The 57123-nt window shown below is 64.3% G+C and carries 53 protein-coding genes (2 of these 53 running past the window's edge); 33 read left to right on the forward strand and 20 right to left on the reverse strand.

Going from position 1 to position 57123, the window contains the following annotated elements; translation table 11 throughout:
• On the reverse strand, positions 1-248 hold the beginning of the coding sequence (locus tag HWY05_RS06100) for a penicillin acylase family protein (protein ID WP_176057695.1). It extends 2311 nt beyond the left edge of the window; only the first 248 of its 2559 coding nucleotides appear in the window; its start codon is at positions 246-248; its stop codon lies off the left edge, out of view.
• 325 nt (positions 249-573) lie between these two features.
• Between HWY05_RS06100 and HWY05_RS06105 the strand changes: the two genes are divergently transcribed.
• The 3 genes from HWY05_RS06105 to HWY05_RS06115 all read left to right on the forward strand — a co-directional run bounded on the left by HWY05_RS06105 (position 574) and on the right by HWY05_RS06115 (position 2260).
• On the forward strand, positions 574-1110 hold the full coding sequence (locus HWY05_RS06105; RefSeq protein ID WP_176057696.1) for a hypothetical protein: 537 nt from the start codon (positions 574-576) through the stop codon (positions 1108-1110).
• Positions 1022-1570: a hypothetical protein gene (locus HWY05_RS06110; RefSeq protein WP_176057697.1), complete on the forward strand. Its 549-nt coding sequence runs from the start codon at positions 1022-1024 to the stop codon at positions 1568-1570. The genes HWY05_RS06105 and HWY05_RS06110 overlap by 89 nt, the downstream gene beginning before the upstream one ends.
• A 141-nt stretch (positions 1571-1711) precedes the next feature.
• Positions 1712-2260: a hypothetical protein gene (locus tag HWY05_RS06115; protein WP_035559574.1), complete on the forward strand. Its 549-nt coding sequence runs from the start codon at positions 1712-1714 to the stop codon at positions 2258-2260.
• 13 nt (positions 2261-2273) lie between these two features.
• On the opposite strand, the gene HWY05_RS06120 is transcribed toward HWY05_RS06115, so the two are convergent.
• Positions 2274-3707, reverse strand: coding sequence for a carotenoid oxygenase family protein (locus HWY05_RS06120; RefSeq protein ID WP_176057698.1), 1434 nt, complete (start codon positions 3705-3707; stop codon positions 2274-2276).
• 162 nt (positions 3708-3869) lie between these two features.
• Here HWY05_RS06120 and HWY05_RS06125 point away from each other — a divergent pair, with 162 nt between their 5' ends.
• The gene (locus HWY05_RS06125; RefSeq protein WP_244146505.1) at positions 3870-4601 is read left to right on the forward strand and encodes a TetR/AcrR family transcriptional regulator; all 732 of its coding nucleotides are present in this window, start codon (positions 3870-3872) and stop codon (positions 4599-4601) included.
• Between the two features lie 58 nt (positions 4602-4659).
• Positions 4660-6075: a PLP-dependent aminotransferase family protein gene (locus tag HWY05_RS06130; protein WP_176057699.1), complete on the forward strand. Its 1416-nt coding sequence runs from the start codon at positions 4660-4662 to the stop codon at positions 6073-6075.
• Between the two features lie 14 nt (positions 6076-6089).
• On the opposite strand, the gene HWY05_RS06135 is transcribed toward HWY05_RS06130, so the two are convergent.
• Positions 6090-6278: a DUF2970 domain-containing protein gene (locus tag HWY05_RS06135; protein ID WP_035559580.1), complete on the reverse strand. Its 189-nt coding sequence runs from the start codon at positions 6276-6278 to the stop codon at positions 6090-6092.
• Positions 6279-6588: 310 nt separating this feature from the next.
• Here HWY05_RS06135 and HWY05_RS06140 point away from each other — a divergent pair, with 310 nt between their 5' ends.
• From HWY05_RS06140 to HWY05_RS06155, 4 genes are all read left to right on the forward strand, one after another.
• Positions 6589-8379 carry a nitrite/sulfite reductase gene (locus tag HWY05_RS06140; protein WP_176057700.1) on the forward strand — a complete coding sequence of 597 codons (1791 nt, stop codon included), beginning with the start codon at positions 6589-6591 and terminating at the stop codon, positions 8377-8379.
• Positions 8376-8771 (forward strand): DUF934 domain-containing protein, encoded by a 396-nt coding sequence (locus HWY05_RS06145; protein ID WP_176057701.1) that lies wholly within the window; start codon positions 8376-8378, stop codon positions 8769-8771. The genes HWY05_RS06140 and HWY05_RS06145 overlap by 4 nt, the downstream gene beginning before the upstream one ends.
• Before the next feature lie 22 nt (positions 8772-8793).
• Positions 8794-9174 carry a helix-turn-helix domain-containing protein gene (locus HWY05_RS06150; protein WP_035559589.1) on the forward strand — a complete coding sequence of 127 codons (381 nt, stop codon included), beginning with the start codon at positions 8794-8796 and terminating at the stop codon, positions 9172-9174.
• A gap of 162 nt (positions 9175-9336) precedes the next feature.
• Positions 9337-11172, forward strand: coding sequence for an ABC transporter ATP-binding protein (locus tag HWY05_RS06155; protein WP_051981019.1), 1836 nt, complete (start codon positions 9337-9339; stop codon positions 11170-11172).
• 63 nt (positions 11173-11235) lie between these two features.
• On the opposite strand, the gene HWY05_RS06160 is transcribed toward HWY05_RS06155, so the two are convergent.
• Complete coding sequence (locus HWY05_RS06160; protein WP_035559592.1) at positions 11236-11829, reverse strand: flavin reductase family protein; 594 nt, start codon at positions 11827-11829, stop codon at positions 11236-11238.
• 184 nt (positions 11830-12013) lie between these two features.
• Between HWY05_RS06160 and HWY05_RS06165 the strand changes: the two genes are divergently transcribed.
• Positions 12014-12625 carry a hypothetical protein gene (locus HWY05_RS06165; RefSeq protein ID WP_176057702.1) on the forward strand — a complete coding sequence of 204 codons (612 nt, stop codon included), beginning with the start codon at positions 12014-12016 and terminating at the stop codon, positions 12623-12625.
• A 52-nt stretch (positions 12626-12677) separates the two neighbouring features.
• On the opposite strand, the gene HWY05_RS06170 is transcribed toward HWY05_RS06165, so the two are convergent.
• On the reverse strand, positions 12678-13556 hold the full coding sequence (locus tag HWY05_RS06170; RefSeq protein WP_176057703.1) for a LysR substrate-binding domain-containing protein: 879 nt from the start codon (positions 13554-13556) through the stop codon (positions 12678-12680).
• A gap of 92 nt (positions 13557-13648) precedes the next feature.
• Between HWY05_RS06170 and HWY05_RS06175 the strand changes: the two genes are divergently transcribed.
• The 6 genes from HWY05_RS06175 to HWY05_RS06200 all read left to right on the forward strand — a co-directional run bounded on the left by HWY05_RS06175 (position 13649) and on the right by HWY05_RS06200 (position 20553).
• On the forward strand, positions 13649-14668 hold the full coding sequence (locus HWY05_RS06175) for a nitrilase-related carbon-nitrogen hydrolase (RefSeq protein ID WP_176057704.1): 1020 nt from the start codon (positions 13649-13651) through the stop codon (positions 14666-14668).
• Between the two features lie 79 nt (positions 14669-14747).
• Complete coding sequence (locus tag HWY05_RS06180) at positions 14748-15644, forward strand: LysR family transcriptional regulator (RefSeq protein ID WP_035559605.1); 897 nt, start codon at positions 14748-14750, stop codon at positions 15642-15644.
• 328 nt (positions 15645-15972) lie between these two features.
• Positions 15973-17535, forward strand: a complete 1563-nt coding sequence (locus tag HWY05_RS06185) for an MFS transporter (RefSeq protein ID WP_244146506.1) — start codon at positions 15973-15975, stop codon at positions 17533-17535.
• A 12-nt stretch (positions 17536-17547) separates the two neighbouring features.
• On the forward strand, positions 17548-18624 hold the full coding sequence (locus HWY05_RS06190; RefSeq protein ID WP_035559607.1) for an HlyD family secretion protein: 1077 nt from the start codon (positions 17548-17550) through the stop codon (positions 18622-18624).
• Positions 18621-20141 (forward strand): efflux transporter outer membrane subunit, encoded by a 1521-nt coding sequence (locus HWY05_RS06195; protein WP_176057706.1) that lies wholly within the window; start codon positions 18621-18623, stop codon positions 20139-20141. Before HWY05_RS06190 ends, HWY05_RS06195 begins: the two co-directional genes overlap by 4 nt.
• Positions 20131-20553: a hypothetical protein gene (locus HWY05_RS06200; protein WP_063771812.1), complete on the forward strand. Its 423-nt coding sequence runs from the start codon at positions 20131-20133 to the stop codon at positions 20551-20553. The genes HWY05_RS06195 and HWY05_RS06200 overlap by 11 nt, the downstream gene beginning before the upstream one ends.
• Positions 20554-20655: 102 nt before the next feature.
• Here HWY05_RS06200 and HWY05_RS06205 read toward each other — a convergent pair whose 3' ends face one another.
• Positions 20656-21870 carry an ROK family transcriptional regulator gene (locus HWY05_RS06205; RefSeq protein WP_035559609.1) on the reverse strand — a complete coding sequence of 405 codons (1215 nt, stop codon included), beginning with the start codon at positions 21868-21870 and terminating at the stop codon, positions 20656-20658.
• A gap of 197 nt (positions 21871-22067) precedes the next feature.
• Between HWY05_RS06205 and HWY05_RS06210 the strand changes: the two genes are divergently transcribed.
• The 3 genes from HWY05_RS06210 to HWY05_RS06220 all read left to right on the forward strand — a co-directional run bounded on the left by HWY05_RS06210 (position 22068) and on the right by HWY05_RS06220 (position 25160).
• The gene (locus tag HWY05_RS06210) at positions 22068-23546 is read left to right on the forward strand and encodes an APC family permease (protein WP_176057707.1); all 1479 of its coding nucleotides are present in this window, start codon (positions 22068-22070) and stop codon (positions 23544-23546) included.
• Complete coding sequence (locus HWY05_RS06215) at positions 23536-24537, forward strand: ROK family protein (protein WP_063771813.1); 1002 nt, start codon at positions 23536-23538, stop codon at positions 24535-24537. The genes HWY05_RS06210 and HWY05_RS06215 overlap by 11 nt, the downstream gene beginning before the upstream one ends.
• A gap of 191 nt (positions 24538-24728) precedes the next feature.
• On the forward strand, positions 24729-25160 hold the full coding sequence (locus HWY05_RS06220; protein WP_035559612.1) for a PRC-barrel domain-containing protein: 432 nt from the start codon (positions 24729-24731) through the stop codon (positions 25158-25160).
• Positions 25161-25258: 98 nt separating this feature from the next.
• Here the strand turns inward: HWY05_RS06220 and HWY05_RS06225 are convergent, their stop codons facing one another.
• Together HWY05_RS06225 and HWY05_RS06230 are read right to left on the reverse strand one after the other, a co-directional pair.
• Positions 25259-26236 carry a substrate-binding domain-containing protein gene (locus HWY05_RS06225; RefSeq protein ID WP_244146532.1) on the reverse strand — a complete coding sequence of 326 codons (978 nt, stop codon included), beginning with the start codon at positions 26234-26236 and terminating at the stop codon, positions 25259-25261.
• A 132-nt stretch (positions 26237-26368) separates the two neighbouring features.
• Entirely contained in the window at positions 26369-27706 is a 1338-nt protein-coding gene (locus HWY05_RS06230) for a leucine-rich repeat-containing protein kinase family protein (protein WP_176057709.1), read from the reverse strand.
• 282 nt (positions 27707-27988) lie between these two features.
• On the opposite strand from HWY05_RS06230, the gene HWY05_RS06235 reads away from it, so the two are divergent.
• Positions 27989-28633, forward strand: coding sequence for a methylated-DNA--[protein]-cysteine S-methyltransferase (locus HWY05_RS06235; RefSeq protein WP_244146507.1), 645 nt, complete (start codon positions 27989-27991; stop codon positions 28631-28633).
• 49 nt (positions 28634-28682) lie between these two features.
• Here the strand turns inward: HWY05_RS06235 and HWY05_RS06240 are convergent, their stop codons facing one another.
• Positions 28683-30269 carry a CocE/NonD family hydrolase gene (locus HWY05_RS06240; protein ID WP_176057710.1) on the reverse strand — a complete coding sequence of 529 codons (1587 nt, stop codon included), beginning with the start codon at positions 30267-30269 and terminating at the stop codon, positions 28683-28685.
• Between the two features lie 143 nt (positions 30270-30412).
• Positions 30413-31312 (reverse strand): LysR family transcriptional regulator, encoded by a 900-nt coding sequence (locus HWY05_RS06245; RefSeq protein WP_176057711.1) that lies wholly within the window; start codon positions 31310-31312, stop codon positions 30413-30415.
• A 160-nt stretch (positions 31313-31472) separates the two neighbouring features.
• Here HWY05_RS06245 and HWY05_RS06250 point away from each other — a divergent pair, with 160 nt between their 5' ends.
• The gene (locus HWY05_RS06250) at positions 31473-32336 is read left to right on the forward strand and encodes an alpha/beta hydrolase (RefSeq protein WP_176057712.1); all 864 of its coding nucleotides are present in this window, start codon (positions 31473-31475) and stop codon (positions 32334-32336) included.
• A gap of 61 nt (positions 32337-32397) precedes the next feature.
• Positions 32398-33144 (forward strand): SDR family oxidoreductase, encoded by a 747-nt coding sequence (locus HWY05_RS06255; protein WP_035559635.1) that lies wholly within the window; start codon positions 32398-32400, stop codon positions 33142-33144.
• Between the two features lie 58 nt (positions 33145-33202).
• Here HWY05_RS06255 and HWY05_RS06260 read toward each other — a convergent pair whose 3' ends face one another.
• A complete protein-coding gene (locus HWY05_RS06260) occupies positions 33203-33910 on the reverse strand; it encodes a dienelactone hydrolase family protein (protein WP_035559637.1) in 708 nt (235 codons plus the stop codon).
• A 207-nt stretch (positions 33911-34117) separates the two neighbouring features.
• Here HWY05_RS06260 and HWY05_RS06265 point away from each other — a divergent pair, with 207 nt between their 5' ends.
• The 5 genes from HWY05_RS06265 to HWY05_RS06285 all read left to right on the forward strand — a co-directional run bounded on the left by HWY05_RS06265 (position 34118) and on the right by HWY05_RS06285 (position 40497).
• Positions 34118-35095 carry an amino acid ABC transporter substrate-binding protein gene (locus tag HWY05_RS06265; protein ID WP_176057713.1) on the forward strand — a complete coding sequence of 326 codons (978 nt, stop codon included), beginning with the start codon at positions 34118-34120 and terminating at the stop codon, positions 35093-35095.
• Between the two features lie 129 nt (positions 35096-35224).
• Complete coding sequence (locus tag HWY05_RS06270; protein WP_176057714.1) at positions 35225-35632, forward strand: hypothetical protein; 408 nt, start codon at positions 35225-35227, stop codon at positions 35630-35632.
• A 76-nt stretch (positions 35633-35708) separates the two neighbouring features.
• Positions 35709-37859, forward strand: coding sequence for an ATP-binding protein (locus HWY05_RS06275; RefSeq protein ID WP_244146508.1), 2151 nt, complete (start codon positions 35709-35711; stop codon positions 37857-37859).
• Positions 37856-39868 (forward strand): response regulator, encoded by a 2013-nt coding sequence (locus HWY05_RS06280; RefSeq protein ID WP_176057716.1) that lies wholly within the window; start codon positions 37856-37858, stop codon positions 39866-39868. Before HWY05_RS06275 ends, HWY05_RS06280 begins: the two co-directional genes overlap by 4 nt.
• A complete protein-coding gene (locus HWY05_RS06285; RefSeq protein ID WP_035559649.1) occupies positions 39865-40497 on the forward strand; it encodes a response regulator transcription factor in 633 nt (210 codons plus the stop codon). The genes HWY05_RS06280 and HWY05_RS06285 overlap by 4 nt, the downstream gene beginning before the upstream one ends.
• Positions 40498-41154: 657 nt before the next feature.
• Here the strand turns inward: HWY05_RS06285 and HWY05_RS06290 are convergent.
• The 4 genes from HWY05_RS06290 to HWY05_RS06305 are packed head-to-tail and all read right to left on the reverse strand — an operon-like array spanning position 41155 to position 43562.
• A complete protein-coding gene (locus HWY05_RS06290) occupies positions 41155-41628 on the reverse strand; it encodes a DoxX family protein (protein ID WP_176057717.1) in 474 nt (157 codons plus the stop codon).
• A 26-nt stretch (positions 41629-41654) separates the two neighbouring features.
• On the reverse strand, positions 41655-42422 hold the full coding sequence (locus HWY05_RS06295) for a DNA-binding domain-containing protein (protein WP_176057718.1): 768 nt from the start codon (positions 42420-42422) through the stop codon (positions 41655-41657).
• The gene (locus tag HWY05_RS06300; protein ID WP_176057719.1) at positions 42419-43261 is read right to left on the reverse strand and encodes a DUF692 domain-containing protein; all 843 of its coding nucleotides are present in this window, start codon (positions 43259-43261) and stop codon (positions 42419-42421) included. Before HWY05_RS06300 ends, HWY05_RS06295 begins: the two co-directional genes overlap by 4 nt.
• 22 nt (positions 43262-43283) lie before the next feature.
• Positions 43284-43562 carry a DUF2282 domain-containing protein gene (locus HWY05_RS06305; RefSeq protein ID WP_035559660.1) on the reverse strand — a complete coding sequence of 93 codons (279 nt, stop codon included), beginning with the start codon at positions 43560-43562 and terminating at the stop codon, positions 43284-43286.
• Positions 43563-43804: 242 nt separating this feature from the next.
• Between HWY05_RS06305 and HWY05_RS06310 the strand changes: the two genes are divergently transcribed.
• The 3 genes from HWY05_RS06310 to HWY05_RS06320 are packed head-to-tail and all read left to right on the forward strand — an operon-like array spanning position 43805 to position 45957.
• Positions 43805-44377, forward strand: a complete 573-nt coding sequence (locus HWY05_RS06310; protein WP_035559663.1) for a sigma-70 family RNA polymerase sigma factor — start codon at positions 43805-43807, stop codon at positions 44375-44377.
• On the forward strand, positions 44374-45018 hold the full coding sequence (locus tag HWY05_RS06315; RefSeq protein ID WP_176057720.1) for a DUF1109 domain-containing protein: 645 nt from the start codon (positions 44374-44376) through the stop codon (positions 45016-45018). Before HWY05_RS06310 ends, HWY05_RS06315 begins: the two co-directional genes overlap by 4 nt.
• Before the next feature lie 27 nt (positions 45019-45045).
• Positions 45046-45957 carry a patatin-like phospholipase family protein gene (locus HWY05_RS06320; protein ID WP_176057721.1) on the forward strand — a complete coding sequence of 304 codons (912 nt, stop codon included), beginning with the start codon at positions 45046-45048 and terminating at the stop codon, positions 45955-45957.
• A gap of 49 nt (positions 45958-46006) precedes the next feature.
• On the opposite strand, the gene HWY05_RS06325 is transcribed toward HWY05_RS06320, so the two are convergent.
• The 5 genes from HWY05_RS06325 to HWY05_RS06345 all read right to left on the reverse strand — a co-directional run bounded on the left by HWY05_RS06325 (position 46007) and on the right by HWY05_RS06345 (position 53426).
• Positions 46007-46972: a porin gene (locus tag HWY05_RS06325; protein ID WP_051981429.1), complete on the reverse strand. Its 966-nt coding sequence runs from the start codon at positions 46970-46972 to the stop codon at positions 46007-46009.
• Positions 46973-47194: 222 nt separating this feature from the next.
• Positions 47195-48829 carry a methyl-accepting chemotaxis protein gene (locus HWY05_RS06330; RefSeq protein ID WP_176057722.1) on the reverse strand — a complete coding sequence of 545 codons (1635 nt, stop codon included), beginning with the start codon at positions 48827-48829 and terminating at the stop codon, positions 47195-47197.
• A gap of 170 nt (positions 48830-48999) precedes the next feature.
• Entirely contained in the window at positions 49000-50517 is a 1518-nt protein-coding gene (locus HWY05_RS06335; protein ID WP_176057723.1) for a diguanylate cyclase, read from the reverse strand.
• 180 nt (positions 50518-50697) lie between these two features.
• On the reverse strand, positions 50698-52317 hold the full coding sequence (locus HWY05_RS06340) for an amidase (RefSeq protein ID WP_176057724.1): 1620 nt from the start codon (positions 52315-52317) through the stop codon (positions 50698-50700).
• 203 nt (positions 52318-52520) lie between these two features.
• Positions 52521-53426 carry a LysR substrate-binding domain-containing protein gene (locus HWY05_RS06345; protein ID WP_035559677.1) on the reverse strand — a complete coding sequence of 302 codons (906 nt, stop codon included), beginning with the start codon at positions 53424-53426 and terminating at the stop codon, positions 52521-52523.
• 116 nt (positions 53427-53542) lie between these two features.
• Here HWY05_RS06345 and HWY05_RS06350 point away from each other — a divergent pair, with 116 nt between their 5' ends.
• The 3 genes from HWY05_RS06350 to HWY05_RS06360 all read left to right on the forward strand — a co-directional run.
• On the forward strand, positions 53543-54421 hold the full coding sequence (locus HWY05_RS06350) for an NmrA family NAD(P)-binding protein (RefSeq protein WP_176057725.1): 879 nt from the start codon (positions 53543-53545) through the stop codon (positions 54419-54421).
• Between the two features lie 127 nt (positions 54422-54548).
• A complete protein-coding gene (locus HWY05_RS06355) occupies positions 54549-55100 on the forward strand; it encodes a GNAT family N-acetyltransferase (RefSeq protein ID WP_176057726.1) in 552 nt (183 codons plus the stop codon).
• Positions 55101-56770: 1670 nt separating this feature from the next.
• On the forward strand, positions 56771-57123 hold the 5' end (the start) of the coding sequence (locus HWY05_RS06360; protein WP_176057816.1) for an MFS transporter. It continues 1156 nt past the right edge of the window; only the first 353 of its 1509 coding nucleotides appear in the window; its start codon is at positions 56771-56773; its stop codon lies off the right edge, out of view.

A 57123-nucleotide genomic window follows, 5' to 3' on the forward strand; every position in this document is an offset into this window, starting at 1 on the left:
GCTTCGATATGCGGAATATCGTAGGCGGTGCGGCTGATCCGCGCGTGCAATGCGGAGTCATCCGTTGGCAAATCGGTCTGCACATCCTTCTGCAAATCGGTCTGCACATCCGTCGCGCTTCGGTCGAGTTTCCCCGCCACGCAGCCGGACAGCGCCATCGCACAGGCCGCGAGCAGCGCGGCGGCTTTCATGCGCTCGCGGCAGCGTGCCGTGAGCTTTCGTTGCTTCGTCGTGTTCCACAGAACCATCCAGTGCCTCCCCTAGGCTGGCACGCCGATGCGTTGCGGCAGGCAACGAGCCGCCGCAATGCACCGAGCTTTATCACGGCGGCTGAGTTTAAAGCACAGGGCATCGACACCGCAAGAATGCGAATCATTTTCATTTGGAGGGAACTTTGATCGTCTGCGCGGTTCGTTTTCATCTGCCGCGCGCCACGTCGCTGATCAGACAGCGGGCACCCTCGTGAAGCGACAACGGCTGGCAATACGGCGACCCAGGAATATCAGTGGTCGAAGAGTCTCGCGGTGATTCTGCTGCGCTATACGCGCCGCTATTTCAAGGTGCTGCCGTTGCTTGAAGGCGCAGTTCCTGTTCGCGCAGTTCTGGTATTCGCTGTTTTCGCTGACCATGGCCGCGACCGTCGCGATGCCCGTGATCGCGCTGGTCACGCGCCGCGTGTGGAGCGACGTCGCCTATCTGTCCTACTTCGGCTACGCGAGCGCCGTCACGATCAGCATTCTGCTGGTGATGGCATGGGTGCGCCGCACGGGCAGTTTCCGGCCGTTCGACGCGAAGGTGAGCTCGTGGGAAGGCATGGCGTTCCTGTTCGCGCGCTGGCCATGGTCGCTGCTCGGCATCGGCTCGGCGCTCGCCGACTGTCTGCACGGACGGGAATTCGCCTTTCGCGTGACGCCCAAAGGCGTGTCCGTTGACGAGCGCCCGCCGTTGCGCGTGGTGCTGCCTTATCTGGCGATCTCGCTGATCTGCAGCCTGCCGCTCGTCATGATCGACGACACCGGCAATGCCGCGCGGCTTCTACGTGATCTCGAGCGTCAACGCACTGGTCTATCTGGCGGTCGCCCTGCTGATCGTCGTGGCGCATGCTCATGAGCAAGGGCAACGTCTGTCCCTGCTCCGCCTGACAGCCGGCGACGGGCCCGCCGTGCGCCGCGTGGCCTTCGCGGCCGCTGTGCTGGTGCTTGGCATGGGCAAGACCGAACGCTTGCCGGAAGGCGCGAACGCACTGCTCGGGCATGACGTCTCGGCGCGAGCGCAAGCCGTGCCGGAAGTGGTTGTGGCGCAGCCGCAATTGCTCGGCGTCTACGACCCGGAACACGCGTTCCCGGCCAGGAACAATGCGATCGACATTGAACATATCTTCGTCTCGTGGGACGACCCGGGCGCGCCGACGCTGATCCAGAACGCCCACGAGTATGCGAACCGAACCGTCTCGACCGTCAATGGCTGGTGTCGATCGAACCGTGGCCGGCCCGCTCCCGCAACAGTCACACGCTGCTGCGCGATATCCGCACGAGCGGCGCTCCGTGAGCTTTTGACGATCCGCGCTTGACGGGCGGATTTTTTACGACCACAATCTTTCCACTGTACAGATTGGTGACCTTTAGCTCCTGGCGAAGTCACCGCCTTACCCCCTCGTTCGACGCCAACCCACGCGCCACCGCGCGATCCTCGCGTCATTCTGGAGATCACCATGACTTTTCTTCTGACGTTTGCCCCGTTCCTCGCCTTTGCGGTAATCGAGCGCCTCGCCGGTGCGCAGGCGGGACTGGCCGCCGGTGCGATCGTTGCCGCCGCACTGCTGATCCGCGATTTCGTGAGCCCGGTGCGCCGCATCAAGCTGCTCGAAGTGGGCACGTTCCTGCTGTTTGGCGCACTGACGCTCTACGCGCTGACCAGCGACGTGCAATGGTCCATCGCCGCCGTGCGCTTGCGCGTCGACGGGGGACTCATGCTGATCGTTCTCGCCTCGATCGCTTTGCGCCGGCCATTTACGTTGCAGTACGCACGCGAAACCGTGTCGCGCGAACTGTGGAACAGCCCCGAATTCATCCACGTCAACTATGTGATCAGCGCAGCGTGGGCAGCGGCGTTCGGCGCGCTCGTGCTGGCCGATATCGCCATGGCTTATGCGACGGCGTTGCCGCATTCGGTGGGCATCGTCGCTACGGTTGCCGCCCTCGTTGGCGCGTTCAAGTTCACCGCGTGGTATCCCGCTCAACACGCGGCAAAACGGGCCTGATGTTTAGCGGCACTTAATCGTTTGGCGACTCGCTTGCCGACTCGTTTGTCGAGTCCCGTGCCAGCCAGTTTCCATGAAACCCGTTCGGCACGCGGTGCGGAATCTCCACCGTCGCCAGCGGTCCGGCCGCAACGTTCAACGCATCGAGCACCAGCAGATCGCTGCGCGCTTGCGCTCCACGGAACACGACGGCCAGGATCCATCCATCGCCTTCGGCGGCACCGGATGTGGCATCGGGCACACGCGGCACGAAGACCGGCTCCGATGTCGCGTCGCCCGCCGGCAGGTCGAACACGTCGCGCGATTGCGGGTTGGCGTGATCGATATGAGCGATTCGCGTGAAGAGACCGTCCTCTCCGTCCGAATGCGCGGCCAGCCATCCATGACGATACGGCGCGCCGGCAAAGCGCTCGTCGATACGCGGAAATTCGCCGCTGATATCGGCAACGAGCTTGCTGGTGAACACGCGCGCGTGGCTGCGCAAATCCAGCGTCCAGCGACACAGGCGCGCATGACCGACGTCTTCGACCGGGCGGCCGTCAGGCCAGGTGAAATTCGGCGGAGCATCGAATTGCATCACGTCCATGTAGAGACAATCGTCCTGCTCCCATGCGTTCATCACGTGAAAGACGAAGCACGCCGGCCCTTTCCACCACTCGATCTCATCGCTGCCGTCGCGCCGCATGACACCCACGAACGCGCCGAACTGCGGCTCCCACGCGTAGGCCGGACCGCCCGCACGTAACCTCGGCAAGCTCGCCGTCAACGGCGTCACGGGAAACAGCAGATGCCGCGCGGTCATCGCGAAGTCATGCACCATGCTCGCGTAGGGCGCGTCGAAGCGCCGCAGATACGTAACGTGGCCACTCGCGTCGATGCTGCCCGCCGTGATGCCCGCGCCCAATCCATTCGGACCGCCATAGCCGAAGAACAGCAGTTCACCCGTTACAGGATCGAGCTTGGGATGCGCGGTAAACGCGCCATGCAACGCGCCGCCGAAATCGATCTGACCAAGCGTATCCAGCGTGCGCGCATGCAGTTCGACCGGCAAGTGCGCTTCCTCCAGCGCAAGCAGACGCGTGCCATGCCTCAGCACGTTGGTGTTGGCGCTGCCGTCGTCGTACGGCAGCGAGTCGTCCGCGGAATCACCGAACGCGTTGCCCCGCGCGACACCGCGCTCGCGCTCGGCGAGCCAGCGTTGCGTGCGGACCCAGCGGTTCCGGTAGGTCACGCCCGCCTCCGCGAACTCGAAGCGGTGCACCATGCCATGCCCCGCGAACCAGTGCTGCGCCGGATCGGGATAAAGCGGATTGGGACCGTTGCGCACCAGCCCCCCCGCGAGCCCGGACGGTAACGCGCCATGCACGCGCAAGGGCCCACAGTCCGCCTCGAAGTCGGTTGGCGGCAAGTTGGCCTGAAATGCCTCTGCGTTCGTCTGCTCGCTCATACGGTCACCCCATATTATTCCAGTGGAAAGATTTTGACTTTCACGGCCCTTTTGGTCAACATGTCTTTTCAAGACCAGAAAACCAGAGAGTTCACCGCCGCTATGAAAGATGGGTCGTCAACAGGCCGCAAAGCCGCCGCATCGTCGAAAACAAAGAAAACCATGGCCACGGCAACGCAGGACAAGCCCTATCACCACGGGTCGCTCCCGCAAGCGCTGCTGGCCGCTGCCGAGGCCGTGTTACGGCGGGACGGCATACGCGGTCTCACGCTGCGTGCGATCGCTCGCGAGGCGGGGGTGTCGCACACGGCGCCGCAGCACCATTTCGGCGACACCGCCGGCGTGTTGAGCGAATTGGCCGCGAGCGGTCATCGGCGTCTGGCCGCGAGCATGGCGGCCAAGGCGGAAGGCGAAGCGCCGGGGCGCCCGCGGAACAAAGCCGTCGCGCGCGGCTACGTGAGCTTCGCGGTGGAGAATCCCGATCTGCTTCACCTGATGTCGCGCAACGAAATGCTCGATTACACGCGAGCGTCGCTGATCGAAGCAAGACAGCTTTCCGCGCGTGCACTCACCGGCGTGCTCGATAACCCGCCGAAGGACGCGCCGAGCGCAACCGCCGCGTTCGGGCGGCCGGATGCCGCGCAAGCTATCGCAATGACAGCCGCGTGGGCGTACGTGCACGGTCTCGCTTTGCTGTTGATCGACGGCCGTCTGAAGGCGTTGGCCGCATCAGTCGATGGCATTCGGAACGCGGAAGCACTGGTCGATGCGGTCATCGACCAGTTTCAGATCGTTCAGGTTGCCGGCGCGCAGAAAGATGCGCCCGCAACCAGCAGCCGGAGCCAGAGCCGCGGCGGCAGCGGCAAAAAATCCAAAGCGGAAACGCCGCAGTGAGCGGCAAACGCCAGCGCAGCATCGGCCATGCACATGCATGGCCCACACCGTCCGCCCAATGAAACGCTTTGAATTGCTGGCCAACACCATGGCCGACGAAATCCGCTCGGGCAGCCGGCCGGTCGGCACGCGCATGCCATCCGTGCGGCAACTCACCACGCAGCACGGCGTCAGCCAGTCGACCGTATTTCGCGCGTATTACCAGTTGGAAGAGTGGGGGCTGATTCGCGCCCGTGAGCGCTCGGGTTACTACGTCGCGCCAGGCGCAGCGCTCAAGCAGGAAGCCGCGCCACGACCGCCGCTCGCGGTCGAGTCGGCCAAGGTCGAAATCAGCGACCTCGTTTTTTCCGTGCTCGAAGCCGCGAAGCATACCGACGTGGTGCCGCTCGGTTCGGCCTTCCCGTCTCCGCAACTGTTTCCGCTGCAACGTCTCGCCAAGTCGCTTGGTCACTCCAGCCGCCTGATCAGTCCGTGGAGTACGGTGGTCGATCTGCCGCCCGGCAATGAAGCGTTGCGCCGTCAGATTTCGCTGCGCTATCTGGGCATGGGCATTGCCCAACCCATGGACGAACTGGTCGTCACCAACGGCGCGCTGGAAGCGCTCAACCTGTGCCTGATGGCTGTCACCCGTCCCGGCGACGTCGTCGCGATCGAATCGCCGGGGTTCTACGCGGCCCTGCAAGCCATTGAACGGCTTGATCTGCGCGCGGTGGAGATTCCCGTCGACCCGGAGTCCGGCATCGATTTGCAGGCGTTGCAGGAGGCTTTCGAGCGGCATCCGATCAAGGCGTGCTGGTTCATGACCAGCTTTCAGAATCCGACCGGCGCAGCCATGCCGCAGGACCGGAAACAGGCACTCGTCGACCTGCTGGCCCAGCACGACGTGCCGCTGATCGAGGACGACGTGTACGGCGAGCTGCATCACGCGGCAACCCACCCGCTACCCGCGAAGGCCTTCGACACGAAGGGCCTGGTGATGCACTGCAGTTCTTTTTCGAAGACGCTAGCGCCGGGCTATCGCATTGGCTGGGTAGCCGCCGGGCGGTTCGCGCAGAAGGTGCAGCGGCTGAAGTTGATGACCACGCTATCGGCCAGCATTCCCGCTCAGGCGGCGATTGCGGATTACCTTCAGCATGGCGGCTACGACAAGCATCTGCGGAAACTGCGCGGTGCGTTCCGCACTCAGTTGGCCGCGATGGATGCCGCGCTGCGCCGCTACCTGCCCGACGGGTCGCATTGGACCCTGCCGTCCGGCGGCTATTTCTTGTGGCTTCAGTTGCCGCCGCAGGTCGATGCGATGCAACTGCACCGTCTCGCGATAGCGAGCGGTATCGGCATTGCGCCGGGGCCCATATTCTCCGCGCGACACGAATTCAGGCACCACGTGCGACTGAATTTCGGGCATCCGTGGAGCGACGGTATGGAAAGCGCGGTCAAAACGCTGGGTTCGCTGATTGGGCCGGCGAGCTCATAAACCGCGCCGCGCCTTCAATGCGCGACGTTGATCGCCAGCTTCACCAAACCGAACAACGTCGCGCCGAACCCGGCAGCGAGCGCAACGGCGACCACCGGCAACAGCGGCAGCTTGACGTCCGCAATGTCGGCCTGATGCGAAGCGCTACGGCGAATGCCGAAGAAACTCCACAGCACGATTCGCGTCATCTTCAACAGATTCATGGCATCACCTTCTCAACGCAGGATTGTTCGCAGTATCTTTTATCTCAGGCCTAAGTCTGAGCTGCTCCAGCCTTGAAAAACAGCAGCAGTTGACGACAATTCCAGCGCAGCAGTCCACTCTCCCGCGCCCCGGCAATCCTTCATGCGTGGCGGCATTCGCAATCTGCTAGCGTGTTTTACGCGGCATCTGCTCCTGTTCAGCGAGCACCATTGGTTTTATCGTTCGTTCGATCCTTGCTCCATCCAACGAAAACGACGCTCAGCAAGCCTGCGCCTTGTGCGGCGGCAGCGGCGGCAGACGCCCCGGACCATGTACCACTACACCCCGTTTGACCAATCCTTCGTGCGCAGTCGCGCCGCGCAGTTTCGTAATCAACTCGAACGCTGGCAGGCCGGCAAGCTGAGCGAAGACGATTTTCGTCCGCTGCGGCTGCAGAACGGCTGGTATGTGCAGCGGCATGCGCCGATGCTGCGCGTCGCCGTGCCGTATGGAGAACTGTCGAGTGCGCAGTTGCGTATGCTCGCCCGGATCGCGCGCGACTACGACGCGCCCGAGGCCGAGGTCTATCGCCTGGCCAGCGAAGCACAGCGCAAGCTCGGCACCGCTCGTTTGCCGACGCACTACGCGCACTTCACGACCCGCACCAACGTCCAGTTCAACTGGATTCCGCTCGCCAAAGCCGCCGACGTGATGGACCTGCTGGCGAGCGTCGACATGCACGGCATCCAGACCAGCGGTAATTGCATCCGCAACATTTCCTGCGACGAACGCGCGGGCGTCGCGCCTGATGAGAACGCCGATCCGCGCCCATTCGCCGAAATCATGCGGCAATGGACCACGCTTCATCCCGAGTTCGCGTTCCTGCCGCGCAAGTTCAAGATCGCGATCACCGGCGCGAGCGACGACCGCGCCGCGACCGATTGGCATGACGTCGGCCTGCGTCTGCTGCGCAACGACGCAGGTGAATTGGGATTTCGCGTCACGGTGGGCGGCGGCATGGGCCGCACGCCGATGATCGGCACGGTTCTGCGGGCGTTTCTGCCATGGCGGCAGATCATGAATTACATCGAGGCGGTGGTGCGCGTCTACAACCAGTACGGACGTCGCGACAACAAGTACAAGGCGCGTATCAAGATCCTGGTGAAGGCGGAAGGTCAGCGCTACATCGACGATGTCGACGAAGAATTCCGCCAGATCGTCGAGCACGACGGCGGTCCGCACACCATTCCGCAGGCTGAACTGGATCGCGTCAGCGCATGTTTCGTGCCGCCGCATGGGCATGGCACGGAAGCACCCGTCGACCTCGAAGCGACCGCGACGCTACAGGCCGCGGCCATCGCGACGCCGCAGTTCGGACGCTGGCTCGAGCGCAATGTCGCGGCGCATAAGAACCCGTCGTTGCGCATTGTGACGCTGTCGTTCAAACGTCTGCTGCAGGCGCCCGGCGATGCATCGGCGGATCAGCTCGACCGGCTCGCCGATCTGGTGGACCGTTTCTCCGCAGGCGAAGCGCGCGTTACTCATACGCAGAACGTCGTCCTGCCGTGGGTCCACGTCAACGACCTGCTGCCGCTCTGGCAAGCCGCCCACGACGTGGGACTCGCCAGCGCCAACGTGAATCTGCTCACGGACATGATCGCCTGCCCGGGCGGCGATTTCTGCGCGCTCGCCAATGCCCGCTCCATTCCGGTCGCGCAAGCCATTACCGAGCGCTATCAGGATCTCGACGAACTCAACGACATCGGCGAAATCGATCTGCACATTAGCGGTTGCATCAATTCATGCGGCCACCACCATAGCGGACATATCGGCATTCTCGGCGTCGATAAAGACGGCAATGAGTGGTATCAGGTGACCTTAGGCGGCTCGGACGGCATGCTCGCCAGCGGGCGGGCGCAACCGGGCAAGGTGATCGGCCCATCGTTCTCCGCGCTCGAAGTGCCCGAGGTGATCGACGCGCTGCTTTCCGCGTACCTCGACCTGCGAGCGACGCGCGACGACAAGCACGAGTCGTTCATCGACACGGTGCGGCGCGCGGGGATCGAGCCGTTCAGAGCGGCGGCGGATCGCGTCCGCACGCACGCGGAGAACGCAGCATGAACGACACCACGCGGATCAGGTTGCTGACGGTGCCGGAACACACGTCGGAGCCGGCACGGCACGTCGTTGCGTTAGCGAACGACGAAGACCCTCACGACCGGAAGAGCGAAATCGCCGCAGCGGCACGCGTCGAATTGCATTTCCCCAATTTCACCGACGGACGCGCTTATAGCCAGGCGTATCTGCTGCGCCGCCGGCTCGGCTTCAAAGGCGATCTGCGCGCCACCGGCGACGTGCTCGTCGACCAGTTGATCCAGATGGAACGCACCGGCTTTTCCAGCGCGGTTCTGAAAGAAGGCATCGACCCCAACGAGGCGCGGCATCAGCTCGACCGCTTCCCGGCGTTCTATCAGGGCGACGTGATTCAGGACGCGCCGTTCCGGCAAACCTGAGCCGCCTGCGCGAAAACGGACCATGTTGCGACATCCTGAAGCCTCACCCGACGCGCTTTTATCGATGTGCCCTTCCCGCTCGATCCTTTCCCGGATCGGTCAGAAGTGGACGATGCTGGCGATCGTCGCGTTGCGCGAGGAGCCTTTGCGCTTCGGCGAAATCCGTCGCCGCATTCATGGCGTTTCCGACAAGATGCTGACCCAGACACTCCGGCAGATGGAACGGGACGGGCTCGTGCAACGCTACGCGTACGATCACCAGCAGCAGCGCGTGGAATACGGCTTGAGTCCGCTCGCGCAGAGCGTGCTGCCGATCGTGACCGAATTGAAGCAGTGGGCGGAGCGTTCAAGCGAACTTATCGAATCGAGCAATCTGGTGTTCGACCGTAAAAACGTGCCCTGAAACGCGGCATTCAAGCGTGCCGATACTTTCCAATCACTGACAACGCGAACCATTCGCCACCAAGGCACGCCGCTTGCGATGCATGCAAGCCGGACCTCTCGACTGACGCCTGCCACGCAGGCTTTCGTGACGCCCGACTCCCACAAACCCGGAGAACGCGACATGGACCTAGTCGATGATGGCGACACCAGCCGCGCCGGCCGCGTGCGCAGACGGCGACGTTCGCGCGTTTTATCCCGCTATGCGGGTCGCCCCATTCGTCTGATCTGGCGTTACGTGGCACGACACAAGTTCGCGCACGGCGTTGTTCTATTCAGCGTGGTCGCGGCGGTGGGCTGCGCATTAGCTTCGCAATACGGCATCCGCAATCTGATCGACGCATTGCCGGGCGGCCGCGCTCATCCTCAAAACGTGGTGCGCGCGTTCGCCGTGCTGGTCGTGCTGATCCTTGCCGACAACCTGTTCTGGCGCGTCGCCGGCTGGATTTCCGCGCGCACGTTTGTCGCAGTGACCGGCGATATCCGCCGGGAAATGTTCGACTATCTCGCTGGCCACGCGCCGTCATTCTTCTCCGACAAACAACCCGGCGTTCTGTCGAGCCGCATTTCGGCCACGGCCAACGCGGTTTACGTGCTCGAAAACACGGTCGCATGGACCGCGTTGCCGCCGAGCCTGACGGTCATCGGCGCCATCGCAATGGTGGCGGCCGTCAGCGTTCCGATGAGCCTCACGCTGGTCGGCATTTCGGCGGTGCTCGCGTTCTGTCTGTTTCTGCTGGCACGCAAGGGCACCGCCCGGCACGAGGCATTCGCGAAGCAGGCGGCGTCGGTCGATGGCGAACTCGTCGACGTGATCGGCAATATGGGGCTGGTTCGCGCGTTCTGCGCGGTGTTCCCGGAACGCCGGCGCTTCGACGGCCAGCTCGCCGCCGAGAACGATGCGCGCAAGCGCAGCCTGCTGTATCTGGAGAAGCTGCGGCTGTTGCACGCGGTCGCGACTTCGATCCTCTCCGCCTGCGTGCTCGGGTGGACGGTGTGGCTGTGGAGCATCGACCAGGCCACCACCGGCGACGTCGTGCTGATCGGCTCGCTGGGTTTCTCGATCCTGCACGGCTCGCGCGACATCGCGGTCGCGTTCGTCGATCTGACCCAGCACGTCGCCCGCCTTGGCGAAGCGTCGGAAACGCTGCTGATCCCGCATTCCATGCCCGAGCCCACCAAGGCCGCGCCGCTCGAAGTCCGCCGCGCCATGGTGGATTTCGAAAACGTGACCTTCGCTTATCCAGGCCGGCGGCCCGTGCTCAATTCGCTGAATCTGCACATCGAAGCGGGCGAGCGCGTCGGTCTGGTCGGTCCCTCCGGCGCGGGAAAATCCACCGTGCTCGCCCTGTTGCAACACTTCTACGAGCCGGGCTCGGGCACGGTGAGAATTTCAGGGCAGGACATTGCGCACGTCACGGTGCAAAGTTTGCAGGCTGCGCTGTCGATCGTTCCGCAGGACGTCACCTTGCTGCATCGCTCGTTGCTGGAGAACATCCGCTACGGCTGTCCCGACGCCAGCGAGGCCGACGTGCGCCGCGCGTGTCAGGACGCACATTGCCTGGAGTTCATCGCGGCGCTGCCGGAAGGACTGGAGACGATTGCCGGCGATCGCGGCGCCAAACTGTCCGGCGGACAGCGCCAGCGTATTGCGATTGCGCGGGCCATCCTGAAGGACTCGCCGATTCTGCTGCTCGACGAAGCGACCTCGGCACTCGACACAGCTTCTGAAATCGCGATTCAGGCCGCGCTCGAACGGCTGATGAAAAACCGCACGGTGATCGCGATCGCTCACCGGCTGTCGACGCTGCAGAGCTTCGATCGAATCGTGGTGCTCAATCGCGGCCGCGTCGTTCAGCAAGGTTCGCCGGCTCAACTGGCGACCGTGCCGGGCATCTATCGCGACACGCTCATGCGGCAGATCAAACGCACGCCGGCACCGCGGCCCGATCTGATGTAGGCAATGCCTTCATGATCGGCGTTGCGAGCGCTCACCCTGTAGCGAGCGCCCGACCCGCGCTCATTACGCGTTGTTCGCCGGATCGACGACCGCCGACATCGCCTCGCCGATCGCGTAGAACTGACCGCCGGCGATGTAATGCAAACTGCGCAACGCGGGATCCGCGCGCTCGAAATTCCAGTGACCGTTTTCGAAAACACGCGTATCGGCCCATGCACCGACCACTTCGCCGATGAACAGGTCGTAGGTTTGCTGGTTGTGCGGCTCCGGGATCACCTTGCAGGCGAGCCACGCGGAACAGCCGGCGACGAACGGCAGATCGTAACCGTCGATACCGAACAAACTCACCGCCGACCGCTGCAGCTTGTCAGGGTCGCTCGCGAGGCTCACGGTGCCGACGTCGTGCGTGAGTTGAAGCTGCGCCACGGTCGGCACCTGAATGACGAACGTGCCGGTCTGCTCGATCAGCGCGCGCGTGCGGGTCGCTTTGTCGAGCACGACCGTCAGCTTGGGCGGCGAGAAATCGAGCGCGCACGACCACGCTGCGGCCATCACGTCGTCCACGCCGTCGTAACGGCCGGACACCAGCACCGTGGGGCCGTGATTGAGGAGCCGGTAAGCCTTCTTCATGTCGACCGGTGCGATATGACTGTCCATGCGGATTCCTTCAGAGGCGACGTTGTTCACGTCTCATGTTGCAAACCAGACGAAGCTTATCTCAGACGCCCGCGCGGGGTGACGGGAACGCCCACAGCGCGATTATTGGCGTTACGCGGTCCGGTCACGAGCAGTCGATTATCATTAAGTCGATCACATCACGTGAAAAATCCGGTGGTTGGATATGACGAATACAGGCAAAGCATTGATCATTGGGCTGGTGCTAATCGACCTCGGTGTAGTCGGTTATCTGCTGGTTCCTAGAGGTGAACGAACGACCGCGGCTAGCGGCGCGACAGGCGGCACGGTGGCAACCAGTGCCGTCAGCGCCGCGGCGGTCGGGCCCCGTGCCAGCGACACGCACGTCGTGGCGGGCAGCGTGCTGCCTACCGTGCCGTCGTCCGCTCAAAGCAGCGGCGAGATCGCGGCAGTGGCGCCGCTGCCGCCGCCGCGCAAGCCGAGCACTCATGCAGTCAAACCGGTCACGATTAACGCATCGGGCGAGACGAAAACGGCTGCGCCGCAGACAGCGGAAGGCGCGCATGGCGATATCAACCGGCAAGGCTCGAACCCGGTTGCAGCGGCGATGACCGACGCACTCGTCAAGGAATCGGCCAAACCCGATCCGTCGCTGCCGATGCCATCGGCGCCGCCGTCGGAGCCGCCCGCCGCGCGCGACGGGCCAACTCCGCGCGGGTCGAACCCCGTTGCCGCCGCCATGACGCAGGAACTGGTGAAGCAATCGGCCCGCGTCGATTCGGCGTCGCAACCGCCGGCGCGATCCGGCACGCAGTGAAGGCGCGGGAACGTCGATAGCGTCGGCGCGAACAACCGTATCCGCGCATTCCTCACTGAGCCTTTTTCATCCCCTCCCGCACGAACTCAACGAAACGCTTCACGACCGCGTCGTCGCGCGCGGCTTGCCATGCGAGTCCGACGCGCCACCTGGCGGCCGCATCGCGCAACGGCAGCACCCTTGCGTCGCGCAACAGATACTGCGCTCGCGACGGCAGAAACGCCGCGCCGACGCCCGCCGCCACGCCCGCGAGCACCGATTGAATGTCGTCGGCTTGCTGTATGACGTTGGGCACGAAATTGTGTTCGCCACACCAGTGGTCGATTTGCGCGGCCAGGCCGGGACCGCGTCCACGCGCCAGCGCAATGAACCCTGGCTCATTCAGTTCCTTCAGATTCGACGGAATGCGTTTCCAGCGCGCGTGCTGCGGGATCGCCAGTGCCAGCGCCTCATCGAGTACCGGAAAAGCGGACAGCCCCGCTTCGGCCGGCAGGCGCAGAAAACCCACGTCGAGTTTTCCGGCAAGAAGCCGCCGGCTTTGCTCCGCAGAAGAGAGGTCGTTCAGCGTGACGCTAACGTTCGGATAGCACCGCCGGAAACCGGCGATCAGTTGCGGCGCTTCGGTGAGCGTCGACAGTCCAAGGCCGACGCGCAAATAGCCGCGCGTGCCGCTACTCGCCTCGCGAGCCCGCGCGAGTATCTCGTCGGCGTCGCGGACCAGACCCGCCGCGTCGGCAAGAAACGTCTCGCCGAACACCGTGAGTTCCGCACCATGCCTGCCGCGCTCGAACAGACGCGCGCCAAGGCTCGTTTCCAGCGTGGCGATCTGCTTGCTCAGCGCGGGTTGGCTGACACACAGCACGTCTGCTGCATGGCCGAAATGGCGCAATTCCGCGACCGTCAGAAACACGCGTAGGAGTTTGAGTTCCATTCCACGAAGTAATCGAAAGCATCGAATGTTTCATTTTACTTATTGAATGGGGAGCGGTCCAATGAAGGCGTTTTCTCCATCGGGTTGCGAAGATGTCTTCCTCGTCAGGTCCCTCGCTTCGCGTGGCTTCTATCCCGCTCGTTTCATGTCGCGGCGACGCCGTGCAGAATGTCGCGCGCGTGGTGACGTGTCTCGCGAACGCCGCGTGTCAGAACATCGGTCTCGTGGTGTTTCCGGAAAGCTGCCTTGCCGGTTACGCGAGCATGGCGAAGTTGCCGCGCGCCGAACTCGAGGCCCTCGCGGAATCGCTCGACGGACCGTCGATCCACGCGGTGGCCGACGCGGTCGAACAGACTGGCGTGGCGGCCGGCGTCGGGATCGTGGAGCGCGCCACCGACGGACGGTTGTTCAACAGCTACGTCGTGTGCCTGCCTGGCGGGCAGCGCCATTGCCACCGTAAGTTGCATGCGTTCGAGCATCGGCGGATTGGTAGCGGCGATCGGTTCACCGTGTTCGATACGTCGTGGGGGATTCGCATCGGCATTCTGATCGGCGCGGACAATTACCTTGTGGAGAACATGCGTGTGACGGCGTTGATGGGCGCAACGCTGTTGATCGCGCCACATCGAAGCTTCGGCGGACGCAGTGCGGGCGGGATGAAAATGCAGCCGGTGTCGATCGAACAAGCGAGGCGCGGTGAAAACGCACACAGGGCCTTCGACTCCAACAACGAAGCGCTGTCCGACTTACCTCACTGGCTACCCGCACGCGCCGCAGACAACGGTCTGTTCATCGCCTTTAGCGACGGCGCGGATGTCACCGATAACTCCTCCGTAACCGGCACAGGCATGATCGTCGATCCACGCGGCCGAACGTTGGGCTCGAACAGCGGCGATACGACCAACACGCTCATCTCAGCCGACATCGAAGCCAGCCTGACCCACAACAGCGCCGGCCGCCAATGGCTTACCGCGCGCCGCCCCGACCTCTACGGGCTGCTGAGTCGGCCAGAAGACCGCCGCACGACAGAGTTCGAACCACGCAGCCTCTCCCCACGCGGCTCGATCGCCGTCAGTTTCGCGCAAGTGGGCCGCAACCGGTTGATCGGATAGCACCCTCCGTCGCCAATTTCCCAGCAAACAATCCGGTCCTGCGTCAAACTGCACGCCTCGTTCACCATCGTTGCGTGCCATGCAATCACCTGACCTCAACCTGCTGATCGCGCTGGACGCGTTGCTCGAAGAAGGCTCCGTGGTCGGTGCCGCGCAACGCATGCATCTGAGCGCGCCCGCCATGAGCCGCACGCTCGCGCGGATTCGCGACGCCGTCGGCGATCCGATTCTCGTCAAGATCGGCCGGCGGATGGTGCCGACGCCACGCGCGCTCGCGCTGCGCGACCAGGTGCGCGCGTCGGTGGAAAACGCGGTGCGGCTGTTACAGCCCGAACGCGAACTCGATCTGGCCACCCTCGAACGCACGTTCAACCTGCAGGCGAACGATACCTTCGCCAGTTCGTTCGGCGGCGGCGCGCTGGATCGCATCCGGCGAGAAGCGCCGCGTTCGGTGCTGCGCTTCGAGCCGGGCAACGACATCGAGGCGCACGTCGTGCTGGACGGCAAGACCGACCTGCTGATCACCTCGATGCGTCCGTTAGGGCCGGACATCCATATGCAGCGGCTGTTCACGACCGCGATCGTCGGTCTCGCGCGCGACGATCATCCGATCTTCGACGGCGAAATCACGCCGCAACGTTTCGCATCCTACGATCAGGTGAGCGTGTCGCGCCGCGGCCGTGCCACCGGTCCGATCGACGTCGCACTCGCGGCGCTCGGCTTGACGCGCACGGTGTCGCTGGTGGTGCCGTCGTTTCATACCGGCGTGTTCGCGGCCGGCTCGTCCGACCTGATCGTCGCGTTGCCGGACCATGTCGCGGCGACCGCGAAAGCGCTGGGCGTCCGCGTGCGATCGTTTCCGATTCCCATGCCGCTGGAGACCATCGTCGTGATTCAGGCGTGGCATCCGCGTTTCCAGAGCGACCCGGCGCATCAGTGGCTGCGGCGCGTCGTGCGGGATGCGTGCGGCGGATAGCCGGTTTTTTTAACCGAGTTCGCCTCGCCTGATGCGTGCGTTCAACGCACGCATCGATTGCGAAAATCGCAATTTCCGAATCGATCGATGCTTCGTAGACTGGCTCCTGTCCCATTCCTGGAGCCAGCATCATGGGTTTTTCCGACGCGGTCGGCGTGACCGAATACGCGCTTGGTTTGCGTGGCAGGCGGGTCACGTGAACTCCGTCGTCAATCCAGCGCCCGCTCTCGCGACACCAACGCAAACGCCACCGCAAGCACCATCGCAAGCAGTACCCCAGCCCCAAGCCCCCGCGTTCACCACACGGGTGGTCGTCGGGCTCGTGGGCGTGTTGATCGCCGTCGTGATCGCGCAACTCAACGACCACGTCACCGACGTCGCCATGCCCGACATTCGCGGCGCGCTGGGCATCAGCCGCGACCACGCGTCGTGGTTGAGCACCGCTTATCAAGTCACGCAAGTCTCCGCGATGATGTTCGCGCCGTGGTGCTCGGCAACCTTCTCGCTGCGACGCTTCACGATCGGCGCGGTGGCCGCGTTCGCGCTGCTCGGCGTGGTCTTTCCGTTCACCTCGACGTTCGGCGCGCAGTTGACCTTGCGCGCGCTTCAGGGACTCGCGGGCGGCTGCCTCCCGCCGATGCTGATGACCGTCGCGCTGCGCTTCCTGCCGCCCGGCATCAAGCTCTACGGCCTCGCCGCCTACGCGCTGACGGCCACCTTCGCGCCGAACCTCGGCACGCCGCTGGCGGCCCTCTGGACCGACTACGCGGGTTGGCGATTCCTGTTCTGGCAGATCGTGCCGCTCGCGTTGGTATCGATCGGCATGATGGCGTGGGGCTTGCCGCAAGACCCGCTTCGCCTCGAACGCTTCGAGCAATTCAACTGGCGCGGCGTGCTGCTCGGTTTCCCCGCCATGGCGATGCTGGTCATCGCGCTGGAACAAGGCACCCGCGTCGGCTGGACCGACGCGCCGTGGCTCTGCGCGTTGCTCGTCGGCGGCGCGGTGATGCTGGCGCTGTTTCTCGTCAACGAATGGTTTCATCCGTTGCCGTTCTTCAAGATCCAGTTGCTGGCGCGGCGCAATCTGTCGCATGCGCTGCTCACGCTCGGCGGCGTACTGCTGATTCTGGTTGCCGTGCCGAGCCTGCCCGCCGGCTATCTGGTCGAGGTGCGCGGCTACCGGCCGCTGCAGCTCGCGCCGCTCGCGCTGTGCGTCGCGCTGCCGCAACTCGTTGCGTTACCCGCGGTCGCCGCGCTGTGCAATCTGCGGCGCGTCGATTGCCGCTGGGTGTTGGCGGGCGGACTCGGTCTGATCGCCCTGTCGTGTTTCGCGGGCAGCTTCATGACGTCCGACTGGATTCGCGACAACTTCTACACGCTGCAAATCATGCAGATCGTCGCACAGCCCATGGCGGTGATTCCGCTGCTGATGCTCTCGACCAACGGCATGACGCCGCAGGAAGGGCCGTTCGCGTCCGCCTGGTTCAATACCGTGAAGGGCTTCGCCGTCGTGGTCGGCACCGGCGTCACCGAGGGCCTGACGACAATGCGCGAGCGTTTCCATTCGAACGTACTGATCGATCAGTTGGGCAACCGGCCGCAGGCGTTCGCAATGGCGCAGCAGGACATTGCGGCGCGCCTGCATGTCGACGCGCATGCGGCGCTGGCGCTGCTCGATCAGCAGATCCGCGAGCAGGCGCTGGTGCTCGCGTCGGCGGATGTTTTCCGCTTGATGACCGGCGTCGCGATCGTGTTCATTCTGCTGATCGCGGTGATCCCGACGCGGGTGTATCCGCCGCGCGCCGCCGTCACGCCGCCCGCGCCTGTGCTCACCCCGACACCCATGCCCGTCAAACAGCGAACCGATCCACCGATCCGATCGAAAAAGTAAAAAGGTTGACCTATGTCTGAGTCGAAGTCGAACAAGAAAATTTACGCCGTCGGCACGGTCGCGATCGTGCTGCTCGGCCTGTGCGCCGCGCTCGCCTACGGCGTGTTGAAACCGTCCGGACCCAGCACCGACGACGCCTTCGTCAGCGCCGATTTCACCGTAGTCGCGCCGCGCGTTGCCGGTCAGATCGTCGCACTCGGCGTCGACGACAATCAGTTCGTGCGCAAAGGACAACTGCTCGCGCAGATCGACGACCGCGATTACGCGGCGGCCGTCGACGCGGCAAACGCCAACGTCGCGGCCGCGCAGGCGGCAATCGACAACGTGTCGGCGAGCCTCGTGCAGCAACGGTCGCTGATCGATCAGGCCGCCGCGACGTTGTCCGCCGCGCACGCGAACGCCGTGTTCGCGCGCGCCGACGACGCCCGCTACGCCGACCTCGCGCAACACGGCGCCGGCAGTACGCAGAACGCGCAGCAGGCGCGCTCGCGGACCGACACCGCGCTAGCCGATGTCGCGCGCAACGACGCCGCGTTGCAAGCGGCCAGACAGCAGGTCGCCGTGCTGACGACCCAGCGCGAGCGCGCCGAAGCCACGCTCCAGCAGACGCAAGCCGCGCTCGATACGGCGCGTCTCAATCTGTCGTGGACACGCATCGTCGCGCCGATCGACGGCGTGGTCGGGCAGCGCGCGGCGCGCGTGGGCGCCTACGTGACGCCGGGCACGCCGCTGCTCGCGGTCGTGCCGTTGCAACAGGCGTACGTGGTGGCGAATTACCAGGAAACGCAACTGGGCAATGTGCGCCCCGGCCAGGCGGCGGAGGTTCGTGTCGACACCTATCCGGGCATGGTGTTGCAAGGCACGGTCGACAGCTTTGCGCCCGCGACCGGCGTGACGTTCGCGGCCATCGCGCCCGACAACGCCACCGGCAACTTCACCAAAGTGGTCCAGCGGATCCCGGTCAAGATCGTGCTGCAGGCGGGCCAGGCGTCGCTCGATAAATTGCGCGTCGGCATGTCGGTCGATGCGACGATTCGCACCGGCAACGCGCCTGCTTCGTCAGCCGGCGAAAAGGTCGCCGCGCGATGAATACGCTGATCTCACGAATCGCCCTGGGCGTGTGCGTGCTGGGCCTTGCCGCCTGCACGGTCGGGCCTGATTTTCACCGGCCGGCGGCGGCGTTGCCGGATCAATGGGAAGCGGGACATAGGGGCCAAGCCACGCCCCTATCGACAACACCGTCGCAGATCGTCGACGGCGCGCTCGATCCGCAGTGGTGGAACGTGTTTCACGATGCCGAACTGTCGTCGCTGATCGCGCGTGTCGCGGGTGCCAGTCTCGATGTCAAAGCGGCCGGCGCACGGCTGATGCAGGCCCGCGCCGCACGCCGTGTGAGCGGCGCGGATGCGCTGCCTTCGGTTGAAGGCACGGCGTCGTATCAACACGCACGCTCGAGCCAGAACGGGCTGCTCGACGTTGCCGGGCTCGGCGGCAAGCACGATTACAACGTGTGGCAGCCGGGTCTCGACGCGTCGTGGGAACTCGATTTGTGGGGCCGCGTGCGGCGCGAAACCGAATCCGCCGATGCCAGCGTCGAAGCCAGCGCGGATTTGCGCCGCGACGTGTTGCTCGCCACCCTCGCCGAAACCGCGAGCGACTACTTGCAATTACGCGGCGTGCAGGCGCAGCAGCAGATCGTTCAGCAGAATCTGGAGATCGCGCGGCACAGCCTGGCGTTGACGAAAATCCGTTTCGCCGACGGCGTCGCGACACGTCTGGACATGGCCGAAGCCGCCGCGCAAGTCAGCACGATCGAAGCGCAATTGCCGTTGCTCGACAACCAGCACGCACGCCTCGTCAATGCGTTGAGTTTTCTGATGGCTGCGCCGCCGCACACGCTGGACAGCGAGTTGCGCGCGGCCGCACCGATTCCGGCGCTACCGTCGCGCGTGCCGGCCGGCTTGCCGTCGGAGCTGGTGGAGCGCAGGCCGGACATTCGCGTCGCCGAAGCGCATTTGCATGCGGCGACCGCGAGTATCGGCGTAGCGGTCGGCGACTTTTATCCGCGCGTCACGCTGTCGGCGAATCTGAGTTTGCAGGCCATGCATTTCGGCGATCTCGACCAGTGGAGTTCGCACATGTTCGGCGTCGGTCCTGCGTTGAGCGTGCCGCTATTCGAAGGCGGTCGGCTGAAGGGACAACTGGCGCTGCGCGAAGCGCAACAGCAGGAAGCCGCCATCGCATTCCAGCGCACGGTGCTGAACGCGTGGCACGAGGTGGACAACGCAATGAGCGATTACGACGCGCGTCAATCGCATCGCGACAAGCTGGCGGAAGCGGTCGAACAGGACCGCATCGCGCTCGACAACGCGCAACGTCAGTATGTTGCGGGTGCAACGGATTTTCTGAACGTGCTGAGCGTGCAGAGGGATCTGCTCGGTACGCAACAGGCGCTCGCCGCGAGTTCGACCGAGGTGGCGGTGTCGCTCGTCACGTTGTTCAAAACATTGGGTGGGGGTTGGCAGACGGCGTTCCCCACCTCGTCGAAGCGTGCAGACCCAGGCGGCACAGCCCGCGTTTCCGGAGAAAGAGACCATGACTCTTGATGTCCAGGCATTTAGCGTTCTCGACGTCGCGCAGTTTCCGACCGTGATCGTTCGCAACGAAGCCATTCGGCCCGGTTATGCCGCGCAATGGGAACGGGAGATGGAGGCATTGATCGCGCACGCCGTGCCGTTCGTGATGTTTCATATCGAGGTGCGCGACCACGAAACAAACGACGACTTCAAGCAGCGTGGCGTGTGGCTCAAACAGAACAAGGCGGCGCTGGCGCGCGTGTGCAGGATGCTCGTGACCGTCGAGTCCGACGATACGAAGCGCGAGACAGCGCGAATTCAGGGGCGCGGCGCGACCAGGGCGTTCGGCATTCCGCATCGCGCGGTGGCGACGTTGGCGGAGGCTTGGGATATTGCGTCGTATCGCGCGAAGGAAGCGGCGCAAGTTGAAGGGGAGCGCTAGCGCCACGGAGATGGGCGAACGCCACACCGCATCGCAGCGCTTGCTAGAAGCGCCGGCGTTGGTGCCGCCGCCTGGCACGCGCGCCAGGCGGTAGCACGCACACTAAGCCGTGGTCGCGTACCCCAGCCGCTCAAAGGCCTTCACACGCGCCCGCTCGACACCCAGCACGATCGCGCCGAGCAGCACCGCGTCGGTGCCGGTCGCCGAGACGGCGAACTCGGGCACCGGAATCGGCAGCCACTGCGCGAGATGATCGCGGATCGCCGGCAACAGCAAAGAACCGCTCCGGCCGACACCGCCGCCCAGCACCACCAGCTTCGGATCGAGAATCGGAATGATCGACGCGAGGCCCCACGAAAGCTGCCGCGCTTCTTCCGCCACGCAATCGAGCGCGCGCTGATCGCCGGCATTCGCCGCGACGAACACCTCTTCCGCATTCGCCACCGTCAGCCCGCGCCGCTGCGCCTGCGCGACGATCCCTTTCGCCGCCGACGACGCTTCGAACATCGGCCGGTACACGCCATCCGATTTCGCGCCCACCACGGGCGCCGCGGGCAGCACCGCGATCTCGCCGGCAAAGCCATGCGCGCCGCGATGCAGACGGCCGTCGGCGATGATCCCGAGACCCACGCCCGTACCGACCGACATGAACACGAAGTTGTCGACGCCGCGCCCGAGTCCGTGCTGCTGCTCGCCGAGCGTGGCGAGATTGATGTCGTTCTCGACGAACAGGTCCGCGTCGAGTGCCTCCCTGAGCGACGGAATCAGCCCCGGCCGCTCCAGATCCGGCAGGTTCGGCGCGAGACGCAGCCGGTCGTGGTCGGCGTCCAGCACGCCCGGCGAACCGAACACGGTCGCGAGCACCGCGTCGCGCGAAACCTGCTGCTCGTCGAGCATTGCGTCCACGATCTCGACAATGCGCGCGACGAACCGCTCCACTTTGGCGGGCGTGCGCTTGTCGAGCCGCGCCACCACCGTGCCGGTCAGATCGGCGACCGCGCCGCGAATCCATTCCGCACCGACGTCGATCGCGACCACGAAGCCCGCTCTGGCGTGCGGTGCGTAAAGACGCGGGGAACGCCCCGCGCTGCCGCCGCGCACCCCCGTCTGCTCGACGAGACCCAGCCGTTCGAGATTGCTGAGCGCGGCCGTGACCGTCACTTTCGACAACCCCGTACTCTCCGCGAGCTGCGGGCTGGAGGCGGGCGCCATCGACAGCAGATGCTGGTAAATCGCCCATTCGTTGCCCTGGCGTACGAACGCGGGGCCACGGGTGACGGTGACGGTCGGCTGGCTGTGCTTTCTATGCGCGTGCATGGGCTGTCTGGTTTCGGGATGGCCGATCCTATCAACGACTGTACGGCGGGGCAAGCCGCCGCCCTCGCCGACTTAATGGAACATTTTTGGCTCGCTTGAATTAGTAAAGAAAGTTTCCTATCATTCGGCAACACAAAAATGAGATGAATGCCGAAGCATCCGATCAACGACGCGGCGAGCGCCGCATGGAGATATCGATGAGCGATTCCACCTGGCGGGAACCGTCCCCGCAAGTCACGGCTGACGCGGCCGCCGAGCCCGCGGCCGAGGCGCCGCACTTCCGCCGCTCGGTCGGCCTGTTCCCGGCGATCGCCGTGAACATGATCCAGATTTGCGGCGTCGGGCCGTTCCTGACCATTCCGGCTATCGTCGCCGTGCTGAACGGGCCGCTGGCGATCATCGGCTGGATTCTCGGCGCGGTGTTGTCCATGGCGGACGGCCTCGTCTGGGCGGAACTCGGCGCGGCGATGCCGGGCGCAGGCGGCACCTATCTCTATGTGCGCGAAGCGTTCCAGTACCGCACCGGCAAGCTGATGCCGTTCCTGTTCGTCTGGACCGCGATGCTGTCGATTCCGCTCATCATGAGCACGGGCATTATCGGTTTCGTGCAGTACCTCGGGTTCTTTCTGCCGACGCTGTCGGCATGGCAGACACACGCCATCGGCGTCGGCGTGACCGCGCTGGTGGTGCTCGCGCTGTATCGGCGGATCGAATCGATTCGCGCGTTGAGCACGGTGTTGTGGGTCATCATGATGCTGGCGGTCGGGCTGACCATCGCGGCCGCGTACTCGGATTTTCATCTGAGCCTCGCGACCACGCTGCCGCCGGGCGCGGGCGATCTCGGCAAATTCTTCACCGGCCTCGGCGCCGGCCTGATCATCGCCATTTACGACTACGCCGGCTACAACACCACCGCGTACATGGGCGACGAACTGAAAAACCCCGGCCGCGTGATGCCGCGCTCGATCATCGTGTCGATCATCGCGATGATGGTGCTGTACCTGACGATGCAGATCGGCGTGATCGGCACGGTGCCGTGGCAGGAGGTCGCGAAATCGACGTCGGTGGCGTCGCTGGTCGTGGAGCGCAACTGGGGGCATACGGCGGCCGCGATCGTCACGGTGCTGATCCTGTTCGCCGCGTTCGCGTCGGTGTTCGCCGGCTTGCTCGGCGGCTCGCGCGTGCCCTTCTACGCGGCACGCGACGGCGTGTTCCTCGCCGCCTTCGGCAAGCTGCATCCGAAGCACAACTTCCCGCACGTCGCGCTGATCGTGATGGGCGTGGTCACGGCGGCCGGCACGTTTTTCGACCTGACCTCCGTGATCAACATGCTGGTTGCGGTCGCGGTGCTGTTGCAGTCGGTCGCGCAGATTGCGGCGCTGACCGTGCTGCGCCGCCGTCAGCCGACGCTCGAACGGCCGTACCGGCAGTGGCTTTATCCCGTGCCGAGCCTGGTCGCGCTGGTCGGCTGGCTCTACGTGTTCTATGCGACCGATCATCAATCGCAGTTGATGTCGACCGGCTGGCTGGTTCTCGGCCTGATCGCATTCCTGATCTGGGCGCGCGTGGCGCGTCAATGGCCGTTCGGTCCCAAGCCGATCCGCGAAGTATTTCTCGAACGTCAGATGAGCAGCACCGCAACCGCCTCCGCCAATACGCAAACGCATGCACGTTAACGACCTGGATGAAACCCGGCGCGCTGGCGCCGGGCCGCATGGATTTCTGCTGGCGATCGATTTCGGCGGCACCAAGATCGCCATGTCGACCGCCACGGAAACCGGACAACGCCTTCACGAAGCGGAAATTCCGACCCTGGCGCAACAAGGTGCGCAGACCGTCATGCGCCGCATGTTCGACGCGGCGCGAGCGTTGATCGCGACGACCGCGGCCGACGTCGGCGGTGAATTGCTTGCGGCCGCTGCCGTTACGCCGGGCATCGTGGAACCGGACGGCATTCGCCTCGCGCCGAACAACCCGGGCTGGGACCGGCTCGCCTTGCACGACGAACTACGCAGGGGTTTCGCGATTCAATGCGTCGGCGTTGAAACCGACGTCAAAGCCGCCGCGCTCGCGGAAGCCCGTTGCGGCGCGCTGGCCGGCGTCGAGTGTGGTCTCTACGTGAACCTCGGAACGGGTCTCGCGGCGGCTGCGGTTGTCGGTGGGAAGGTGCTGCGCGGCGCGCATGGCGCGGCCGGCGAGATCGGCTATCAGTTGCGCGGCGTGCCGGGCGAAACCCTATTCGCCGATGGCGGCGCGCCGCTGGAAGACTTCGTGTCGGGCCGTGCGATCGGCGAGCGTGTGAGCGCGCTGCTCGGACGCAACGTGAGCACGCGCGAAGCGTTTGCAATGCGTGAGTCCGTGCCGCAAGTGAAGGCGCTGCTCGACGACACGCTCTACCGCCTCGGCGTGCATATCGTCAATCTGAGCTTGATGCTGGACCCGTCGCGGATCGTGATCGGCGGCGGCATGGCGCGGATTCCGGGTATTGCGGACGACATCCGCTCGTTGCTGAAACGCGCCGTGCCCTATCCACCGGAGGTGATGATTGCCGCTTTCGGTCACGGCGCGGCGCTGCAAGGCGCGATCGTGGCAGCCGGCGATGCCTGGCGCGCGCGACGTGTGCCGCCGGGTCTTGCGCCGTTGCGTGCGGTGGAGCCGGCGTTGTAGTTAAACGGTGGCCGCCATGACACGCGCTACTCGTTGCTCGTTGCGCAACGCATCTGGCACCTGCCTGGCACCCGCTCGCAGCACGCTCCGGCCGAACCCAGGCACATGACGTGCTACCGCAACTCCCTGGTAAGAGGTTGACTGCCGGACTCGTCCGGCACCCATCCCGACACATAAACCAGGAGCCGAAAATGAAAGCGAACACACTGATCTGCGCTGCCGCGCTTGTCGCGATCTGCGCGTCGCAAGGCGCGGTCGCCCAGGTGGCCGGCCTGCAACCGCTCGGTGGCACGGTGGAGCAGACCAACGCGTTGCTGAAGGGCTGGAGCGTGCGCCGCGCGCTGGTCGACGAACCGGTCTACAACGATCTCAACGACAAGATCGGCAGCATCTACGACGTGATCATTGCGCCGGATCGCAAGGCAACCTACGCGGTCGTCTCGGTGGGTGGATTCCTCGGCATGGGCAAGCACTACGTGGCGATTGCGGTCGACCACTTCGAGATACGCGACGGCAATCTGTTCCTGCCCGGCGCAACCAAGGACGCACTAAAGTCCGTGCCCGAGTTCGAGTATAACAAGCTCGAAAAGGCGACCAAGCCGCACAAGGTCAGCGCGAATTAACGGGTAGCGGATAAGTAGCGGGTCAATGCAGGCCATGCAACGCAACGTGTGCCAACTATGCGACGTGAGGTGACGTGAGACGACGCGTTGCACGGCCTTCAACGCGTCGGGGCCGTGACCAGTTGCAACGGCGTCTCGATCACCCTCGACAGGTCGCCTTCCCTTCTCTGCTCCGTCACGGCTTTCAATGCCACGTCGAGCCCGAACACGGCCTGGCGGTCCGCGAACTGATCGATGGTGGCGAGTACGCGGCCGTCGGCAATCAACGGCTTGATCGCGTCGATATCGTTATAACCGGTGATCGACACGCCGCCGGTTCTACCGGCGTCGCGCACCGCATCGACCGCGCCCATCGCCATGTTGTCGTTGCCGCACAGCAGTCCGCGCAGTTGCGGATGCTCGCCGAGCATCGCCGCGGCGGCGTCGCGGCCTTTGCCGTAATCCCAGTGGCCCGATTGCACCGCGACCACCTTGATGCCCGCCGCGCTCATCGCCTCCCGGCCTCCTTCCGTGCGCTGCTGGGCATTGCGATCCGCCGAAATACCTTCGATGATCCCCACTTCGTCGCCCGCCTTGAGCCGCCCGGCCAGCACCTTCGCCACCTGCAGCGCGCCCTTGCGATTGTTCGGCCCGACGAACGGCACGGAGATACCGGCTGCGTCCTGAGACGCGTCGTCGAGCGGATTGTCGATCGTAATCACGATGATGCCCGCCTTGATCCCGCGCGCGATCACCGGCGTCAGCGCCTTCGAGTCGGTCGGCGCGATCACGATCGCGTCCATCTTCGCGCGGATCATGTCTTCGACCATGCGGATCTGCACCGCCGTGTCACCCTCCGACGCCGTACCGCGCACCGTCAAACCAAATTGCGACGCGTAATGCTGCTGGTAGTTTTGCGCGGCGTTCTGCATGGCGGCCGTGAACGGATCGGCAAGCGACTTCAGCACGAGGCCGACCTTCAGCTTGCCGCCTTGCAGCGCCTGAACAGCGGGCGAGGTCAGCAGACCGGCCGCAGCGAGCGTGCCGGCAAACAGCACGCGACGGCGCATGCTCGAAGGCGAGTTCTGCTGGGGCATGGCCCAGGAAGACCTGCTTCGGGGCGTCTTCTGCGTCATGAACGTTTTCCTCCTCCGCTGGCCTGACGAAACGTACTCCGCACCCTGACGCCTGTGCACGGCCGCGCTCGCACGCTCGCATGGCGGCGAGCATCAAGCCGGCTTCAACGCGAGCAAGGCCGCGACGATGTCGTCGAACAGCGGACGGCTGCCGATCTCTTCGCTCAGGCAATTGTCCTTCAACTCCGCGAGCTTCGCCGCCACGTCGGCCGGTGTGTCGAGCCAGTCGCAGCGTTCGAGCAACTCTTCGAGCAGGCAGCCGTAAGCGCGAACTTCGAGACGCTGCAGCGCGGCGCCGGTGTCCGCCTCTTCCGTGCGATAGATCGATGCCGCGCCGAAATCGCCCAGCAGCGCGTGCCCCTGACCGTCGTACAGAATATTGTGCGCGTACAGATCGCCATGCATGATGCCGCGCCGATGCAAATGACTCGCCGCCGATGCGATGCCTTGCGCGATCGCCCACGCGGACGCCGGATCGAAGCGCGTGCCGGCGCCGTAGATGTCGCGCGTACACGATTCGAGGCTCGGCGGACCGCCCAGGTTGCCGAAGCGCGGATCGATCAATTCCATCACGAGTCCGTGCGTGCCCGCCGGATGGTCCGCCACTTTGCCCGCCACCGGGATCAGGTTCGGATGAACGCCGGCCTGGATGCAGGCGGCCATCTCGCAGTCCGGCAAACCGTCGCTGGTCACCGCGCCCTTGAACAGCTTGACCGCGACGGGCCGCGCGACGCCTTCGTGCGGCGCCGACAGTTCCGCGCGATAGATCACACCGGAAGCGCCTTCGCCCAAAGTCTGTTCGAGTTTCAACGCGTTCCATGGGATCGCCGCGATCGGCGTATCGACCAGCGCCGAGGTTTCTAACGCTTCGTCGAACGGATTGCCGGCGAAGGCCAGCCAGGCGAGCCGGGGCAGGCGTGTCAGCCAGTCCGGCAATTTATCGAGCTGGTTCGCCGCGAGACGCACCAGTTCGAGCCGCGTGCAAGCAGCCAACGTGTCGGGCAACTCATGCAGTTGATTGCCTGCCAGCATCAGCTTTTGCAATTGCGTGCAGCGGCCGATTTCCGCCGGCAGCGCTTCGAGCCGATTGTCGGTGAGCACGAGCCAGCGCAGCAGCGGCGGCAACGCGTTGCCGGACACTTCGCGAATACGGTTGGCCTTGAAGCCGATCATGCTCAACTGCTCGCATTGCCCCAGCATGGGCGGCAACTCGGTGAACAGGTTGTCGGACGCAAAGAGAATGCGCAGCTTGCGCAGGCGCGGCAAATCGTCAGGCAGCGCACTGAGCGCATTGCCGGACAGGTCGAGGACTTCCAGCGTGTCGGCCAGATCGAAAATCTCGCGCGGAAATTCGCTGAGTCCGCACGCCAGTTTGAGCTGGCGCGCACCGGCGAGCTGGCCGGCCCGCAGTCGTTCAAGTGTCGTGGTCAAAGTCGTGGTCTGGCTATCCGTTGCCGGTACGCGTTGTACCGGGGGCCTCAATTCTACTGAGTCGCGGCGAGCGGGTCCGCGTTCGCCGTGATTCAACCCATCGTCACCAAAACGCCCCACACGGCGCGCACATCTGTCATGCTTTCACACCAATTGGACAGCAAGATCTGGAGCGCGGGCAGCGGGCTCGAAGTTCACACTGTTGAACATCGGCGCGCACTACGCGACATCGCGGCGTCGCCTTACCGGCATGCCGGCCTCCAACCCGCCAGGAGAAGCACCGTGACATACGCATACAAGTTGATGGATTCACCCGTCGGACAGTTGAAGCTCGTCGCAAATGGCGAACGGCTGGCCGCGATTCTGTGGGAAAACGACAAGCCGAACCGGGTTCGTCTCGGCGCGCTGCTTGAGGCGAACGACCGCCCGATTCTGATCGAAAGCGAACGGCAATTGAACGAGTATTTTGCCGGCAAGCGCCAGGCGTTCGACCTCGCGCTCGACTTTCAGGGCACCGAATTCCAGAAGAAAGTCTGGCACGCGCTGTTGACGATCCCGTTCGGCCAGACGCGCAGCTACAAGGATATTGCGCTGCAAATCGGCAATCTCAACGCCGTGCGCGCAGTCGGCGCGGCGAACGGCAAGAACCCGATTTCCATCGTCGCGCCGTGCCATCGGGTGATCGGCGCGTCCGGCGAGCTGACCGGGTTCGCGGGCGGACTGGCGAACAAGATGCTGCTGTTGTCGCTGGAGGCAGGGCAGACTTCGTTGGAAGCGGCAGCGGATGGGGCGATTGCAACTTCTGCTTCTGCTTCTGCTTCTGCTTCGGCACCCGCGCCCGCTCCTGCCCATAAGGTCGAGGCACGCGCCAAGCCCGCACGTCACGCGCCGAGCGTCGGCACGCAAGCGTCGCTGTTCGGCAATTGAGAATCGAGAATTGGGTCAAGGCGCGCGGTTCGTTGCCGCGCGCGAATCGTCAGAAGTTCGCGAAGAACGCTCGCGCGGCCACCATGCAGAACGACGCGACCAGTTCGCCGTGATACGCCTGCAACACGGCGGAAGCGCCGCCATCGGTTGCACCGCCCGCCACCGCCTGCTTCGCGAGCGACGCCTTGGCACTCGCGAAACCCTGCCTGATCGGCGCATACGGATCGTTCGGTCCAGTCACAGGCGAGTCCACGTCCAGCACCGAAGTCAGTCCCGCCGGCACCTTTGCGTTCAACCAGTACGCCTGCTCGGTGCGCGCGTTGAAGAAGAACACCGTCGGGTCCGCCTCGCCGCCGCACAGTTGCACCGGCGCGTGCGGCACCCAGTTGCGTAGATCGTTGCGCTTGAACGCCTGGCGCAGCGGCTGCGTCGGATTCGCAGCCGGGGTCCACGCTGCGGTGGGCTGCGGGAACGCGCCATCGGGATGAGCGGCGGCGTCTTCGAGAAGACCCAGTCGATAAGCGTTGCGCACGAGATTGGCGTCGCCGAATCCCGCCGCGGACACCGGCTTTAACGCGACCGGCACGAGTGGCGGCGCAGCGGGCGGCGTCATCGCAGCGAATTGCGGCGCGGGCGGCACGCTGCTGAAGAGCTGCGTCGGCGGCAATTTCTTCGCGGCGAAAAGTGCGTCGAGCGGTTGCAAACTCGGCAGCAGGGTCTCAATGCCAGGCGCGTACGCCGCTTCATAAAAATCGCCGGGCTTGCGATAGATGTTCCCATAGGCCCGCTGATAACCCGTCACGATCAAGGTCGTGAAGAGCGTCGAACCCACGTTGACTTCACCTTCGATCAACGCGTCCGCGGTCGCGGCCAACGCGTACGGACCCGATCCCGGCGCCGATGCGGTCACCTTCACGCCGGCCGCCTGCAACGCGCGATGCGTCGCCAGCGCCACGAAGCCGCCCTGCGAATAACCGGTCACGAACAGCTTGCCGTTCTCACGCGCTTTTTGTCCCCGCTTCGTGTCGTTCAGCACGAGGCGCGCGGCCCGCAGCGAGTCGATCACATCGGCGGATTGCTGGTCGGCGTTCAGATACGGGTGATACGGCAGATCGGAGCCGGCATAGCCCGCGTAATTGCTCGCCACCACGATATAGCCCTGCGCCGCGTACATCGCGGCCACGGCGAGGCCTTCGCCGGCGCCGTCCGTGTTGGCGGGGTCCGTTTGCGTGATGTCGGCAAGGTTGTATTGACGGTACGGCGTGGTGCCGTGCGCGTAGATCATCAGCGGACGTGGCCCGCTGCACGCGGACGCGTGTCCGGTGGGGAGCATCAGCGCGCCGCTCGCCTGAGTCGGCTCGCCCGCGCCGCCGATCGTGCTGTAGCGGAACGTCACGATCTCGACGCCGCAAGCGGGCTTGCCGGCAATCTGCGCGAGCTGCTGACCGGAGGCATTCGACGCCAGCATTTTTGCAAACGCCGCGGCACTGAGCCGGAGCGACACGTGATGCTCGAGCAGTTGGCCGCGAGCCTTGCACCCCGTGTCACAACCGGAGTCGGCCTGCACACCGACACTGACGCCCGACGTGAAACCGATCAGCAGCCCGAGGGCGGCATTTCGCATCGCTACACGCATGTGAGGCTCCGTTTTGTTGGTATGACAACGAATAGGCGGCCTTGCAAGGTGAAACGAGTATAGGTGAACCGATCCGCAAGCCGCTAGCGCGATCTCACGGCAGAACGACGACGCGATGACGCAATGACCCGGTCACGCAAGCCTCAGCGCGACGCCGGTATCGCCGACATCACCAGTTCTTCCGCTCGCGACAAAAACAGCTTCAGCACCGGCGACGTATTCGCGCGGCTATAACCGATCACCAGATCCACACCCGGCGCATCGCCTTCGAGCGGCCGGCTCACGACCGACCACGGCAGCAGGTTGTTCGCATACTCCGGCATCAACGCGAGCCCGCGCGTGGACGCCACCAGCGACATGGCCATCGCCAGATTGTCGACGCCATGCTCGGGCGTGAGCGTCACGCCGCTCTCCTGCAGATACTGTTCGATCACGTCGTGCAGCACCTTCGCCTTGTTCGACGCCATGATGAACGTCTCGCCGACCAGATCCTCCGCGCGGATCGCCGCGCGCCCGGTCAACCGGTGATCGCTTGGCATCAGCACGATGAGCTTTTCGCGGTACACCACTTTGTAATCGAGATCGAAGCCCGGCTCGGCGCGCAGAAACGCAAGGTCGAGCTTGCCGCGCGCGAGCGCATCGGCAAGGTCCGGCGAGTAATGGCTCGATACGGTGACGTCGACGTTCGGCAGTTCGTCGCGCAGCACCTGCATGGCGCGCGGCAGCCAGGTCATTTCCTGGCCGGTCAGAAACCCCAGCGCAAAAACCTGTTTGGCCGGCCGCGACGCACGGCGCGCGGCCTCGATGGCCGCGTCGACCTGGGTCAGCGCGAGCCGCGCATGGTCGAGAAAGGCCTTGCCCGCCGCGGTCAGTTCGACCCCGCGCGCGCTGCGGCTGAACAATGCCGCGCCGACCTCGTCCTCGAGGTCGCGAATCTGCCGGCTCAGCGACGGCTGCGACGTATGCAAGCGCCGCTCCGCCGCGACCGTCAGGCTGCCCGTCTCGGCGACGGCCACGAAATACCGCAGGTGTCGAAGCTCCATAAGCCCTCGTGGCAAGACATGCCTCACAGGCATGCCCGCCAGCCTACAAAGTCTTTTTCCTTTGCGCAAGCCCCCACTACATTACCCATCAGGCAGCGACGCAACCGACACAGCGCACCTGCACACCATGCCTTCCATCTATATCGCAGAGGAACCTGAAATGATCGCACAGACCCACCAGAGCGCCCCGACCCAGTTCGTCGAAGCAAACGGCGTCCGCTTCGCGTATCGCCGCTTCGGCAAGACCGGCGGCGTGCCGCTCGTGTTCAACATCCACTTCACCGGCACGATGGACCACTGGGACCCGGCCGTGACCGACGGCCTCGCGCAAGGCCGCGAAGTGATCCTGTTCAACAACGCCGGTATCTCCAGCAGCTCGGGCGAGGTGCCGGAATCGATCGAGGCGATGGCCGCCAACGCCGCCGCGTTCATCAAGGCGCTCGGCCTGACGCAGGTCGACGTGCTCGGTTTTTCGATGGGCGGTCTGATCGCGCAAACCCTGGCGATCGCCGAGCCGACGCTGGTTCGCCGTCTGATTCTGGTCGGCACGGGCCCGCGCAGCGGTGAAGGGATGGAATCGCTCACGCCGGAAGCGCAGGACATTTTCGCCGCGAGCTACGCCGAGCCGGACCATCTGTGGCTGCGCGTGCATTTCTCGCCTTCGGACGCGAGCCAGGCGGCGGGTCGCCGGTTCCTGCAGCGTTTCCGTCTGCGCAGCGAAGGACGCGACCCGGAAGCCAACGAGAAGGTCGCACCGGCGCAACTCGCCGCGCTCGCCAAATGGGGCGCGCCGCGTCCGACGCCGTTCGACTACCTGAACGAGCTGAAGCAGCCCACGCTGGTGGTCAACGGCGACAACGACGTGATCATCTATTCGATCAATTCGTGGATTCTTCAGCAGAACCTGCCGAACGCTCAACTGATCCTCTATCCCGACGCGAACCACGGCTCGCTGTACCAGTACCCGCAGCGCTTCGTCGCGCACGTGGCGCAGTTCCTGGCGGAAACCGGCGCAGCTGACTAAGCGCGATCAATCCACCCAATCAACAAGCCATCGATTCGATTTACCTAACCGGAGTCTCGTCATGAACAATCTCACAGGAAAAACCGCGCTCGTTACGGGCGCTTCACGCGGCATCGGCCGCGCCAGCGCCCTCGCGCTCGCCCAGGCCGGTGCGCAGGTGCTGGTTCACTACAGCAGCGGAGAGAAGGAAGCGGACGCCGTGGTCGCCGAAATTCGCGCGGCCGGCGGCAATGCGCAGAAAGTCGCCGCGAACTTACGCAATGCCGACGGTCCGCACGAACTGGCCAAACAGGTGCGCGCGGTGATCGGCCATCGGCTGGATATTCTGGTGGCGAACGCCGGCATTTCGAAGGCGGCGAGCATTGAAGACACGACCGTCGCGGATTTCGACAATCTGTTCGCCGTGAACGTGCGTGCGCCTTTCTTTCTCGTGCAACAGCTCTTGCCGGTGATGTGCAAGGGCAGCAGCGTGGTGCTGCTGTCGTCGCTCGCCGCGCGCGCCGCGGTCGGCACGCTGCCCGCGTATGCCGCGACCAAGGGCGCCGTGGATACGCTCGTCAGGCATTTTGCGTCCGCGCTCGGCGAACGCGGCATTCGTGTGAATGCGGTTGCGCCGGGGGTCGTTGAAACCGACATGTCCAATTTCACGAAAACCGATTCGGGACGCGAAGTCACACTGAACATGCAGGCCTTGAAACGGGTCGCGCAACCGGACGATATTGCCGGCGCCGTGGCTTTCCTGGCCTCCGACGCCGCGCGCTGGATCACCGGCGAAACGCTGCACGTGGACGGCGGCTCGAAGCTCTGAGCCCGACGTTCAAAGCGCTAACCTCGACGCGCCGCCCGTTGACCGGCCAACTTGCCGGTCACTTCCACATCGTGCGGCCGAAGAACGTCAGCGTCCGGTCCCATGCCTGCTGCGACCAGACCGGATCGAACTGGGTCCGCGGAATACGTCCGTAGCCGACCGCCGTTTCGTTCGCAAACGCGTGATGTGCGAGATAGCGATGGAATTCGACGTCGACGTTCGCTTCGGTCAGCTTCTTTTCCAGCGCGTCGACCGTTTCCGCCGGGAAAAACTCGTCTTGCGTCGCCCAGTGGCCGATCAGCGGCACCTTGATTTTCGACGCGTCGATATATTCCAGCGGCGGAAAGCCGTACCACACCACGCCGGCCGCCACTTCGGGGATATTGGATAGCGCGAGCAAGGTCAGCGCGCCGCCCATGCAATAACCGGTCACCGCCACCTTATCCGCCTGCTGCTTCAGATACTGAACCGCGCCGCGCACGTCCTGCGTGGCGGCGTCGCCGAAATCGAGCGCGCTCATCAGATGGTGGGCCTCTTCCTGCTCGACGGTCGACTTGCCGCGGTACAGATCGGGCACCAGCGCCAGATAACCGGACAGGGCGAGGCGATCGGCGACGCCGCGAATCTGGTCGTTCAACCCCCACCACTCCTGAATCACGACGACGGCGGGCGCGCCTTCCAGTTTCGCCGGCTTCGCGAGATAGCCTTGCAGCGGCTTGCCGTCAGGCCGGTTAAAAGTGACCATCGATCCGTGTGGCTGTTTCATCGGTTTCTCCTCGGGGTAGACGAAGCCGCTAGCATAGCGCCAGTGCCCCCCGTTCTGCCGGCGGCCTGCCATCCCGCGATACGTGCGATCAAGGCCTCGCCCACGGCCGGCCCAGGGTCTTTGCACCGGGGCAACGATCGAATTTTGCGAAACCCGCCACTCGATCTCATACTGCCGGCTACTTATCGCTTCCGGTTCGGGTCAGTCATGGTCGTACCCAAGTTCGTCGACGCCATTCGCCGCTGCGGAATGGACGCCTGCGTCAAGCTGCTGGTTGCGCTGTCCGTGATTGCCGCCGCCCTGTCCCGTCCAGCATTCTGCGACGCGTCCGCCACCGCCTCATCTCCTATCGTTGGATCCGCGAGCGTCATGCACGTCCGGATTCTTCGCGTACCCGGCGACACGGTGCGCGAGGGCCGCTGGGCTTTTCTGATCACCGCGCTGGACCACACCGTGCCGGCTTACGGCCCCTACGTGATCGACAGCTATTCGACGGCCATGTCGGCGCGACGCGAGATCGACGAGGTCATCGCAGGACGCCGGATCAACGTGCTGGCCAGCGAACCCGGCCACCATGAACTCGACGCCGCGACCATTCCGATTCCCATTCCGATCGACCGTGGTCTGCTCGGCTATCGCGTGGCGCTCATCAACGAAGGGCAGCAGGCGAAGTTCAACGCGATCCACGACCTCGCGGGCCTGCGCACGCTGACGATCGGCCAGGGACAGGATTGGGGCGACGTGCCGGTGTACCGGCTGGCCGGCGTGCCGCTCGTCACGGCGAGCCGCTACGACCTGCTGTTTCCGATGCTGGCCGATCACCGCTTCGATATGTTTCCGCGCGGCGTGCTGGAAATCACGCGCGAGTTGAAGGCGTTTCAAACGAGTTTTCCACAGATGCGAGTCGAGTCCCATCTGCTGATCCGCTATCCGTATGCGCAGTTTTTCTACGTCAGCAAGGACGACCCGATGCTCGCGAAGCGAATCAACGACGGCCTCGAAGCCATGTTGAAGGACGGCAGTTTCGACGCGCTGTTTCGCGCGTATTTCTCGCGCAGCATCGCTGACCTGCATCTCGAACGGCGCGTGCTGATCGACCTGAAGAATCCGTTTCTGCCGGCGTGGGTGCCGTTGGACCGCAAAGCGCTCTGGCTCGATCCATTCATCGGGAATAAGCGCAACTGAAGGATTGGCTGATAACGGTTCAGGATTTCCTGACTTCAGAATCAGCAAACCGGCCGCCCAGAACCCGTGCCGCCTGACGTTCAGCAGACGGCAACGCGTTTAAAGTGGAGCATCCCCTTCCGTTGCCGGATGACCGTCATGCCCGATTATTTTTTGCAGCGCAAGAAGACGGTCAATCGCATCGACGCGCTGTGCGCGGCCCTGTTCGAACTTTGGTGTGAGGAGAAAAAACGTGTACCGCTCGCGTATCTTTTGCACTGCTGGCCATTAACCGGTCACGATCCGGTGTCGGTCAAAAAGATCGCCGACGTGCTGGCGGATCTGTCGCAGTTCCAGGCCAGTCTGCTCAGCCCCGGCGCGTCGCAGATGATCCGCGAGGTGATCGGCAACGTGCGCGAGATCATCGGCGAGCCGGCCCCGCCGGGCGCGCTGGCCGCGAACGGCGCCGGCATCATGTGGACGCGGGTCCGGTTGGGCAATCCGTCCGCCGCGGTGGCGGCCTTCACAAAAGCCGATTTCCTCGACGGCCCCTTATAGACCGCGATTTGCCTGCAAGTGCAAAATACAAACACAAGAATCACAGCACCTGCGGGGAATTATGGTGGTCAATAGCTTGAGTTCTCTCCTGGCCTCGACCGGCCGACTCCGGCATAGCGTGGTGCTGCGACTGCTCGCCATCGTGCTGCTGTTCAGTTGCGCGGTCACCCTGTTGCTGACCGCGCTGCAGCTTTACCGCGACTACGGCCGCGGCGTCGAAGCGATCGAGACCCGTCTGGCCGATATCGATCGGAGCAATCGCGACAGTCTCGGCGAAGCGCTGTGGCAACTGAACCGCACCGAGCTTCAGTTGCAGTTGAACGGGATTTTGCGGCTCGCCGACATGCGCGCCGCCGAAGTGCGCGAGACCGGTTCGAGCGCCGCCCCGCTGGTGGTGACGGCCGGCACGCCGGAGAGCGGCGCCGTGATAGCCCGCGAATTTCCGATCTTCTACCGGATTCACGGCGTGCAGCAGAAAATCGGCAGCCTGTACGTGCAGGCGACGCTCGACAATCTGTATCGCGCGCTCACGCAAACCGCGCTGGTCATTCTGGTGAGCCAGGCGGCCTACACGTTTGTCGTCGCGCTGTTCACCATCTATATCATCTCGCGCCTCGTCACCCGGCATCTCGCCACGATCGCGCGGCAGGTCGGTCAGTACGATTTCCGCTCGGCGCACCAGCCGTTCGCCCTGCCGCGCCCGCAGCCGCGCTGGCCCGACGAACTCGACCGCGTGGTCGCCGCGTTCAACAACATGGGGCCGCGGCTGCACGAGGCGTATCTGGTGGAACGCGACACCGCCGCGCAGCGCGAGGCGCGGCATCTGGCCGAAGCGGCCAATCGGGCCAAGAGCGCCTTTCTCGCCAACATGAGCCACGAACTGCGCACGCCGTTGAACGGCATTCTCGGCTATACGCAGATTTTGCTGCGCGACGCCAGCCAGAACGAACGCCAACGCGGCGCGGTCGAAGCCATTCACCGCAGCGGCGAACATCTGCTGGCGCTGATCGACGACACGCTCGACTTCGCGCGGATCGAGGCCGGCAAGCTGCGCATTGAAATGACCGACGTGCCGCTGCCGAGGGTGCTCGACACGATCCGCGAGATCATCGGCGTGAAGGCGGAGCAGAAGCGCCTGGAGTTCACCTGCGAAATCGCGCGCGGTCTGGCCTGTGCGGTTCGCGCCGACGAGCAGCGCTTGCGCCAGGTTCTGCTGAACCTGCTCGCCAACGCGCTCCGCTTCACGGACACGGGACAGGTCAGCCTGAACGTGGAGCGGGCGCCCTCCGGCGCGGTGCGCTTCTGCGTGCTCGATACCGGCATCGGCATTTCGGCGACCAAACTGAGCAGCATTTTCGAGCCGTTCGAACAGGCCGGCAGCGCCGCGCGGCGCGCCGGCGGCGTCGGCCTTGGCCTTGCGATCAGCCAGCAACTGGTACGCGCGATGGGCGGCGAAATCCGCGCCGAAAGCGAGCCCGGTCATGGCAGCGCGTTCTGGTTCGATCTGGCGGCCGCCACGGTCGATTCCGCCGCGCCGCGCAGTGTCGCGCCCGGCACACCGTCGCGGCGTGTGATCGGCTACGCGGGCGCGCGCCGCTCCGTGGTGGTGATCGACGACGAACCCATCAACCGTGCGATGGTGAGCGAGTTTCTGCGGCACTTGGGGTTTGAGGTGCGCGAAGCCGCCGGCGGCCGCGAAGGCATTGCGATGGCGCGCGAGGAGACGCCGTCGCTCGTCATGACGGACATTCTGATGCCCGACATGGACGGCCTCGAAACGACGCGCCGCTTGCGGCGTCTGCCCGGCTGCCATGACATTCCGATCATCGCGATGTCGGCGAACCCGTCGTGGAGCGGCGAAAAACGCAGTCTTCATGCGGGCGCGAATGCGTTTCTGCCGAAGCCGGTCGAATTCGACCGGCTGCAAGCGCATCTTGCCGATCTGCTCACGCTGGAATGGCGCTGCGCGCCGCCCACGGGCTCCGCACCGGTCGAGCCGCCGCCTGAACCGTCGCCCGCGTTGTCGACGGCCGAGATGGAGACGCTGCACCGGCTGGCCCGTCTCGGCGACATGCGCGCGATCGCCGCGTGGGCCGACCGGATGACGGCGCTCGACGCCCGCAACCTGCCGTTCGCGGCGCAACTGCGCGGGCTGGTCAAAGACTATCAGTCGAAAGCGATTCTCCTGCTCGTCGAAGCGCATCTCGACCGGAGGCGCACGTCATGAACGCCAACGCCAACCTGACGCAGCCGGCCACCATCCTGGTCGTGGACGACGCGCCGATCAACATCGGCGTGGTGGTGGACAGTCTCGAAGATGAAGGCTTTCGCGTACTGATCGCGCTCGACGGCGAAGAAGCGCTCGAACGCGCGCATTTTTCGCAGCCCGATCTGATTCTGCTCGACGTGAAGATGCCGGGCATCGACGGATTCGAAACCTGTCGCCGGCTCAAGCGCGAAGAAGCAACCCGCGAGATTCCGGTGATCTTCATGACCTCGCTGGGCGAACCCGACGATCTCGTCGAAGGCTTCTCGGCCGGCGGTATCGACTACGTGACCAAGCCGTTCCAGATTGCCGAAATGCTGGCGCGAATCCGCACCCACCTCGCGCTGCGCGCGCTGCACAAGCAACTGCGAACGCAGAACGTGCAGCTCTCGAACGAGGTCGCGGCGCACCGCGAGGAACAGGCCGCGTTATCGCGGGTGCGCGACGAACTGGAAATCCGGGTCGCGGACCGGACCAGCCAGCTTGCACGCGCGAATGCGAACCTGCTGATCGAAATCGACGAACGCAAACGGACCGAAAGCAAGCTGGTATCGAGCGAAACGCGCTTTCGCACGATCGTCGAAACCAGCCCGGTGCCGCTGTGCATCACGTCCATGCACGACGGCCGCGTGCTGTACATGAACGCGCCGTTTCGCTGGCTGTTCGCACTCGACAAGGAATGGCGCGGCGTCACCTACATCGCCGATTTTTACGTCGACCCAACCGAGCGCGACCGCACAATCGCATTGATGCGCGCCGAAGGCGGCTTTACCAATGCCGAAATCCAGTTCAAGGATTCGGCCGGCGCCAGCTTCTGGGCCGTCGCCACCGCCCGCATCGCGACCTTCGACGACGCCCCCGCGATCTACGTCGGCTTCAACGACGTCACCGCGCGCAAGCAGACGGAAGAAATGCTGCGCGCGAGCGAAGCGAGCCTCGCGAACGCACAACGGCTTGCCAAACTCGGCGACTGGGCATGGAACGTCAGCGATGGCGTGACGCACTGGTCGTATGAGATGTACCGGATTCTCGGCCTCGAACCGAACGGCGTGCGTCCGAACCTGCGGACGCTGCGCGCCGCCCTGCATCCCGACGATCGCGCTGCGGTGCGGCACGCGGTGCATGCGGTGATCGCCGGCCGGCGGCCGCAGTTTCTCGATTGCCGTCTGAGCGGGAGCGGCGGCGAGCCGCGGATCGTGCAACTGCACGTGGAATGTTCGAGCGGCGGACTCGGCCAGCCGCTCACGCTGGTCGGCACGATGCAGGACATCACCGAACGCAAGCGCGTCGAACAGGAACTGCTCGAATCGCGCGAACGGTTGCGGGAATTGTCGGCGTATATGGAAGCGGTGCGCGAAGAAGAACGCAAACGCATCGCGATGGAAATTCACGACGAACTCGGCCAGTTGCTGACCGCGCTAAAAATGGACGTGTCGTTGCTGCGCATGCGTCTGGACAGCGATTCTGAAGCGGCGCGCAAGACCGACGACATGCGCGAGCTCGTCGAAAAGACCATCTGGATGGTACGAAATGTCGCCAGTCATCTCCGACCGGCCGCGCTAAACTTCGGCGTCGTGTCGGCGCTCGAATGGCTGGTCGACGACTTCGTGCGGCGCAATCAATTGCCGTGCAAGCTGGCGATTCGCGGCGGCGAACCGGTGCTGCCGGACGCGCATGCCACGGCGGTGTTCCGTATCGTGCAGGCGTCGCTGACCAATATCGCGCGGCACGCGCTGGCCACGCGCGTCGACGTGACGCTCACCGGCGGCGACAACGCATTAGCCCTTCATATCAGCGACGACGGCTGCGGTTTCGACCCGGCCGCCGCGCGCCGCCGCTACTCGTACGGACTGCTGGGCATGAGCGAGCGTGCGCGGCTGATCGGCGCCACGTTGCAGATCGAGAGCGCGCCGGGCGCGGGCACGACCGTCTCGATTCATATCCCGCTCACGAATCGGAATCCCCCATGATCAGAATTCTCATTGCAGACGACCACGCGATCGTGCGAGGCGGTTTGAAGCAGATCATCGCGACCACCGCCGACATGATCGTCGCGGACGAAGCGGCCGAGGGCGCGGAAGTGCTCGACAAACTGCGCGCCGGCTGTCCCGATCTGCTGCTGCTCGACATGACGATGCCGGGCATCAGCGGCATCGATCTGATCCGGCGTGTGCGGGCGGAGTACGCCAACCTGCCGGTGCTCGTGCTGAGCATTCACAACGAGGCGCAGGTCGTCTCGCGCGCTTTGCGCGCAGGCGCCACCGGCTACCTCACGAAAGACAGCGACCCGGAGGTGCTGTTGACCGCGATTCGCAAGCTCGCCGAAGGTGGCCGCTTTATCGATCCGAAGCTGGTGGATTCGATGATCTTCGGCACGCACACGGGCGAAACACCGCCGCACGCCATTCTGTCCGACCGCGAATTCCAGGTGCTGCAAGCACTGGCCGCCGGAAAGAGCATTAACGACATTGCCGAAACGTTCGCACTCAGCGCCAAAACCATCAGCACTCACAAAATGCGGCTGATGCAAAAGCTCGGCCTCAACAATAATTCCGAACTGATTCGCTACGCGATCCGGCATCACCTGAGTACCGAGTGATTAGGCTCAGGAAATCCTTACATTTTTATCAGAATTTCCCGACACTCAATTGCGGGTGCACTGACCGACAAAATTTATAAGCGGCTTTATGCTTGAATGACTACGTTTTGGTTTACTATCTCGCCTACCAAAGGCGGTCCAGTCAGACAGCCTGTTTGCTACGAATCTTCGGAAACCCCCGCCAGCATTCGAGCTAAAGCAACTAATACTGTATTGCGCTGCGTCAATCGTAAGATTGACCGACAAACGTCTCTCAGGTTCTGGCATGCAATCCTCGGACGCCAGAGTCTTTAGGCCGACACGCTGTGTCGGCCTTTTTTATTCCCGCCGCACTTTCTTTGCCAATGCCAATAGCCATCGAGCTTCCCGCGCATTTAAGAGATGATCGCGCGATAGGCAAACCAAATCACCGGCATAGCGTCGCTGAAATTAACAATTTGGTGAAAATAATCCGCTATTCGCGCAAAGGGCGGGCATTGCCACGGCCGATAGGCCGGTAAACCGTGCTGCCGCAATGGAAAAAGAGGGAATGGATTGTTCGTTACCGCTATTCCGCGTCTTTGTCACGAATAACGAACGGATGTCAATTAAGGCAAAACACCAAGGTTGGTGCTGACTCACCGGGAACAGCAGAGCCGCGCACGCGCGGCGCTGCCCTTAACGGATGCCGAACTTATGGTCCAGCGAGAACACGCCCGCACCGCGTCCGATGATCACCAGCAGCAAGCCGGCCCACGACAGATGCGTCGGCCATGCGTCCGGATAAACGAATACCTCGATCACCGTCGTCATGCCGAGCAGCGCGAACGCGGAGAAACGCGAGAACAGACCCAGCACCAGCAGCAACGGAAAAAGATGCTCCGAATAGGCGGCAATGTGCGCGGCGATTTCCGGCGGGACGAGCGGCAGCTTGTATTCGGTGCGGAACAGTTCGTACGTGCTCGGCGTCAACGTGAGAATGCCGCTCACCTTCGTGCGTCCCGACATGAAGAAGATCGCGGCAATCGCGAAGCGCGCCACCAGCGACAACAGCGAGTCGTTGATCAAACCTTGCAGCTTCGCGGCTAGCGCGTTCCAGCGTCCGCGCAACGTGGTGTGCGCGCTGGGCGCCGTGTTCTGGATCGCTTCCATGTGAATCTCCGTGTCGGTCAAAGTGTTCAGTGAGGGGCAATGTCGATCGCAGCGAATGCGCCGGCCGCGATCAGGTCGCCGAGAAGTTGCATGAAATCGAGTGAGGGTTGCGCGTCGAGCGCGTTTTGCGCGGCGGCGTCGAGGGTCTGCGAAGCCGCGCACGCGTCGAGAAAAGCGCAGCCGCCCGCGCCGAGCGGCCGCCACTGCACCGCGCCTTCGGGCCGTGTCAGCAATGCGCCTTCGCCCGACCAATCCAGTTCCGACGGCAGCTCGATCGCTTCGCGATTGCAACGCCAGATCGTGTAGGTTGGCTGGTTGGCGAACCATTGCCAACGCACGGCGGCGCGCAACGGCAGCGTCAGCCGCCCGAGTGCTTCCGGCGCAAGACAGGCCAGTGAGACAACGTCGATGCCGGGTTCATCCGCGGCCGCGTGCGTTTCGGTCCACAGGCGATCAAGCCGCGCGACGTTCGCCAGATAAGGCAGTTCGCGAGCCGGTTCGAAGTCGTCCAGAAACGTGGGGAAATCGTGGCCGTAGTACAGCAGCCGCGCGTCCGAAGGCGCTTGCCGGCGCACATAAATCGCCGCGGCCGCGCGAAACCAGTCGCTGCCGACCAGTCGCTCCACGCTCGGAAAGTTCGCTTGCAATGCGTCGATGCAAGCCTTCACGACGTTGTTGCGATACACCGCGAAGCCCGGTTGCGCGAGCAGCGAAGCGAGCAAGGGCGACGCCGCATCGGCGTCGTATAGCGCGCCTGCGAATGCATCCTGGAAGTGACTGAGCGAGCGGTTCATACCATCGCCTCCGTGCTCGTCAATAAACGTTGAGCGATCGCGCGTTCCGTCAGCAGTTCGTCGAACGGCGGAATGTGATCGTCACGTTCTATCAGCGTGCGTCTCGCGCCGATCCGTTCGATCAGGTGGCCGTACAACGACCAGACGTCGTCGGCGATCGGTGCATCGTGCGAGTCGATCAGCAGCGTGGTGGCGTCGTGAGTGTCGCGGCTATGTCCGGCGAGATGAACTTCCATCACCGCGTCCGCCGGCACCGCGTCGAGATACGACGCCGCGTCGAAGCCGAGGTTGTGCGCGCTGATATAAACGTTGTTCACGTCGAGCAGCAGACCGCACCCTGTCGTGCGGCACAGGTCGCCGAGAAACGTCAGCTCGTCCATTTCATGACCGTCGAGCTGAAGATAATGCGTGGGGTTTTCAATCGCGATGCGCCGCGCGAGCGCATCCTGAGTGCGGGCGATGTTGTCCGCGATCCGCACGAGCGCTTCGCGGGTGCGTGGAAACGGCAGCAGATCGGGGTGATACGCGCCGCGCCACGTGGACCAGGCGAGATGCTCCGAGACCAGCGTGGGCTCGACGCGATCCGCCAACGCCCTCAGTCTTTGCAGATGGGCCGCGTCGGGCGCACTATCCGCCGCCAGCGACAACGACACACCATGCAACGACAGCGGATGACGGCTGCGAATCGCGTCCAGCCATGCGAGGCGAGGGCCGCCGTCGACCATGTAGTTCTCGGGATGAACCTCGAACCACAGACCTTCCGCATTGCAGTCGTGGGCCTGCGCGTAGTGGTCGGGCTTGAGGCCCAAACCGGCGCCCAGGTGGGTTAGCGTCTTCATGATCGGCGAGCGGCGCGGCGAATTACGATTCCATCGGCGAGAGCGAACCCGTGCCGTGCGGCGTCTTGATCGTCGTGCAGGTGCCGACCGGCACGTTCTTCCACGAATTGCCCTGGAAGTCCATCTTCGAGGTGCCCGCGCACGTCGTGCCGGCGCCGGCCTTGCAATCGTTGTGGCCGGCCATGGCCACGCCGTAGCATTTCTCCATCGCGCCGCCGGCGGCCGGTTGGGTTTGAGCGAAAGCACCGCTAGCGAGCGAAGCGAGGGCGAGAGCGGCGGCGGCGAGTTTAAGGTTGTTCATGATGGATTCCTCAAGAGACTTCGTTTCAGGGTAGGTAGCAGCGCGGGCGGTTCAGGCAGTGCCGGATTTGCTTGCGTTTGCTGGAAGGTAATTCGACGACTTTCGACAACCGGTTACAGCAACGCGAAAAAATTTTCACACAGGCAGTGCCGACTGCGTTTCGCGGCGCTTTGGGTCCACGCGCGCGGCAGCGTAAAATCTGCGCAAAATAAATTTCACTCTTTGTGTAACCAGAGCGACCGATGGATCGAACTAACGATGACGCGACGTTGCAAATCAAGGAGAAGCACCTGCAGGCGCTGCTTCTCAAAGGCATGGATGGCGACGAAGCGGCGTATCGGCGGTTCCTGTCGGAGTTGAGCACGCACTTGCGCGGTTTTCTGAGGAGGCGTTTGCACAGCCAGCCGGGCGATATCGAAGATCTCGTGCAGGAAGTACTGCTGGCGGTCCACAACGGGCGGCACACCTACCGGCCCGAGGAACCGCTGACCGCATGGGTTCACGCGATCGCACGCTACAAGCTGACGGATTACTTTCGGGCGCGCTCGCGTTACGACGCGCTGAACGATCCGCTCGACGACGCCTTCGAGTTGCTGGCCGCGCCCGATCTGGAGCCGGCGCAGGCCAAGCGCGATCTCGGCAAGCTGCTTGAACAGTTGCCGGACCGCCAGCGGCTGCCGATCGTGCACGTCAAGCTGGAGGGGCTCTCCGTGTCGGAGACCGCGCAGATGACGGGCCTGTCGGAATCGGCGGTGAAAATCGGCGTGCACCGTGGGCTCAAGGCGCTGGCTGCAAAGATTCGAGGAACGCGATGAAAACGGACGACTTGATTTCCCTGCTTGCAACGGGCGCCGCGCCGGTCGACCGGCACCTGCTCGCCAAGCGCTTCAGCCTCGCCGTGCTGGTCGGCGCGGTCGGCGCGACGCTGCTCGTCGCGGTGCTGCTCGGCGTGCGCCGCGACCTGGCGGAAGTGGCGGCCACGCCGATCTTCTGGGCGAAGATCGCGTTGCCGCTGTGCCTGATGCTCGGCGCGCTGCAACTATCCACCCGGCTCTCCCGACCCGGCGCGGCTCTGGGCGCGAGCGGCCGTCTGCTGGTTGCCATGCCGGTGGCCGTGGTATGGCTGGCTGGACTCTATGTGCTGATGTCCGCGCCAACCGACTTGCGGCTCGCGTTGGTGTTCGGCAAAACGTGGCGCGTCTGCCCGTTCAATATCACGATGCTGTCGGTGCCGGGCTTCATCGCCATTTTCTGGGCGCTCAAAGGACTCGCGCCGACCCGCCTCGCGCTGGCCGGCGCGGCGGGGGGGCTACTGGCCGGCTCGACCGCCACGCTCGCCTATTGTCTGCATTGTCCCGAGATGGGGATTCCGTTCTGGGGCGTGTGGTACCTGCTCGGCATGCTGGTGCCGACTATCATCGGTGCATTGCTGGGGCCGCGCCTGTTGCGTTGGTAAGGCGCCCGGCGTGTCGTGGAGACCGTCATGTCATCGATTCAACCCACGCAGTCCGATCTGTCCACCGGCGCGGCGCGCGCGCCGCTGACCGCATTCGTGTTCGCGGGCGGCGGTAGTCTCGGCGCGATCGAAGTCGGCATGCTGCGGGAATTGCTCAATCGCGGCGAGCGTCCCGGTTGCGTCGTCGGCGCTTCCGCGGGCGCGATCAATGCCGCCTATTTCGCCGGCACGCCGAATGCCGAGGGCGTCGCGGAACTGGAAGCGCTCTGGTGCCGCATCCGCCGCCAGGACATCATGCCGTTTTCGATGCTCGGGCTGCTCGACCTTCTGTTGCGGCGCCGTCCGCATCTGGTGGAAGCCAAAGCCCTGCGCGCGCTGCTGGAAAAAAACCTGCGCTACGCGCGCATCGAGCAGGCGGCCTTGCCGCTGCATATCGTCGCGACCGAGGTGCTGTCGGGCAACGAAGTCGTGATCTCGTCCGGACCGGTGGTGGACGCAGTCCTCGCCAGCGCGGCGATTCCCGGCGTGTTTCCGCCGGTGCGGATCGACGGGGTGGATCTGGTGGATGGCGGCGTCGCCAACAACACGCCCATTTCGGTCGCGGTCGGTCTCGGCGCCACGCGCATCGTGGTACTGCCGGCCGGCTTTGCGTGCGCGCTGCGCGCACCGCCTTCCAGTCCGATCGGCCAGGCCATGCACGCGCTCACGCTGGTGATTGCGCGCCAGCTCGTGCGCGATCTGGAGTTTTACTCGACGCGCGCCGACATCTTCGTCGTACCGCCGCTCTGCCCGCTCGAAATCTCTCCCTACGATTACACGCAATGCGATCGTCTGATCGATCGGGCCGCCGGAAAAACGCGCGAGTGGCTCGATGGCGGCGGCCTGGAGCATGTGTTCATCCCCGGTGAATTACGACAGCACGCGCACGCGGCGCATTGAGCGAGAGTACGGCGAGACAGGCGATAGAAAACCGACGATCTCGCGCCGATCAGAACCGCTGCACCAGACCCAGCTGCACGCCTTTGACCGGCGCACCGGGATACGCAACCGGCAAGCCGGTCACGTTGACGCCACGCAGCGTGAAGCTGGCATCGTCGTGATTCGCGAGATACGCTGCGGTGAAATAAAACAGCAGCGTGCGCGAAAAATTGTATTCGAACGATGCGCTGAACTGATCGGCGCTCGCGCCTTCTCCCGTGAAATCCCGCACATGCGCATAGCCCAGCGAAGCGCGCACGTCAGCGGAAAAGCGGTATTGCGCCGACAGCGAACCACCCGCGCCGTGATACAGCGGCGAGCCGCCATCGCCGTTGAAAAACGACAGCCACACGCGGACTTTGTCGATCGCGTAACTCGCGCCGCCGAGATTGGCGCGTAGCGCAGCGGCGCCGTGCGTCTGCTGACGCGCGAATAGCAGCTTGAAATTGTCGATCTGATAGCGGGCCGTCACGTAGTAACCGTCGACGCCGTTACCATCGCTCTCCGACGCATCGCGCAGCGCCATCATGACCGTTGCGTCAAAACCGCCGACCTGCGGCGACAGATAGGTGATCGCGTTATTCGTGTAGGGCGTGATCTTCGAGAGGTTGTTGAGCCCGGACGCGATGGTGCCCGCGCCGAACGCGTCGAGATCGCCTTTGAACGGAATATAGATCGGCGAATACTGGCGGCCGAAACGCACTTCGCCCCAACGCCCCCGCGAGCCGATCCATGCCTGGCGGTTGAATATCACACCCGGCGTTTGCAGCGTGCCGTCGGCGCTGCTGAAGCCGTTTTCCAGCGCGAACACCACATAGGTATCGGCACCAATCGGCTCGGCGCCACGCAGCCCGATTCGCGACCCGCGATAAGCGCCCGAGTCGAGACGCGACGTCCATCCTGAGCCCGGGTTGGTGATTTCAACGCTGGTGTCGAGCACGCCGTATAGCGTGACGGTGCCGTCGTCCGCCGCCATGGCGTGATGCAGGCCAAGCACCAGGCCAACGGCGCCGACGCTTGCGCGCACAACCACGTGACGAAGCCACGCGATCCGCCGCGTCACTGGAACGGGCTAGCGTGGCGCTGCTTTGACTGAAGATGTCGAAATGCGATGCACATGAGATCCTCCAAAGGCTGACCGATTATATTCGGCTCATCCGTTGAAAGACGCAGACATGTCCAGCGTTTTAATGCCGATTCATAGCGCGGTAGCGAGGCCGCGTGGATCCCGACGTGCGGTTCGCGCATTCGTCGGCGCTGCGGACGCACCAGTCGAACCGTCCCGCAAGTGAAACGTGGAGATCGACACCTGCAGCAGTTTCGCCTGCTCGGTGAGCGTCTGCGCGACGGCCGCCGCCTGTTCGACCAGCGCCGCATTCTGCTGCGTCACGCTATCCATCTGCGTGACGGCGTCGCCGACCTGATCGATGCCCGCGCTCTGCTCGGCGGCCGCAGCGGCAATATCGCGCATGACGCCCGACACTTTCGCAATCGCGTCGCGCGCGTCGTGAATCGTCGCGCCGGTTTTACCGACCAACTCGGCGCCGTTCTCGACCTTTTCCGCCGCGCGGCTGATCAGCGTACGAATCTCTTTCGCCGCCGACGCGCTGCGCTGCGCCAGGGTCCGCACTTCGCCGGCCACCACTGCGAAACCGCGCCCTTCGTCGCCGGCCCGAGCGGCCTCGACCGCCGCGTTGAGCGCGAGGATATTGGTCTGAAATGCAATGCCTTCAATCACCGCGATGATCTCCACCATGCGCTGCGACTCCGCCGACATTTCCTGCATGGTCGACACTGCCTCGGCCGCCATCTCGCCGCCGCGATTGACGATCTGCTCCGCGCTCGCCGTGAGCCGGCTGGCGGTCTGCGCGTTCTCCGCCGTCTGCCGGACCATCGCGGTCATCTGTTCCATGCTCGCGGCGGTTTCCTGCAGCGACGCCGCCTGACTCTCCGTGCGGGCCGACAAATCCGCGTTGCCGCCCGCGATCTCGCGCGCACCGATCGCCACTTTGTCGGCCGCGCCCTTGATCTGTTCGATCGTCTGCGCGAGCGCGTCGCGCATGCGTTGCATGGTGAGCAGCAGACTCGATTCGTCGCCGTGACGGATCTGGATCGGCACGACGAGATTGCCGTTGCTGATCGCGCCGGCCACCTCAGCCACATAAACCGGATCGCCGCCGATGGCGCGCTGAATGCTGCGATTGGTGAGACTCACCAGCGCGGACAGCAGCAGCGCGACGGCCGCGAACACGCCGCCGACGAAATACAAGGACTCTCTGAACGCGGCGTCGATATCGTCCACGTAAGCGCCGGTTGCGATGATCCAGTCCCACGGCGCGTAACGCACCACGTAGCCGATCTTGCCGACCGCGGCGGAGGGCGCGTCTTGCGGATGCGGGAACACGTAATCCACGAAGCCGCCTTGCGGCGCCTGCGCGACCGCGGCGAACGTCACGTAGTGATGGCGGCCGTCGGCGTCGGCGGTCGCGGCGAGTTCTTTGCCGTTCAGCGCGGGCTTCATCGCATGCATGATCATGCGCGGCGTCGAATCGATCACGAGGAAATAGCCGTCTTCGCCGTAGCGAATGCCGCGCAGACGTTCGAGCGCCTGCTTGCGCGCGTCGGCCTCGCTGAGCGCGCCGCTTTGCGCCAGCGCCGCATATTCGTTGACGATACTGAGGCCCACGTGCGCCACGTTCACCAGATCGTGTTTGCGTTCCTCGATGCGCGTCTGACGCGATAGCCACGCCGCCGAAACGGATACGGCAAGTAGTGCGATCAGGCTGACGACGAGCGGCAGCCAGAGTTTCTGCGTGAAACTGAATCGATGCATGCCCACGCCTCAGATCGGTGTCGACGGATTGAACGAAGTCTTTTCGAGTTATCGTTATTTTTATGGCCCGGCTGAATGCGGCCATTCAATCCGTTTATCGGCAACTGTGACGGCGATATGTCTAGAGACAAACCCTTTGTCGAACTGCATCGACGTCGCGGTCATGCGAATTAGATCGAACCACTCCCCTGATAATCGCGCGGCACGAAGGCCTCGATGCGATTGCGCCCGCCGCCTTTCGCGCGATAGAGCGCCTGGTCCGCGGCTTCGACGATCTGATGCGTGGAGCCCACACCCGCCGATTCCGACACGGCCACCGCCACGCCGATGCTGACGGTGACGTGATCGCCCAGCGGCGTCTCGTTGCGGATGCGCAGCGCCTGAACCGCGCTCAGCATTTTCGCGGCCACGCGACGCGCGCCGTCTTCGTCGGTGGCCGGCAGGATCGCGGCGAACTCCTCGCCGCCATAGCGCGCCAGCAGATCGCCGCCGCGCGGCAGCGCCACCTGCAACGCGGCCGCCACCGCAACAAGGCATTTGTCGCCGGCCGGATGACCGTAGCGGTCGTTCAGCTTCTTGAAGTAGTCGATATCGATCAGCAACACGCCGAGCGGATGCTGCGTGCGCGCCGCGCGGCTCCATTCGAGCGCCAGCGTTTGATCGAAGCAACGGCGGTTGGCGACGTTGGTCAACGCATCCGTCAGCGCGATTTTTTCGAGGCGGTCGCGCGCATCGCTCAACTCCTGCTGGGTTCGAACCAGCCGGCTCTGCAAGGTCGTGGTGCGGATCGTGTACACCACCAGTGCGGTAAATATGCCTACCGTACCGACGTAAAAGTGTTCGCGCATCAGGACGATGCTCAACGCAAGCAGCGCCAGCGTGTAGGCGATCGGACTGACGTTTTCGATGATCACCGCGAGCGGCCTCTTCCAGTCGGCCGTGTCCGCATCGGCTGTGTTTGACGGACGCGTCATGCATGCCATGCTCAACAGCAGGAAGGGAATGTCGACGATCACGTCCATCAACGCATGGCCGTCGGAAACCGCAGCCCAGTGGTTGTACGCCGCGGCGACAAGCGCGTAGACCCACAAATAGCCGCACAAGATTTCGTAAAACCGGCGACCGGCGTTGCGCGGTTGAACCAGCAGGCGCAAGGTTGCCGCAACGGCCAGCAGGCCGTTCTCGACGTCGTAGGTCAGCACCAGCACCGAGGCCGAGATCGGCGCGAGTGCATGGCCTGAAAACGGCACGACGGAGAAGATCGTGATGTACGCGAGGTAAGCGGTCACGACCGCCTGAATGCCGTCCATCCACACGAAAAACGGAATTCGCTGGCGGTTCGACACCGACGCGATCGCAAGGAGGATCGGCACGGCGTAGAGAAAATAGCTGAAGTCGGAGAACCACGCGATGCTCTCGGGAATCTGCTGGAAGATATCTTCCCAGGCGCTGAGCGCAATGCCGAGAATCCACAGAAACAGGCCGACGCCGAGCAGGACCCACGGCATGCGCAACGCGCGAACCTCCGCGCGGGCGCGCCAGCCGCAGGCCGCTAACGCGAGCAAGGGCGCGACGATCAGAAAAGGATAGCTAACCTGGGTGGAGCGCGACGGGAACATCAGCAGGCACAGTGCGTGTGCGCCGATGAAGCACAAGGCAAACGGTACGAGACGTATCGACGTTGGCAAGCGGCGCAAAACGTGACCCCCTAAACCCGAGGACGCCCAATGAAAACCATCGTGACCGAATGGCGATTCAACTGCTCTAGTGTCTGTCGGCCATGTGATTCATCTTAACTGATGCGATGCGGGCCGAACACCGGGAAGTGATCGAGGAATTGCCCGGCATCGCGTTGGCGCGAGCGCCGTTCAAGCGGCCGTTCGAGACTGGATCGGCAGCGGCATAGCCGTGTGTGCCGGATAGCTCGGCGGCCTGCGCCACTGGGTGGCCTGTTCGTACGCATAGCCGAGCGCCAGCAAACGCGCCTCGCTCCACGCGGGTCCGACGAACGACAAGCCGACCGGCAGCCCACGCACCTGGCCGGCCGGCACCGTGAGGTGCGGATAACCGGCCACGGCGGCCGGCGTCGAAAATCCGCCGCCACCGTCGCTGTCGCCGTTGATGAAGTCGGTCAGCCACGCGGTGCCGCCGGTCGGCGCGACGATCGCATCCAGCCCGTGCTGACGCAATACCCGATCGAGTCCTTCGTCGCGCGATTGCTTACGGCAAGCTGCCAGCGCGGTTCGATACGCGTCGCTGTCCAGGTCTCCGAGCGCCTGCGCCTGGTCGAACAGTTCCTGGCCGAAGTAAGGCATCTCGTCTCGGCGATGCGCGTTGTCGAAAGCGATCAGATCGGCCAGCGTATGAATCGGCGCGTGCGGCGCGAAGGTGTCGAGCCACAGCGGCAGATCGTGTTTGAATTCATGCAGCAGAACGGCCAGTTCTTCCTTGCCGTAGTCGACCTTCGGCAGATCGATCGGGTCGACGATTTCCGCGCCGAGCCGTTTCAACTGCGCGATGGCTAGGTCGATCTGCTGGTCGACTTCGTCGTGTCCCGTGAAAAACTCCCGCGCCACGCCGAGGCGCGCGCCTTTCAGCGCGTCTTTGCGCAAGGCCCGCAGATAATCGTCCGGCGCCGGAGCCGGCAGCGTTCGCGGATCGCGCGGATCGGGGCCACCCGCTAGTGCCGAAAGCAGCAGCGCCGCGTCGTGAACCGTGGCCGTGATCGGACCGGGCGTGTCCTGACTGTGCGAGATCGGGATGATGCCGTCACGACTCACGCGACCCACGGTCGGCTTCAGTCCGACCACGCCGCACATCGACGCGGGCGACACGATCGAGCCGTCGGTCTCGGTGCCGATCGCCATGGTCGTCATACCCGCCGCGACTGCTGCGGCCGACCCGGAACTCGAACCGCTGGTCGTGCGATCCAATCCGTAGGGATTGCGCGTCAGGCCACCGCGTCCGCTCCAGCCGCTAGTTGAACGGGTCGAGCGAATGTTCGCCCATTCGCTCAAATTTGTTTTACCGACAATCACCAGGCCCGCCTCGCGCAAGCGGCGCACGAGCTCGGCGTCGCGCGTCGCGCGAATGCCGTCGAGCGCGAGCGAACCCGCGGTGGTCGCCATGCGGTCGCCGGTCGCGATGTTGTCCTTGATGACGATCGGCATGCCGTGCAGCGGTCCGCGCGACTTGCCCGCACGGCGTTCGCGATCCAGCGCGGCGGCAATCCGCAATGCGTCGGGATTCAGTTCGATGATGCTGCGCAGACGTGGACCACGGCGGTCGAGCGCGTCGATGCGGCTGAGCGCGAGGCGCGTGGCCTGGGTGGCTTGGGTGGCGTTAGTCGCGCTGGCGGTGTTGGCGGTGTTGGCGACGTCGCCCGATACCGGTGCGAGCGGAGCCGGGTCCGCCGCGTGCGCGCCGTTGGTCGAAAGTAGCCCGGAGGCGAGAAAACCGAATGACTTGATGAATCCGCGTCGTTGCATGGAGAGATTGGAGTCGGCGTTTGTTTTACGTTTTAGGGCGAATCACACTTGGGTAAAGAGTCAAGCGGCTCGAAGCGGCGGCCAGAAGCTGCGGCTCGAAACTCGCGAGCGTATCTTGCCAAAATTCATTGCAACGCAGGCCCCCTAAGACTCGTATGTTTGTGCCTGATAAATCGCAAGTTCGATGTTGAATGCACGTCGCGTCACTCGGGTTTTCGCTCCCGGCCCGGCAAGTCCTGCAGCAGGTTCATGAACGCCCGCACCTTGGCGCTCAGCAGACGCCGCGAATGATAGAGCGCCCAGATCTCGACCGGCGGGCCGTCATCGATTCCCCAGCAGACGAGCCGCCCTGACAGCACGTCGGGCTCCACCAGCAGGCGCGGCAGAAGCGCCACGCCCACGCCGTTCAGCACCGCGTCGCGCACCATCAATAGCGACGACAGCCGCAGCACCGGCGTGGGCGCAAACGTCCGTACCTCGCCGCCCTCGCCCCGCACCCGCCAGAGCGCGATGCGCGCCGCCGCGGCCGACATGACGGCGGGCACCGGCAAGGGCTCGGCATCGGCTTCCGCATCGCTCGTGGATACCGACGGAATCGACACCGTAGGGGCCGCGACCATCCACCGTTGATCGCCAAGAATACGGCGTCCCACCAGTTGTTCGTCGCTCGGCGGATTGATGCGGATCACGAGGTCGTAACCATCCTCGACCGGATCGACGATGCGGTCTTCCGCCACCACCTCGAGTTCGACCTGCGGATAGGCCAGCGCGAAACGCGTTGCGATCGGGCCCAGCGCCACATGCGCGAACACCATCGGCGCGCTGATGCGCAAACGCCCGCGCGGCACCGGCGCGCGCGACGCGACGTTTTCGCCCGCCTCCTGAATCTCCGTCATCAGCCCGCGCGTGCGCTCATGCAGCACGAGCCCTTCCTCGGTGAGCCGCAACGTGCGCGAGCCGCGCTCGATCAGGCGCACGCCGAGTTGTTCCTCCAGTTCCGCCACGCGCCGCGACAGCGTGGCCTTGGGGCGGTCGAGCGCCCGGCTGGCCGGCCCGAATCCGCCATGCAGCGCCACCGCGTTGAAATCGGCCAGCGAGGTCAAATCCATGATCGTTCCAGATATGAGACGAGGTGTCTGTATTTTTGCACTTTCGGCTATCAGATGGAACGACTATTGTTCATCTCACGGGCTGATCGCAGCCCATCCAACCCAAGGAGCACATCATGGCAATCCTCGTTACCGGCAGCACGGGCGTTATCGGCAAGCAGGTTCTCGCGCATCTGAACGGCGGCGGCGTCGAAGTCCGCGCGCTGACCCGTTCGCCGGAAAAAGCGCAATTCCCCGCGGGCGTCAGCGCGGTTCAAGGCGACCTGTCCGACGTGGACGGCTTGCGGCGCGCGATGCAAGGCGTCAGCACGCTGTTCCTGCTGGCGCCGAATGCGCCGGACGAATTGACGCAAGCGCTGCAGGCGCTCAGCGTGGCGCGCGAAGCCGGCGTGAAAGGCGTGGTGTATCTGTCGGTGTTCAAGGGCGCGGAGTATGTGGACGTGCCGCACTTCACCGGCAAGCACACGGTCGAGCGGATGATCGAACACCTCGATATCCCGGCGACGGTGCTGCGCCCCGCGTACTTCATCCAGAACGACGTGCGTCAGAAGGAGCCGTTGCTCACGCACGGCGTGTACGGCATGCCGATCGGCGCGAAAGGTATTTCGATGGTCGACGTGCGCGATATCGGCGAAGCGGCCGCGCTGGAATTGTTGCGCCGGGAGCGGGCGGCGAACCGTCTGCCGCGCGAGACGTATGAACTCGTCGGCCCGGATGTGATCGACGCGGAGACCGTGACGTCGATCTGGGCCGACGCGTTAGGACGTAGCGTGCGTTACGGCGGCGACGATCTCGATGTGCTCGAACAACGTCTGAAGGCAGCGGCGCCGGCCTGGCTCGCTTACGACATGCGACTGATGATGAGCCGCTATCAGCAGGACGGCGCGGCCGCGTCGAAGGCGGAGGTCGAACGGCTCGCGGCTTTGCTGGGGCGTCAGCCGAGGTCGTATCGGGATTTCGCGGTCGAGACGGCGGCGGCGTGGGCGAGGGGTTAAGCATCAATCGGAGAAGCGGCGCCTTGCGATAACGCGAGTGAGATGAATCGACGGCGAGCACTAAAAAACGCGTCTCGCCTCGGCTACTATCTGTGCTCGCCGCAAAGGCTCCTCCTCTTTATTCCCTATGCCATTTACCGAGCGCATTACGCTAACCACACCGCGTCTCATTCTGCGGGCACCTCGTCTCGACGACGCCGACGCATTGTTCGCCATCTGGTCGGACGAGCAGGCCATGCGCTATTTCTCGTTTCCCGCGATGACCCGCATCGAAGAGGCTACGGAACGCATGGCGCGGTTGGTGAAGGCGTCCGCCGAAGGCAAGGATTTCATTCGCATGGTTGAGCTGCAAGCGACCGGAGAAGTACTCGGCACTTGCGATCTTTTCCACGTCGAAGCGCAATGCCGTCGCGCGGAGATCGGTTTCAGTCTCAAGCGTCGGCATTGGGGAAGCGGCTTCATGAGCGAGGCTGCATCGGCGGTGATCGAGCATGCGTTCGGCGCGTTGAATTTGCGGCGGCTCGAAGCGGATATCGATCCTCGCAATACCGCCTCGGCGAGTTTGCTCGAACGCCTCGGCTTTGTCCGCGAAGGCCTGTTGCGCGAACGCTGGATTGTGGGCGATGAAGTGTCGGACAGCGCGCTTTATGGATTGCTCGAGGGCGATCGCCGGAGTTGAAGCGGGTGATAGCTCTCCCGCGCGAGATAAACCCGCGCGACAGAATCCGCAGCTGAGCTACTTTCCGCCTCTGTTGGCGCTTCCGCCACGACCCGGCGAGCCCGAGCCGGTTGCGCCACCTCCGCGGCCGCCGCCGGACGTGCCGCCGCCGCGGCCACCGGAACCACCGCCGGCACTGCCGCCGCCGCGCCCACCAAAACTACCGCCCGAACTGCCACCACCGCGGCTACCGTAACCGCCACCGGAAGTGCCACCGCCGCGGCCACCAGAACCACCGCCGGCACTGCCACCACCGCGGCCACCGGAATCGCTCTTCCTTTCCTTGCTTTCAGCCGGCTTCGAGGTTGTGGCCGGTGTGGGCGGGAGCAAAGGGCCGACGGAGCTCGAACTGCTCGGTGCGGCCGCTCCCAACAGCGACTCGTGGCCACTGAGCGCGGCATTTTCCAGGCGAAAACCGGCATTGCGTTGCGATCGAGGTGAAACCGGTTCAACCTGACGGACTTCGAGCGTTCCGGCCGCTCCGGCCTTCAAATGGCGGTTCTCGCGCACGAACAACTCCGCGTCGCTCGAGTATCCAACGCCGGCCCCCTCTGGAGCATGCTCTGGCGGCAACGACATCAGCCCGCGGTTGTGCGCTAACTTACGTTTTTGATCAAAGGCGCCGGTCCGAGGGTTGAAGTCATAACTGACCACTTTGTTGTTGACCACATCGGTTGCGTGCAGACCGCCACCTGGTCCCGGTTCCTGGGTAATGTGAGGATACCGGGCCACGGTGCCGTCGTCGTTTTGCCTGTGAAATACGGTCGGTCGACCCGGTGTCTCGCCTCGACTCACAAACGTAGATCCGCCCGCGGACAGCACCGGGAGCGATGGACCCGGCGCACTCGCCGTCGCTTCCCCGGTCGTCGGCTTCGGAGCACTCGACGAGGTGCTCGCTGAAGGAGCGGCAATACTTTCGGTCGGTGCGGGTCTGGGGCTGTGCGGCACGACGGATGACAACGCGGCGGGGCTAGCCGGCGTTGCCGAAGTCGGCAAGGGGGCGGCGTTGATGGCACGCCGAGCTGAAGTGGGCGATGTGCTGGCAACAGGCGGAGCCGTACCGGCGCCCGCCTGCGCCGAGGTAATCGGCGGCGTAGGAACAGGAGGTAGCCATGCGGAACCCGACGGCTTGGGCGCATCACCGCCCTTTTTGCCGCCGCCACCGCCACCGCTACTGCCGCCACCGCCGTCGCCCTTGCGGCTCCCGCCCCCGCCCGTACCAAACATAAATCACTCCCCGTTTTAGTGACCCGCCTGATCTTTCAGGTTGCGCGATATTGTCCATTCGAGGACCGTGCAGGTATGTGCTCAAGCGTGATGTTTGCCGCCTGCCGGCCCTTTTCATCTGAAGAATAATACGCGTTATCAGAAGCCTGGTCAGAGCATCTGCCGCCGGCCCCGAGGCGACAGGAACGCTAAATTTTTAACCCCGCTGTCCGCGCGAATAGTTTCATGTAAGGGATAACCCGTATAATCACGCATCCAGAGGTCAGACATCTAGAGGACGTACATCCTCGAACCTCTGCCATGACGGGCGTCCCGCCACGCCGCGTCGACCTGACAAGCTCCTTTCTCCCCGATCCGTGAATCCGACCGCCGCTGCCCTGCCCTTCCGAAACGCCCTGTTCGCGATGCTCGGCATCGGCCTCGTCAACATGCTGGTCGCGCTCGACCAGACCGTCGTCAGCACCGCGTTGCCGTCCATCGTCGCCGAGCTGCACGGCTTCGAGTACTACGCGTGGATCGCGAGCGCGTATTTGCTGGCGTCGGTGGTGACGGTGCCGGTGTTTGGGCGGCTCGGCGACTACTTCGGCCGCAAGCGCTTCGTGATCGCGGCGGTCATCACGTTCACGGTGGCGTCCGTGCTGTGCGGCGTCGCGAACGACATGCTGTTCCTCGTGCTCGCGCGCGGTCTGCAAGGTATCGGCGGCGGGATGATGGTCGGCACGGCGTTCGCGTCGATCCCGGATCTGTTCCCCGATCC

The sequence above is a fragment of the Paraburkholderia sp. BCC1876 genome (genome assembly GCF_902833695.1).
Taxonomy (GTDB): domain Bacteria; phylum Pseudomonadota; class Gammaproteobacteria; order Burkholderiales; family Burkholderiaceae; genus Paraburkholderia.

Bases quoted from the DNA above. Each gene is read 5' to 3' on its own strand.
- HWY05_RS06290 (WP_176057717.1), bottom strand. From the start codon at position 41,628: ATGGAAGCGATCCAGAACACGGCGCCCAGCGCGCACACCACGTTGCGC.
- HWY05_RS06145 (WP_176057701.1), top strand. From the start codon at position 8,376: ATGAACGACACCACGCGGATCAGGTTGCTGACGGTGCCGGAACACACG.
- HWY05_RS06325 (WP_051981429.1), bottom strand. From the start codon at position 46,972: ATGGCGGCGGACGACGGCACCGTCACGCTATACGGCGTGCTCGACACC.
- HWY05_RS06195 (WP_176057706.1), top strand. From the start codon at position 18,621: ATGAATACGCTGATCTCACGAATCGCCCTGGGCGTGTGCGTGCTGGGC.
- HWY05_RS06160 (WP_035559592.1), bottom strand. From the start codon at position 11,829: ATGGACAGTCATATCGCACCGGTCGACATGAAGAAGGCTTACCGGCTC.
- HWY05_RS06260 (WP_035559637.1), bottom strand. From the start codon at position 33,910: ATGAAACAGCCACACGGATCGATGGTCACTTTTAACCGGCCTGACGGC.
- HWY05_RS06305 (WP_035559660.1), bottom strand. From the start codon at position 43,562: ATGAACAACCTTAAACTCGCCGCCGCCGCTCTCGCCCTCGCTTCGCTC.
- HWY05_RS06125 (WP_244146505.1), top strand. From the start codon at position 3,870: ATGGCCACGGCAACGCAGGACAAGCCCTATCACCACGGGTCGCTCCCG.
- HWY05_RS06270 (WP_176057714.1), top strand. From the start codon at position 35,225: ATGACCGTCATGCCCGATTATTTTTTGCAGCGCAAGAAGACGGTCAAT.
- HWY05_RS06210 (WP_176057707.1), top strand. From the start codon at position 22,068: ATGAGCGATTCCACCTGGCGGGAACCGTCCCCGCAAGTCACGGCTGAC.
- HWY05_RS06285 (WP_035559649.1), top strand. From the start codon at position 39,865: ATGATCAGAATTCTCATTGCAGACGACCACGCGATCGTGCGAGGCGGT.
- HWY05_RS06175 (WP_176057704.1), top strand. From the start codon at position 13,649: ATGTCTTCCTCGTCAGGTCCCTCGCTTCGCGTGGCTTCTATCCCGCTC.
- HWY05_RS06225 (WP_244146532.1), bottom strand. From the start codon at position 26,236: ATGCCCCAGCAGAACTCGCCTTCGAGCATGCGCCGTCGCGTGCTGTTT.
- HWY05_RS06355 (WP_176057726.1), top strand. From the start codon at position 54,549: ATGCCATTTACCGAGCGCATTACGCTAACCACACCGCGTCTCATTCTG.
- HWY05_RS06200 (WP_063771812.1), top strand. From the start codon at position 20,131: ATGACTCTTGATGTCCAGGCATTTAGCGTTCTCGACGTCGCGCAGTTT.
- HWY05_RS06320 (WP_176057721.1), top strand. From the start codon at position 45,046: ATGTCATCGATTCAACCCACGCAGTCCGATCTGTCCACCGGCGCGGCG.
- HWY05_RS06330 (WP_176057722.1), bottom strand. From the start codon at position 48,829: ATGCATCGATTCAGTTTCACGCAGAAACTCTGGCTGCCGCTCGTCGTC.
- HWY05_RS06265 (WP_176057713.1), top strand. From the start codon at position 34,118: ATGGTCGTACCCAAGTTCGTCGACGCCATTCGCCGCTGCGGAATGGAC.
- HWY05_RS06310 (WP_035559663.1), top strand. From the start codon at position 43,805: ATGGATCGAACTAACGATGACGCGACGTTGCAAATCAAGGAGAAGCAC.
- HWY05_RS06205 (WP_035559609.1), bottom strand. From the start codon at position 21,870: ATGCACGCGCATAGAAAGCACAGCCAGCCGACCGTCACCGTCACCCGT.
- HWY05_RS06155 (WP_051981019.1), top strand. From the start codon at position 9,337: ATGGACCTAGTCGATGATGGCGACACCAGCCGCGCCGGCCGCGTGCGC.
- HWY05_RS06295 (WP_176057718.1), bottom strand. From the start codon at position 42,422: ATGAACCGCTCGCTCAGTCACTTCCAGGATGCATTCGCAGGCGCGCTA.
- HWY05_RS06110 (WP_176057697.1), top strand. From the start codon at position 1,022: ATGCCGCGCGGCTTCTACGTGATCTCGAGCGTCAACGCACTGGTCTAT.
- HWY05_RS06340 (WP_176057724.1), bottom strand. From the start codon at position 52,317: ATGCAACGACGCGGATTCATCAAGTCATTCGGTTTTCTCGCCTCCGGG.
- HWY05_RS06135 (WP_035559580.1), bottom strand. From the start codon at position 6,278: ATGAATCTGTTGAAGATGACGCGAATCGTGCTGTGGAGTTTCTTCGGC.
- HWY05_RS06190 (WP_035559607.1), top strand. From the start codon at position 17,548: ATGTCTGAGTCGAAGTCGAACAAGAAAATTTACGCCGTCGGCACGGTC.
- HWY05_RS06150 (WP_035559589.1), top strand. From the start codon at position 8,794: ATGTTGCGACATCCTGAAGCCTCACCCGACGCGCTTTTATCGATGTGC.
- HWY05_RS06350 (WP_176057725.1), top strand. From the start codon at position 53,543: ATGGCAATCCTCGTTACCGGCAGCACGGGCGTTATCGGCAAGCAGGTT.
- HWY05_RS06250 (WP_176057712.1), top strand. From the start codon at position 31,473: ATGATCGCACAGACCCACCAGAGCGCCCCGACCCAGTTCGTCGAAGCA.
- HWY05_RS06120 (WP_176057698.1), bottom strand. From the start codon at position 3,707: ATGAGCGAGCAGACGAACGCAGAGGCATTTCAGGCCAACTTGCCGCCA.
- HWY05_RS06345 (WP_035559677.1), bottom strand. From the start codon at position 53,426: ATGGATTTGACCTCGCTGGCCGATTTCAACGCGGTGGCGCTGCATGGC.
- HWY05_RS06240 (WP_176057710.1), bottom strand. From the start codon at position 30,269: ATGCGTGTAGCGATGCGAAATGCCGCCCTCGGGCTGCTGATCGGTTTC.
- HWY05_RS06245 (WP_176057711.1), bottom strand. From the start codon at position 31,312: ATGGAGCTTCGACACCTGCGGTATTTCGTGGCCGTCGCCGAGACGGGC.
- HWY05_RS06140 (WP_176057700.1), top strand. From the start codon at position 6,589: ATGTACCACTACACCCCGTTTGACCAATCCTTCGTGCGCAGTCGCGCC.
- HWY05_RS06255 (WP_035559635.1), top strand. From the start codon at position 32,398: ATGAACAATCTCACAGGAAAAACCGCGCTCGTTACGGGCGCTTCACGC.
- HWY05_RS06165 (WP_176057702.1), top strand. From the start codon at position 12,014: ATGACGAATACAGGCAAAGCATTGATCATTGGGCTGGTGCTAATCGAC.
- HWY05_RS06115 (WP_035559574.1), top strand. From the start codon at position 1,712: ATGACTTTTCTTCTGACGTTTGCCCCGTTCCTCGCCTTTGCGGTAATC.
- HWY05_RS06215 (WP_063771813.1), top strand. From the start codon at position 23,536: ATGCACGTTAACGACCTGGATGAAACCCGGCGCGCTGGCGCCGGGCCG.
- HWY05_RS06130 (WP_176057699.1), top strand. From the start codon at position 4,660: ATGAAACGCTTTGAATTGCTGGCCAACACCATGGCCGACGAAATCCGC.
- HWY05_RS06315 (WP_176057720.1), top strand. From the start codon at position 44,374: ATGAAAACGGACGACTTGATTTCCCTGCTTGCAACGGGCGCCGCGCCG.
- HWY05_RS06170 (WP_176057703.1), bottom strand. From the start codon at position 13,556: ATGGAACTCAAACTCCTACGCGTGTTTCTGACGGTCGCGGAATTGCGC.
- HWY05_RS06220 (WP_035559612.1), top strand. From the start codon at position 24,729: ATGAAAGCGAACACACTGATCTGCGCTGCCGCGCTTGTCGCGATCTGC.
- HWY05_RS06280 (WP_176057716.1), top strand. From the start codon at position 37,856: ATGAACGCCAACGCCAACCTGACGCAGCCGGCCACCATCCTGGTCGTG.
- HWY05_RS06180 (WP_035559605.1), top strand. From the start codon at position 14,748: ATGCAATCACCTGACCTCAACCTGCTGATCGCGCTGGACGCGTTGCTC.
- HWY05_RS06300 (WP_176057719.1), bottom strand. From the start codon at position 43,261: ATGAAGACGCTAACCCACCTGGGCGCCGGTTTGGGCCTCAAGCCCGAC.